This window comes from Rosenbergiella collisarenosi (assembly GCF_018494085.1).
GTDB classification, from domain to species: Bacteria; Pseudomonadota; Gammaproteobacteria; order Enterobacterales; family Enterobacteriaceae; genus Rosenbergiella; species Rosenbergiella collisarenosi.
On the sequence record NZ_JABBFP010000013.1, the window covers coordinates 1 to 55,130 of the forward strand.

At 48.1% G+C, this 55,130-nt stretch carries 53 protein-coding genes and 1 other annotated feature; of the genes, 29 read left to right on the forward strand and 24 right to left on the reverse strand.

Translation table 11 applies throughout. The features are described 5' to 3' along the window. The first annotated feature begins 229 nt into the window (after positions 1–229). The gene (locus HGT70_RS15370) at positions 230–1,525 is read left to right on the forward strand and encodes an MFS family transporter (RefSeq protein ID WP_071431480.1); all 1,296 of its coding nucleotides are present in this window, start codon (positions 230–232) and stop codon (positions 1,523–1,525) included. A gap of 38 nt (positions 1,526–1,563) precedes the next feature. Here the strand turns inward: HGT70_RS15370 and pssA are convergent, their stop codons facing one another. The 3 genes from pssA to HGT70_RS15385 form a co-directional block, all read right to left on the reverse strand. Further along, entirely contained in the window at positions 1,564–2,919 is a 1,356-nt protein-coding gene (pssA, locus tag HGT70_RS15375; protein WP_071431478.1) for a CDP-diacylglycerol--serine O-phosphatidyltransferase, read from the reverse strand. 81 nt (positions 2,920–3,000) lie between these two features. Beyond that, positions 3,001–5,454, reverse strand: a complete 2,454-nt coding sequence (locus HGT70_RS15380; RefSeq protein ID WP_214196468.1) for a bifunctional acetate--CoA ligase family protein/GNAT family N-acetyltransferase — start codon at positions 5,452–5,454, stop codon at positions 3,001–3,003. A gap of 23 nt (positions 5,455–5,477) precedes the next feature. Continuing rightward, positions 5,478–6,176: a tRNA-uridine aminocarboxypropyltransferase gene (locus tag HGT70_RS15385; protein WP_071431474.1), complete on the reverse strand. Its 699-nt coding sequence runs from the start codon at positions 6,174–6,176 to the stop codon at positions 5,478–5,480. Between the two features lie 162 nt (positions 6,177–6,338). Here HGT70_RS15385 and HGT70_RS15390 point away from each other — a divergent pair, with 162 nt between their 5' ends. Further along, a complete protein-coding gene (locus HGT70_RS15390; RefSeq protein ID WP_071431472.1) occupies positions 6,339–7,445 on the forward strand; it encodes a tRNA/rRNA methyltransferase in 1,107 nt (368 codons plus the stop codon). 57 nt (positions 7,446–7,502) lie between these two features. Here HGT70_RS15390 and emrB read toward each other — a convergent pair whose 3' ends face one another. The 7 genes from emrB to HGT70_RS15425 form a co-directional block, all read right to left on the reverse strand. Further along, positions 7,503–9,047: a multidrug efflux MFS transporter permease subunit EmrB gene (emrB, locus tag HGT70_RS15395; RefSeq protein ID WP_071431470.1), complete on the reverse strand. Its 1,545-nt coding sequence runs from the start codon at positions 9,045–9,047 to the stop codon at positions 7,503–7,505. A gap of 5 nt (positions 9,048–9,052) precedes the next feature. After that, positions 9,053–10,222, reverse strand: coding sequence for a multidrug efflux MFS transporter periplasmic adaptor subunit EmrA (emrA, locus tag HGT70_RS15400; protein ID WP_214196469.1), 1,170 nt, complete (start codon positions 10,220–10,222; stop codon positions 9,053–9,055). 99 nt (positions 10,223–10,321) lie between these two features. Beyond that, entirely contained in the window at positions 10,322–10,852 is a 531-nt protein-coding gene (gene mprA / locus HGT70_RS15405) for a transcriptional repressor MprA (RefSeq protein WP_071431465.1), read from the reverse strand. A gap of 257 nt (positions 10,853–11,109) precedes the next feature. Continuing rightward, on the reverse strand, positions 11,110–12,087 hold the full coding sequence (proX, locus tag HGT70_RS15410; RefSeq protein ID WP_214196470.1) for a glycine betaine/L-proline ABC transporter substrate-binding protein ProX: 978 nt from the start codon (positions 12,085–12,087) through the stop codon (positions 11,110–11,112). Positions 12,088–12,096: 9 nt separating this feature from the next. Beyond that, the gene (gene proW, locus HGT70_RS15415) at positions 12,097–13,176 is read right to left on the reverse strand and encodes a glycine betaine/L-proline ABC transporter permease ProW (RefSeq protein WP_214196471.1); all 1,080 of its coding nucleotides are present in this window, start codon (positions 13,174–13,176) and stop codon (positions 12,097–12,099) included. Beyond that, the gene (proV, locus tag HGT70_RS15420) at positions 13,173–14,369 is read right to left on the reverse strand and encodes a glycine betaine/L-proline ABC transporter ATP-binding protein ProV (RefSeq protein WP_214196472.1); all 1,197 of its coding nucleotides are present in this window, start codon (positions 14,367–14,369) and stop codon (positions 13,173–13,175) included. The genes proW and proV overlap by 4 nt, the downstream gene beginning before the upstream one ends. Before the next feature lie 334 nt (positions 14,370–14,703). Further along, positions 14,704–15,018 carry an ElaB/YgaM/YqjD family protein gene (locus tag HGT70_RS15425; RefSeq protein WP_071431457.1) on the reverse strand — a complete coding sequence of 105 codons (315 nt, stop codon included), beginning with the start codon at positions 15,016–15,018 and terminating at the stop codon, positions 14,704–14,706. A gap of 147 nt (positions 15,019–15,165) precedes the next feature. Here HGT70_RS15425 and HGT70_RS15430 point away from each other — a divergent pair, with 147 nt between their 5' ends. Beyond that, complete coding sequence (locus tag HGT70_RS15430) at positions 15,166–15,501, forward strand: DUF2002 family protein (protein ID WP_071431455.1); 336 nt, start codon at positions 15,166–15,168, stop codon at positions 15,499–15,501. Between the two features lie 32 nt (positions 15,502–15,533). Here the strand turns inward: HGT70_RS15430 and speG are convergent, their stop codons facing one another. Further along, positions 15,534–16,088 carry a spermidine N1-acetyltransferase gene (gene speG / locus HGT70_RS15435; protein ID WP_071431453.1) on the reverse strand — a complete coding sequence of 185 codons (555 nt, stop codon included), beginning with the start codon at positions 16,086–16,088 and terminating at the stop codon, positions 15,534–15,536. Between the two features lie 125 nt (positions 16,089–16,213). Between speG and puuE the strand changes: the two genes are divergently transcribed. Next, a complete protein-coding gene (gene puuE / locus HGT70_RS15440) occupies positions 16,214–17,164 on the forward strand; it encodes an allantoinase PuuE (protein WP_214196473.1) in 951 nt (316 codons plus the stop codon). A gap of 35 nt (positions 17,165–17,199) precedes the next feature. Here puuE and hpxZ read toward each other — a convergent pair whose 3' ends face one another. Genes hpxZ through HGT70_RS15460 form a run of 4 tightly spaced genes read right to left on the reverse strand, consistent with a single transcriptional unit; the run spans position 17,200 to position 20,757 of the window. Then, positions 17,200–17,583, reverse strand: a complete 384-nt coding sequence (gene hpxZ, locus HGT70_RS15445) for an oxalurate catabolism protein HpxZ (protein ID WP_071431449.1) — start codon at positions 17,581–17,583, stop codon at positions 17,200–17,202. 10 nt (positions 17,584–17,593) lie between these two features. Continuing rightward, entirely contained in the window at positions 17,594–18,979 is a 1,386-nt protein-coding gene (locus tag HGT70_RS15450) for an AtzE family amidohydrolase (RefSeq protein WP_214196474.1), read from the reverse strand. Next, a complete protein-coding gene (hpxX, locus tag HGT70_RS15455; protein ID WP_071431446.1) occupies positions 18,976–19,161 on the reverse strand; it encodes an oxalurate catabolism protein HpxX in 186 nt (61 codons plus the stop codon). Before hpxX ends, HGT70_RS15450 begins: the two co-directional genes overlap by 4 nt. 9 nt (positions 19,162–19,170) lie before the next feature. Beyond that, a complete protein-coding gene (locus HGT70_RS15460; protein WP_214196475.1) occupies positions 19,171–20,757 on the reverse strand; it encodes a gamma-glutamyltransferase family protein in 1,587 nt (528 codons plus the stop codon). A gap of 122 nt (positions 20,758–20,879) precedes the next feature. On the opposite strand from HGT70_RS15460, the gene HGT70_RS15465 reads away from it, so the two are divergent. From HGT70_RS15465 to uraH, 5 genes are all read left to right on the forward strand, one after another. Further along, complete coding sequence (locus HGT70_RS15465; RefSeq protein WP_214196476.1) at positions 20,880–21,719, forward strand: MurR/RpiR family transcriptional regulator; 840 nt, start codon at positions 20,880–20,882, stop codon at positions 21,717–21,719. Positions 21,720–21,882: 163 nt separating this feature from the next. Beyond that, on the forward strand, positions 21,883–23,127 hold the full coding sequence (locus HGT70_RS15470; RefSeq protein ID WP_214196477.1) for a pyridoxal-phosphate-dependent aminotransferase family protein: 1,245 nt from the start codon (positions 21,883–21,885) through the stop codon (positions 23,125–23,127). Further along, positions 23,120–24,415, forward strand: coding sequence for an allantoate amidohydrolase (gene hpxK / locus HGT70_RS15475; RefSeq protein ID WP_214196478.1), 1,296 nt, complete (start codon positions 23,120–23,122; stop codon positions 24,413–24,415). Before HGT70_RS15470 ends, hpxK begins: the two co-directional genes overlap by 8 nt. After that, positions 24,393–24,890, forward strand: a complete 498-nt coding sequence (gene uraD, locus HGT70_RS15480) for a 2-oxo-4-hydroxy-4-carboxy-5-ureidoimidazoline decarboxylase (protein WP_071431436.1) — start codon at positions 24,393–24,395, stop codon at positions 24,888–24,890. The genes hpxK and uraD overlap by 23 nt, the downstream gene beginning before the upstream one ends. Next, a complete protein-coding gene (gene uraH, locus HGT70_RS15485) occupies positions 24,887–25,222 on the forward strand; it encodes a hydroxyisourate hydrolase (protein WP_071431434.1) in 336 nt (111 codons plus the stop codon). Before uraD ends, uraH begins: the two co-directional genes overlap by 4 nt. On the opposite strand, the gene HGT70_RS15490 is transcribed toward uraH, so the two are convergent. Together HGT70_RS15490 and HGT70_RS15495 are read right to left on the reverse strand one after the other, a co-directional pair. Continuing rightward, positions 25,202–25,987 (reverse strand): amidohydrolase, encoded by a 786-nt coding sequence (locus tag HGT70_RS15490; protein ID WP_214196479.1) that lies wholly within the window; start codon positions 25,985–25,987, stop codon positions 25,202–25,204. The genes uraH and HGT70_RS15490 overlap by 21 nt on opposite strands. After that, positions 25,975–27,135, reverse strand: a complete 1,161-nt coding sequence (locus HGT70_RS15495) for a pyridoxal phosphate-dependent aminotransferase (RefSeq protein WP_214196480.1) — start codon at positions 27,133–27,135, stop codon at positions 25,975–25,977. Before HGT70_RS15495 ends, HGT70_RS15490 begins: the two co-directional genes overlap by 13 nt. 231 nt (positions 27,136–27,366) lie before the next feature. Between HGT70_RS15495 and lpcA the strand changes: the two genes are divergently transcribed. Together lpcA and HGT70_RS15505 are read left to right on the forward strand one after the other, a co-directional pair. Then, complete coding sequence (lpcA, locus tag HGT70_RS15500; protein WP_071431428.1) at positions 27,367–27,954, forward strand: D-sedoheptulose 7-phosphate isomerase; 588 nt, start codon at positions 27,367–27,369, stop codon at positions 27,952–27,954. A gap of 121 nt (positions 27,955–28,075) precedes the next feature. After that, the gene (locus HGT70_RS15505; RefSeq protein WP_071431426.1) at positions 28,076–28,861 is read left to right on the forward strand and encodes a class II glutamine amidotransferase; all 786 of its coding nucleotides are present in this window, start codon (positions 28,076–28,078) and stop codon (positions 28,859–28,861) included. Here the strand turns inward: HGT70_RS15505 and dpaA are convergent. Beyond that, positions 28,814–29,587: a peptidoglycan meso-diaminopimelic acid protein amidase gene (gene dpaA, locus HGT70_RS15510; RefSeq protein WP_214196481.1), complete on the reverse strand. Its 774-nt coding sequence runs from the start codon at positions 29,585–29,587 to the stop codon at positions 28,814–28,816. The two genes, HGT70_RS15505 and dpaA, sit on opposite strands and share 48 nt — an antisense overlap. Before the next feature lie 277 nt (positions 29,588–29,864). Between dpaA and dinB the strand changes: the two genes are divergently transcribed. Continuing rightward, positions 29,865–30,920, forward strand: coding sequence for a DNA polymerase IV (dinB, locus tag HGT70_RS15515; protein WP_214196482.1), 1,056 nt, complete (start codon positions 29,865–29,867; stop codon positions 30,918–30,920). Here dinB and HGT70_RS15520 read toward each other — a convergent pair. Further along, positions 30,911–31,780 carry an alpha/beta hydrolase gene (locus HGT70_RS15520; protein WP_214196483.1) on the reverse strand — a complete coding sequence of 290 codons (870 nt, stop codon included), beginning with the start codon at positions 31,778–31,780 and terminating at the stop codon, positions 30,911–30,913. The genes dinB and HGT70_RS15520 overlap by 10 nt on opposite strands. A 54-nt stretch (positions 31,781–31,834) precedes the next feature. Then, on the reverse strand, positions 31,835–33,292 hold the full coding sequence (gene pepD / locus HGT70_RS15525) for a beta-Ala-His dipeptidase (protein WP_214196484.1): 1,458 nt from the start codon (positions 33,290–33,292) through the stop codon (positions 31,835–31,837). A 235-nt stretch (positions 33,293–33,527) separates the two neighbouring features. Between pepD and gpt the strand changes: the two genes are divergently transcribed. The 13 genes from gpt (at position 33,528) to tyrA (ending at position 44,923) form a co-directional block, all read left to right on the forward strand. Beyond that, complete coding sequence (gpt, locus tag HGT70_RS15530; RefSeq protein WP_071431418.1) at positions 33,528–33,986, forward strand: xanthine phosphoribosyltransferase; 459 nt, start codon at positions 33,528–33,530, stop codon at positions 33,984–33,986. Positions 33,987–34,095: 109 nt separating this feature from the next. Beyond that, positions 34,096–34,488, forward strand: a complete 393-nt coding sequence (gene crl, locus HGT70_RS15535) for a sigma factor-binding protein Crl (RefSeq protein WP_071431415.1) — start codon at positions 34,096–34,098, stop codon at positions 34,486–34,488. Positions 34,489–34,605: 117 nt separating this feature from the next. Next, positions 34,606–35,709 carry a glutamate 5-kinase gene (proB, locus tag HGT70_RS15540; RefSeq protein WP_071431413.1) on the forward strand — a complete coding sequence of 368 codons (1,104 nt, stop codon included), beginning with the start codon at positions 34,606–34,608 and terminating at the stop codon, positions 35,707–35,709. Between the two features lie 6 nt (positions 35,710–35,715). Further along, entirely contained in the window at positions 35,716–36,972 is a 1,257-nt protein-coding gene (locus HGT70_RS15545) for a glutamate-5-semialdehyde dehydrogenase (protein WP_214196485.1), read from the forward strand. Positions 36,973–37,110: 138 nt separating this feature from the next. Next, positions 37,111–37,503 (forward strand): RcnB family protein, encoded by a 393-nt coding sequence (locus tag HGT70_RS15550; protein WP_214196486.1) that lies wholly within the window; start codon positions 37,111–37,113, stop codon positions 37,501–37,503. Between the two features lie 262 nt (positions 37,504–37,765). Beyond that, the gene (locus tag HGT70_RS16760; RefSeq protein ID WP_277753439.1) at positions 37,766–37,900 is read left to right on the forward strand and encodes a hypothetical protein; all 135 of its coding nucleotides are present in this window, start codon (positions 37,766–37,768) and stop codon (positions 37,898–37,900) included. Next, positions 37,893–39,089, forward strand: coding sequence for a mannose-6-phosphate isomerase, class I (gene manA / locus HGT70_RS15555; RefSeq protein ID WP_071431407.1), 1,197 nt, complete (start codon positions 37,893–37,895; stop codon positions 39,087–39,089). Before HGT70_RS16760 ends, manA begins: the two co-directional genes overlap by 8 nt. A gap of 179 nt (positions 39,090–39,268) precedes the next feature. Beyond that, on the forward strand, positions 39,269–40,231 hold the full coding sequence (gene manX, locus HGT70_RS15560) for a PTS mannose transporter subunit IIAB (RefSeq protein ID WP_214196487.1): 963 nt from the start codon (positions 39,269–39,271) through the stop codon (positions 40,229–40,231). A gap of 49 nt (positions 40,232–40,280) precedes the next feature. Then, a complete protein-coding gene (locus tag HGT70_RS15565; protein WP_214196488.1) occupies positions 40,281–41,081 on the forward strand; it encodes a PTS mannose/fructose/sorbose transporter subunit IIC in 801 nt (266 codons plus the stop codon). A gap of 11 nt (positions 41,082–41,092) precedes the next feature. Further along, positions 41,093–41,941, forward strand: a complete 849-nt coding sequence (locus tag HGT70_RS15570; RefSeq protein ID WP_071431401.1) for a PTS mannose transporter subunit IID — start codon at positions 41,093–41,095, stop codon at positions 41,939–41,941. A gap of 28 nt (positions 41,942–41,969) precedes the next feature. Further along, positions 41,970–42,452, forward strand: a complete 483-nt coding sequence (locus HGT70_RS15575) for a DUF986 family protein (RefSeq protein WP_214196489.1) — start codon at positions 41,970–41,972, stop codon at positions 42,450–42,452. Positions 42,453–42,716: 264 nt separating this feature from the next. Next, a complete protein-coding gene (locus HGT70_RS15580; protein ID WP_071431397.1) occupies positions 42,717–43,793 on the forward strand; it encodes a 3-deoxy-7-phosphoheptulonate synthase in 1,077 nt (358 codons plus the stop codon). A gap of 8 nt (positions 43,794–43,801) precedes the next feature. Beyond that, entirely contained in the window at positions 43,802–44,923 is a 1,122-nt protein-coding gene (tyrA, locus tag HGT70_RS15585; RefSeq protein WP_071431395.1) for a bifunctional chorismate mutase/prephenate dehydrogenase, read from the forward strand. 53 nt (positions 44,924–44,976) lie between these two features. On the opposite strand, the gene pheA is transcribed toward tyrA, so the two are convergent. Together pheA and raiA are read right to left on the reverse strand one after the other, a co-directional pair. Beyond that, positions 44,977–46,134, reverse strand: a complete 1,158-nt coding sequence (pheA, locus tag HGT70_RS15590; protein WP_214196490.1) for a bifunctional chorismate mutase/prephenate dehydratase — start codon at positions 46,132–46,134, stop codon at positions 44,977–44,979. Between the two features lie 29 nt (positions 46,135–46,163). Further along, positions 46,164–46,284, reverse strand: a sequence feature (Phe leader region). A 93-nt stretch (positions 46,285–46,377) separates the two neighbouring features. Further along, entirely contained in the window at positions 46,378–46,707 is a 330-nt protein-coding gene (raiA, locus tag HGT70_RS15595; protein ID WP_071431390.1) for a ribosome-associated translation inhibitor RaiA, read from the reverse strand. A 400-nt stretch (positions 46,708–47,107) separates the two neighbouring features. Here raiA and leuA point away from each other — a divergent pair, with 400 nt between their 5' ends. Continuing rightward, positions 47,108–48,790: a 2-isopropylmalate synthase gene (gene leuA / locus HGT70_RS15600; RefSeq protein ID WP_214196491.1), complete on the forward strand. Its 1,683-nt coding sequence runs from the start codon at positions 47,108–47,110 to the stop codon at positions 48,788–48,790. On the opposite strand, the gene HGT70_RS15605 is transcribed toward leuA, so the two are convergent. Next, complete coding sequence (locus tag HGT70_RS15605) at positions 48,765–49,529, reverse strand: AraC family transcriptional regulator (protein WP_214196492.1); 765 nt, start codon at positions 49,527–49,529, stop codon at positions 48,765–48,767. The genes leuA and HGT70_RS15605 overlap by 26 nt on opposite strands. A 176-nt stretch (positions 49,530–49,705) precedes the next feature. Continuing rightward, the gene (gene bamD / locus HGT70_RS15610; protein ID WP_071431384.1) at positions 49,706–50,440 is read right to left on the reverse strand and encodes an outer membrane protein assembly factor BamD; all 735 of its coding nucleotides are present in this window, start codon (positions 50,438–50,440) and stop codon (positions 49,706–49,708) included. A gap of 128 nt (positions 50,441–50,568) precedes the next feature. On the opposite strand from bamD, the gene rluD reads away from it, so the two are divergent. The 3 genes from rluD (at position 50,569) to clpB (ending at position 54,977) form a co-directional block, all read left to right on the forward strand. Next, positions 50,569–51,549 (forward strand): 23S rRNA pseudouridine(1911/1915/1917) synthase RluD, encoded by a 981-nt coding sequence (gene rluD / locus HGT70_RS15615; RefSeq protein ID WP_071431382.1) that lies wholly within the window; start codon positions 50,569–50,571, stop codon positions 51,547–51,549. Beyond that, positions 51,546–52,283 (forward strand): purine nucleoside phosphorylase YfiH, encoded by a 738-nt coding sequence (gene yfiH, locus HGT70_RS15620; protein ID WP_071431380.1) that lies wholly within the window; start codon positions 51,546–51,548, stop codon positions 52,281–52,283. Before rluD ends, yfiH begins: the two co-directional genes overlap by 4 nt. 120 nt (positions 52,284–52,403) lie before the next feature. After that, positions 52,404–54,977, forward strand: coding sequence for an ATP-dependent chaperone ClpB (clpB, locus tag HGT70_RS15625; RefSeq protein ID WP_214196493.1), 2,574 nt, complete (start codon positions 52,404–52,406; stop codon positions 54,975–54,977). Positions 54,978–55,130: the final 153 nt, after the last annotated feature.

A 55,130-nucleotide genomic window follows, 5' to 3' on the forward strand; every position in this document is an offset into this window, starting at 1 on the left:
GCGCCGATGGTAGTGTGGGGTCTCCCCATGCGAGAGTAGGGAACTGCCAGGCATCCAAATAGACAAAAAGGCCATCCTAACGGATGGCCTTTTTGCATTGGGAATTGTGAATAAGCAACAAAATGCAGTTTATCCCCGCAACTAATGAAAACATTACTTTACTTTATTTATCAACCTCTTATTCTGATTGGTCTTCACATAAAAAATCAACTAATTAGGGGTTCCCGCTATGATCAGACAACAGGCGCCATCACCGGTTGCGTCGCTGAGTAATGTCCAAAGAATCAAGGCTATTGTGGGTGCCTCGTCAGGAAACCTAGTCGAATGGTTCGACTTTTACGTTTATTCCTTTTTCTCCATATATTTCGCACATATCTTCTTTCCGAAAGGGGATGCCACGACGCAGCTACTTCAAACCGCAGGCGTTTTTGCTGCGGGATTTTTAATGCGACCCATAGGCGGTTGGTTGTTTGGCTTCATCGGCGATCGTTTTGGACGTAAAAAATCAATGCTGATATCGGTCTATATGATGTGTTTTGGCTCGCTAGTGATAGCCTGTTTACCCGGCTATGATCGCATTGGGCTAATTGCCCCAGTGATGCTGCTACTTGTTAGAATGCTACAGGGGCTTTCCGTTGGTGGAGAATATGGCGCTAGCGCAACTTATATGAGCGAAATCGCGACAGAAGGTAAAAAAGGATTCTATTCTTCCTTTCAGTATGTGACCTTGATTGGCGGGCAACTCTTAGCTGTTCTAACAGTCGTCATTCTGCAACAACTCCTTGATAACGATAGCCTTCGGGCTTGGGGTTGGCGTATCCCATTTATGATTGGCGCTGTATTGTCGATCGTTGCACTATGGTTGAGAAAGTCGCTTCACGAGACAAGTGATGAAACCCAACGCGCAAATAAAAATGCCGGGAGTTTATCCTATCTCTTACGACACCATTGGCGCCCTTTCATTAAAGTGATTGGAATTACAGCCGGAGGGTCGTTAAGTTTTTATACATTCACGACTTATATGCAGAAATACCTAATCAATAGCATCGGCCTCGATCCGAAGATGGGCAGTATGCTGATGACCGGAGTACTTCTTGCTTTTATGTTTCTGCAGCCGATAGCGGGAGCATTATCAGATAAAATTGGACGTAAATTATCAGTAATTATTTTCGCAGTAGGCATAATACTCTTCACTGTTCCGATTATGGTCTATTTGACTAGGGTTGATAGTTTATTCCTTATATTCCTATTACTCTTATTAGCCCTGGTGATATGCAGTTTTTATACCTCTGTCAGTGGCCTATTGAAAGCCGAGCTTTTTCCTCCGCAATTGCGTGCCCTAGGGGTCGGCTTACCCTATGCTATTGGCAATGCAATATTTGGTGGTTCGGCTGAATTCGTGGCACTAGCTTTGAAACAGAAGGGGATTGAATCGAGTTTTTTCTGGTATGTCACCGCGATGGGAATTGTTGTGTTATTGATAAGCCTGACACTCCCTAATAAGAAGAGTGTCGAGCGACTGTAGAAAAGAAGACTCTCTGCCAGGCTAGCTGGCAGAGAAGACTACAGAATACGGCTAATCAATTTATCGATTCTAATACGGCGTAGGCGACGTATTAGTTTGCGGATCCTATTAGGATATTCCGAAATACTCTCTAAGTCGTGGAACTGTCGTAATATTGTAGTATTTTCGCGAATAAGGGCGAGTTCTTTCGACTTCTGTTCAGCCAGTAAGTGTTCAGGGTCATGCACCAAAATTGCATTTTCGAGATCTAACCGCCATGCCCTTGGGTTAAGATTATTGCCGGTTAGTAGCATCCATTCGTTATCGACCCAGATCCCTTTTAAGTGATAGCTGTTTGCTGCATCTTTCCACAAGCGAATAGTTAACTTTTCATTCTCAAGGTAATATTGTAGTCGGCTAGCAAAGCGACGCAGGTTAATCTCATAGAGATAGGGGAGTGCTCCGATAACTTTAAAAGGCTCTTCCGGTGGAATATAAAAATCGTTCGCCGTTTTGTCTCCAACGATGATCTCGACCTCTTTCCCTTGGCGAAGCAGGCGAATGATATGCCTAACGAGAATAGCCGGCAGATTGAAATAAGGTGTACAGATAACTAATTTTTCTTCAGTCGCAGGCATTAAATGAAAAATAGTCTGGTTAAGTAAACTACGTTTGCCTAAGCCTGCTAATGGGGTAACCGCCAACTGAGGCTCATGGGCGAGGTCGTCGAGTTCATAATTGAACGTTCTTAGCTCTTGTCGAAAAATTTTGGTTTCGTTTTTAATCTCAAGGCTAGTCGGACGATCTTCGAGATCTAAGCGGTGTACTGCATCTGACTGTTTGAGATTAGCACTAATCCAGTCAAACATGATATTCGCTAATGCAGGGTTTTTGATGATTTGGTAGCGGTCATAGCGATACCGCTGGTCATATTGTAGATAGACATTATTAATGCTTGCGCCACTATACACCACCGTATCATCGAAGATAAAACCCTTCAAATGCAACACGCCCAGTGCTTCACGCGTATTGACTGGAATACCGTATACCGGAATGGCTAACTCCCCGGCCTGTTCAGCTAAGCGACAATACCAATCTGCATTAGTTTCTCCGCGAGCAGCACCGATTCTGCCACGTTGAGCTCGATGCCAATCGACACAAATACTAATATCTAGCTGCGGGTTCGCGTGCTTAGCCTGATAAAGCGCGGCCATGACTGATTGCCCAGCCTCATCATTTTCGAGATAGAGGGCGACTAGGCATATTCTTGATTTAGCCTGGGCGATTTTTTCTAAAAGCGTGTGATGAAATTCCGCTGCAGAGTACAAAAATGAAAAGTCAGTGATTGATTGTGGCAGTTTCGGAAGTTCTGCAAGGTATCGCTGGTGTGAATTCATTTTATTTTTTGGCAACATCGCATTACGCTTCTTCTAGTAGAGGTCGAAAAATATGATAAAGCATGGGAACCCTAACCCGTTACTATACCATTAAAAGTATTAGCCAGGGTGACTTTCTGTTGGCGGTAATAGCGTTAAGCGTAGGCTTACGATGCCATCTTCAACATTGTTTTTACAGCTAAAACCCAGCTGTCGAGCTAAGGCTATCATCCCGGTATTATTTGGCATAGTAATCCCATTTAGCTGTTTTAAACCATGATCTCGCGTGTAACTTACCATCTTCTCAAGTAGTTTTTTCCCCAACCCTAAGCGTTTTAGGTCCGACCTCACTAATATTGAGAATTCTGCATCGATGTTATCACTGTCTGAAATAGCCCTAGTTACTCCAATGATGGTTTCCACGCCGTTTTCTTCAATGACGGCAACGAACGCCATCTCACGGTCATAGTCGATTTGAGTCATGGTCGCTAAATCATCGTGTGTGAATTCATTAATTTCGCTGAAATAACGATAATAGAGATCTTCTTTCGTTACACGGCCAATAAAGGCGAGTAGCTGGGGTTCATCTTCAGGGAGGATCGGCCTAAACAGCGCATTGCGCCCATCTTTCAGTTCAACCCATTGCTCAAATTTTTGAGGATACGGGCGAATGGCCAATCGATCTTCACTGTCCCCGGCGAAGCTGCGCAAGGTAATTTTCCCCTCCACCACCGCTAACGTATTATTTTTATCAATATACCCGTCGAGTAGGCAGTGATCTATTTCTGGGCAGTCGATCATAAGATCCGAAAGTTGTACGATCATCTCACTTAACTCAGACAGCCTAGGAGAAGAGATTTCCCAGCGCCGGAAGAGTTTATGTTGCTGGATAGCCTGTGCGATAAGGTGGTTAGCAAGCGCCATATTCAGCGGTAGAAGCGCCGTTACGGCTTGTCTATCCTCTTGCCACATTGCACTCTGTTCGCCCACTAACATAATTGGCCCAAATAGCGGATCGTGTTGTACAACGATGCGTAGTGACTGCCTATCTTTTTCACTCTCAGTCGGGTCGACCTTCTTTGCCTGTGTGAAACCATAATTTTGTAATAAAGCGATTAACTCAGAGCCTTCTAGGGAAAACTGTGTTTTGGCAATGTAATGCTGTAGTAATTGACGAATATCGTCACGACCATAAGGTTGTACTGCCAGCCTAGCGGGGGTTTCTCTAAGTTGCTTCTGGTTGCGATGGTAGGCGACACGGTGCATAAATGCGGTCACTGTACCTTCGGGGGTCCGCCAAGTTGGAATTCTGGCTTGAGAAAATATTGCTCGAGCAGCTTGTGACGAATATTCACCGCACCAGTTAGTCAGCAACGTTTTATATTTGGCTCTTGGATGTTGGTTGTAAAGATTCGATAGTTTTTCCGCACATTCGCTGGCAGGGGAAACCGCGCTAGGAGCATGGATCACCATAATAGCCTCAGCCTCTGGGCTATCGAGTAAAATAGCCGTTACAGCCAAATATAGCTTGGTTGTGGCATCATCTTTAAGATCAAGGGGATTGGTGATTGGAATCGTTTCGGGTAAACACGCGCGTAAGCGTTGATGTGTCGACGGAGTAATCTGTAGTAAGGTTCCTTGACGCTGCTCTAAGACATCCAACGCTAAAGCGGCAGGCGCTACGCCATTACTGATGATAAAGAGAGACTCTCCTTTCAAGTGACGCATATGGCTTAAGGATTCGACAGCCGAGAAGAGTTCGTGAGAATCATAAACCCGTAACATCCCTGCCCGTTGAATTGCTGCATCCCAAGTTCCATCGAAGGTCCCTTCGTTGCCGACGAGTAACCTCGCTGCGCGACTTCTACCGCTTTTAAACATCACGATAGGTTTGTTACGCGATGCACTACGTGCTGCTGAGACGAAACGGCGTGCATCATTTAAATGTTCAAGTGCGATCAAAATAGCGTGAGTTTTCGTATCTCGCGCTAAAAAATCGAGAAGATCATCGCTATCGATATCTAAGCCATCACCCAGCGCAATAAACCAAGAAAACCCAATTTTCCGCTGTTGCGCCCAATCGAGGATTGTATTGGCAACAGCGGTTGACTGAGCAATGAAGGCGACATTGCCACGACCAACAGGCACGGGTGAGAAGCTAGCATTAAGCCCTTGATAGGGGGCAATCAATCCCAGACTATTAGGGCCTAATAAGCGCATGTTCCAGCGTGCCGCTTGTTCAGAAAGTTCGGAGAAATGCTCCTTTGAAGCTGAAAGAATAATGCAACTAGGGCATCCTTTATGCCCTAGTTCATCAATAAGCTGCGTTAAACGCCGGGCATGGGTACAAAGTATTGCCAAGTCAGGCACTAACGGAAGCTCTGATATTGTGGCGTAAGCCATTACCCCACAGACGGCGGCATAGTGAGGGTTTACGGGTAATATTGCTCCAGAGAAACCTCCGGCCAATAGATTTTTCATCAACAGATTACCCGCACGACCTATCTTTTGTGATGCGCCAATCACGGCGATAGACTTGGGTTTTAGTAGTGCTTCTAAACCGAGTTGACTCATGACTCCTCCGTTAGCGGCGGCCTCTATAAAGGTGACGGATCCCGAGCGTGAACAGGATGATGAGGTTTACCCGCTAAATATCGTTCACGAAATAACGAAAAGTGCTGAATTAAGTGGTTAGCTGCTGCCTGATCTCCCGCTTGCGCAAGCAAGGCTGCGGCTATCTCTGCGGTACAGTGGTGCTCATCACTATGTGCTTCGCGTAGGGTATATTGACTAGGTGTCGTGACATTAACGGAGATCATAGGAAAGTCGTTTAACCACGGGCTTTTACGAAACATCTTGCGCGCCTCGGTCCACGTACCATCCAGCATAATAAACAGCGGAGGTTTACCCGTGAGGGGTGGCTGGTCTAATACAACGCGTTCCGGCTGTGCATAACTTGCAGGAAAAACGACCATCGGTTGATAATTCGGTACGATATTCTCTAGAAAATCTTTATCGTTAAAGGCGGTTCTGGACCATTGATAAGCGAGGGTCGACGGTAAAATATCGGCGATTAAGCGCCCCGTATTGCTGGGCTTCATCGGCTCGGTATCATACATCACTAGACAGAAACGACTGCGGGCGTTTTGAGGTTGTATCGTCAAACAGAGACAGTTAACCTGCGGTAACAGACACCGTTGGCAGCGATTAACGCGATTTCCCCGTGCAAGAAACGGACGCGTAGCCATGGCCAAGCGCTGTGCACGAAGTTGTAGTACAGCATTACAGTGGGTCATAATGAGTCGATACTGAATAAAAAATACAGTTTAATTGAGTTAAGCAGGGGATGCTACGCGATAAAAGGATTTCTGCTAGAGTGATCGTTAATTCGCCGACAAAGAAGATAGCTAAGCGGGCGGACATCAGGTAATCTGCGCGCTCAGTAACAGGAGAATGTGATGAACGACGAAAATAAAAGTAAAAGCAGTAAAGTAAAAGTAATGTATGTTCGCGGTGAAGAAGCGACTTCTTCACGTAGTAGCGGTAACCCGCGGACCGGTAAAGGTGGTCGCACGCCGGACCGCAAGGCGCCGACTGATCGTCGTTCATCTTCCTCTTCGCGTCGTGATGAGTCTTCTTCGCGTCGTAGCGACTCTTCTTCTCGCCGTGAGGATAGTTTCTCGCGTCGTAATGAATCATCTTCACAACGTAACGATTCACCTTGGCGTACCGTCTCTAAGCGCCCCTCGGAGCAAACAGAGTCAGCAGTAGATACGAATGCTGAAGAAGGGTTAACGGCGAAGAGCTATATCGATCCTGAGCAATTGCGTCGTCAGCGCCAAGAAGAAACTCGCGTTTATGGTGAAAATGCGTGTCAGGCGCTTTTCCAAAGCCGACCAGAGGCAATCGTTCGTGCTTGGTTTGTACAGAGCGTTACCCCCCGTTTTCGTGAGACTCTGCGCTGGTTAGCGGCCAACCGTAAAGCCTATCATGTCGTTGACGATAGCGAGTTAGCCAAGGCTGCCGGTACAGAACACCATGGCGGCGTGTGCTTTATCATCAAGAAGCAAACGGGTATTGATGTTGCAGCTTGGTTGGCACAAGCCGAAGAGAAAGACTGTGTTGTGGCGCTAGAAAATGTGGGGAATCCTCACAACCTAGGTGCAATCATGCGGAGTTGTGCGCACTTTGGTGCGAAAGCAATCCTCGTGAACGATGCGAATATTTTGGAGTCAGGTGCAGCCGTCAGGACTGCAGAGGGCGGCGCTGAACATGTACGCGCCGTTACTGCTCCTTCTTTCCATCAAGGCCTCGATGCTTTTCGTCGCGCGGGATACAGTATTGTTACAACCTCTAGCCATGAAGGCCAACCGTTAGCCTCGGCGTCGTTCCCCGCGAAGACTGTTCTAGTCCTAGGGCAAGAAGGCGAGGGGCTTCATGAGGAAACGTTACGTCAAGGCGATATGAGTCTTTCGATTGGCGGGACGGGTAAAATTGAAAGCTTGAACGTTTCAGTGGCTGCCGGGATCCTATTAGGGGAATGGTGGCGTCAGCAGAAAGCCTAATAATCAGGCCGGTTAACCCGGCTTAATTATTAACCGAAAGCGCCGAAAGGCGCTTTTTTAATGGGCGCCACCACCGCCACCGCCCGAATGGAACGGCGGTTTCGCGAACCAGATGACGACAAGCAATATGACAAATATTCCGCCTGCTGCCCAAAATATTTCATTCGCCGAGATGATTAAACCCTGGTTAGTGATCTGCTGGGCAATATAGCCAGATGCCTGGGAATGACTCATTCCCAACGCCTCAAGTTGCTGATAACTTTGCTGTGCGTTAGGGTTATAAGCAGTAATCGACTCCGTCAGTTGGCTATGATGCATAGCCTCTCGGTTAGTCCACAACGTAGTGGTAATCGACGTACCAATCGAGCCCCCTAGCGTTCGGATAAAATTAGATAGGCCAGAGGCCGCAGCAATTCTTTCCGATGAAAGCCCCGCTAAGGTAATGGTCGTCAACGGCATAAAGAAGCAGGCCACTGCGAAGCCTTGGATAAATTGTGGCCAGGCCGCATCGGCAAAACTCATCCCCGGCTCGAAAGTATAGGCCCGCCAATAGAAACAGACCGCATACATAATGAAGCTGAAGGTAACGAGATAGCGCATATCGATACGTGGAGCGAAACGTCCAATAATCGGAGAAAGAATAACGGGAAGGATCCCTACTGGGGCTGAGGCTAAGCCAGCCCATGTTGCCGTATAGCCGAACACCTCTTGCAGTAGCTGGGGTAACAGCACGATGGTGCCGAAATAGAGCATGTACGCTAAGCTAATCGATCCACAGCCAATGGTGAAGTTACGCGACTTAAATAACGATAAATCGATGATCGGGTGTTCGTCGGTCAGTTCCCAAATGATGAGTATCAGTAAAGCAACCACGGCCACGACCGTGAGGGTGACGATTTCTGTCGAACTGAACCAATCTAGCTCTTTCCCCCTATCCAACATAACTTGTAGACAGCCGATTCCTAAGGTCAGCATCACTAAGCCGACGATATCAATGGGTTGTTTACGCGTCGGTGTATCTCGCTTGGCGAGTGTTTTTACGGCAAGTAAAACCACGATGATACCAATTGGAACGTTAATAAAAAAAATCCATCCCCAGTGGTAATTATCGCTGATCCAACCGCCTAAAATAGGCCCACAAATTGGGGCAACAATCACCGTCATCGCCCATAGAGACATCGCCATGCTTCGCTTAGCGGGCGGGTAATTGTTAAGAAGTAGGCTTTGCGATAGAGGAATTAATGGGCCTGCGACTAACCCCTGGATTACCCTGAAGATAATCAACATCGTCAAACTGTTCGATATACCACAAGCCCAAGAAGCGATGGCAAACGCCGCGGTGGAGGCAATAAAGAGTTTAACTTCCCCAAAGCGACGGGCAAGCCATCCCGTTAGCGGGATCGAAATAGCATTCGCAACGCCAAATGAGGTGATAACCCACGTACCTTGCGTATTCGATGCCCCCAAGTCTCCCGCAATCGTTGGAATGGCGACGTTTGCGATAGTCGAGTCCAGCACTTGCATAAAGGTCGCGAGTGATAACGCGATAGTCATCAAGATTAATTGAGCGCGTTCTAAAGGCGGTCTCTCGTTATAAGCCATGACAGTTACTCCGCATTAGCGGTAATGATTCGTTGAATCAGTTGGTCAGCTTGTTGCAGTTGTAGAGTTAAAGCATTGCTTTCGTAGGCCGGGCGCTTACGCATCACCGTCGCTAACGCTTGCCCAGAGGTATTACTGATATCGATGGTGACTTGAGTAGAAAGCCCAATACGTAGAGGGTGGCGCTGCAGATCCTCCGGATTGAGCGATACGCGCACCGGCAGTCGTTGGACGACCTTAATCCAGTTCCCTGTGGCGTTCTGGGCGGGGAGAAGGGAAAATGCGCTCCCGGTACCCATATCTAAGCCAACGACCTTACCGTGGTAGATGACGGAATCACCATAGATATCTGCCGTGAGAGTGACGGGCTGGCCGATCCTCACGTCAGACAGTTGTGTCTCTTTAAAATTAGCATCGACCCATAATTCCTGGCTAGGTACCACCACCATCAAGGCGCTACTTGGAGTAATTTGAGCCCCAACCTGAACGCTACGACGAGAAACATATCCATCGATCGGGCTACGAATATCGGTACGTTGCAACGCCAGCCAAGCATCTCGAACGGCTGCAGCACTTTGTTGTACCATTGGCTGTTGATTTAAGGGGGTATCTAAGGTCATTGCTTGGTTGGCATTCAGTTGCTGGATAGCAACGTCGAGAGAGGCTCTCGCACTAGCAGCGGTATCTCTGGCGTGCTGCAGCTCCTCTCTACCGATCAGCTGACGCTGTGCTAGCGGTTCGCGGCGCGCTAAATCAGCCTCGGCTTGCGCTAGCGCTGTACGTTTCAACGCGATGTTGGCTTGGTACTGGCGATTATTAATCATTAATTGGCGAACTTGACGCACGCTACTGGCTAAGGCGGTTTCAGATTTATTTAGTGCTTGAATAGCATCTGTTTTGTCCAGTGAGACCAAGATGTCCCCACGGTGAACTAAATCGGTATTATCGAACCATACCTTACTTACACTCCCCGAGACTTGCGGGGATATTTGAATTTGGTTACCCGCGACGTAAGCATCATCGGTATTTTGCTGGTGGCTTAAGACTAAAAACCAATATAGGCCGTAAGCGATCGCGACAACAATACATGCAACGGCTAAGAGCAATAGTAAAGGCTTACGTCTTTTTTTCACGGGAGGTGTGTTAGGGGGAGTTGCGGTATCAATAGTGCTCATCAACTAAATCCTGCAATAAACGGTACATTAAAAACACTTCGACCTTAGGCGAAGTGTATCAATAAAAAATAACGACTATAAAAAGAAGGTTCGCGATCGCTACTCTTGTTCACGACTAGGGGTCGAGGGGTGAGGTAACGTATCGAGGTGGTTCAGTAATTTTCGATAAATAGTTTCTAACTGATTCTGCTCCTCGGTGGAGAGAATACCCCATACTTCTTGAAAGCTATCATATTGTGGAGGCAGAATTTCGCATAGAAACTCATAGCCTGCGTCGGTGAGATGAAGGTGTAAACAACGGCGATCGTTGTCACTTTCACGACGCTCTACCCAGCCGCGCTTTTGTAGCTCATCAGCAACGCGAGTCGCATTGGTACGTGAAGACCCTAACGCAGAGCTGAGCTCTGATGGTTGAATACTCTGATTCTCGCAGGCATCTAGAGTGAGTAAGGCATTAAATATCGTATCGTTGAGCCCGCGATCTCGCAGCATTTTATTACGATTTTCAAGGAGTTTAGTTTGAATATGCATGTGTAAACGTGTCAGTAGTACCACGCGTACCGGGTAATTGTCATGACGCGATGACAAATTGGATAACATTTTCTCAATTGGTTCAAAAGAACTGTCCAAGGTACACCTCATTTTACAGCTGAATACTGACTTATCGTTGCCATGAAAGGCAGTCGAAAGGGTAATTATTTAACCGATAACGTTGTCACAGAATGAAACTGATTACCAGAGAAAAGATAACCATGATGATTACTACAACACTAATTATCTAGTCACGTCACGGCGGAGGATAGTATGTATGAGATTAGAGAGGGAATTTGGGCAAAAAATGCATAATAGAAAAGAGCCCTAATGGGCTCTTATAAAGACAGATCAACTTACTGTAAGGCCGCGGTGATCCACTGATCGAATAATGCCTGATGACTTTTTATCCAGCCATCGACATGGCGATTGATATCGTCTTCGGAGCTTTGGCCAGCACGCATTGCCGCATTCTCAGCATTGATATCCGCTAGCGGGAGTTTCATCTCAGCGAAGAGTTTTGCAGCCTGAGGATTGCTATTTGCCCACTGTTTGTTTGCGATGATGTTAATACTATTAACCGGAAAACCGTAGTTCTTCCCATTGGGGAGTTTAGTCTCCAATTTCTGCGGATCTGCAGAGAAGGGAACCTCTAGCCACACTACGTCTTTACCAGGTTTAAGGACATCACTGACCCAAAAAGGCGTCCAGGTATAATAGAGAATGGGCTTACCTTGTTGATAGCGCGTGATCGTATCAGCCATCATCGCGGCATAGTTTCCTTGGTTATTGGAGACTGTTTTTTCTAGCTGGTACGCTTTTATTTGATAGGCTATCGTCGTATCGCATCCCCAGCCTGGCGTACATCCGGTCAGATCGGCACGACCATCTCCATTGCTATCAAAGAGCTTTGCGATAGTGGGATCTTTTAGCTGTTCGATGTTAGTAATATGGTAGTGCTCTGCTGTCTTCTTATCGATGAGATATCCTTGAGCGGCACCCGTAACATAATGCCCTTCGCGATAAAAAGTCTTATCCCCGCCCGCCGCATCGAACATATTCTCCTGGAGTGGCTGCCAGTTTACGGCCATAAAGGTCGCATCGCCTTTGGCGATAGAGGTATATCCCACATTATAATCGACTTCCTCCGGTGCAGTCACTGTGTAGCCTAGTTTTTCCAAGGCTCGGCTGACCAGTAAAGTCTGGAACGTTTCTTCGGTAATCGTACTTTGAATAGGTTTTACGACCTTGCCCTGTCCAGGAAGAGGAGCGGCATAGCTGCCAACACTGGTAAAGAGGGTCATAGCGACAGAGGTGAGTATAAATTTACGCATAATCAGTTCTCAGCGGTGGGTGGATTGACGGAAAGGAGCGGTGAGTAGACCAATGGGGCCTACATGATACCAACGGTTATAGCGCAGATGACGTTTATCGACGCCGAAGGATTGCGTTAAGCGATCTAAAATAATGGCAAGAATAACGATCCCGACGCCACCGATGGACGCTTGTCCCATATCAAGCCGACCAATACCGCGTAATACCATTTGACCTAATCCTCCTACTGCAATCATCGATGCGATAACGACCATCGAGAGCGCGAGCATTAGGGTTTGGTTAATTCCCGCCATGATTGATGGCATCGCGATAGGGAGCTGTACTTTCCATAGCATCTGGCGTGGGCTAGCACCGAAGGATTGACTCGCTTCGATAAGATCCTCAGGAACTTGCTTTATACCTAAGATAGTCAAACGGATGATGGGGGGGACCGCAAAAATAATCGTGACCACGACACCTGGCACATTACCGATCCCAAACAGCATGACAATAGGGACTAAATAAACAAAAGCAGGCGTTGTTTGCATTGCATCTAAGAATGGCCGTACGAATCTCGCCGTGCGATCGCTGCGCGCCAGAGCGATCCCTAGCGGTAGACCGATAACTAGGCAGAAAAGCAGCGATGTCAGTACGAGTGATAAGGTAATCATCGCATCGTTCCAAGCACCTATACAGCCGATAAATATAAGCGCCAATAACGTGCCGATTCCCATCCGGGCAGAGGTTAGCTGCCAGGCGATCATCGAAAACAACACAATGGCTGCGGGGGCTGGGATATGTGTGAGTAGCTGCTGGAAACTGCTCAGGATGTAGTCCACCGGTAGTCGTATACCCTGGAACAAAGGACGACAGTGATCAACGAGCCCATTTATCCCGACGGTTACCCAGTGATCGAGAGGGATTAGCGTAGTGTGGAAAGGATCGCTTAACGAAAAGTTATGATGTTCGACCGGTGCACTCGTTAACCAATCATTATGATCGGGGGAGGGGGCAGCGCTGGACGCAGCCTCGTTATTTCCGCTCCACGGATCGCTACTGGTAGGTGTGCTGGAATCTGTATTCCAAGGATCGTTGGTTGTCGTGGTCATGCGTTGCCGCCCTCCCGGTTTAATGCTGTGAGTAGTGTACTTTTCGAAATGATACCTAAGAATTGTTGTGTCTCATCGACGACGGGCAGTGCACACGGCGCTTGTGCAACGGGCGCGAAGAGGTCGCTTAACGCTGTCCCTGCTTGTAAAGGGGGAACATGAGATAAATAAGCCTGCTCCAAGGAGGCATTTTCCTTTATCACGCGCTGCAAACTCTCTGCAGTGACAATACCCTCAAAACGCTGTTTATTGAGGATATAACCGTAATCTCGATCCTGATCGGTGAGTAATTTTAAGGTGGACTTAGGCCCTAGCCCGGTGGCGCGATGGATAATCGAACCCGTGGCAGGTTTCACGATATCTTTCGCACTAAATACCTGGCTGATGTCGACACCTCGGAAGAATGTTTCGACATAGGCATTGGCGGGTTGGTTTAGAATCTCATCTGGCGTGCCGACCTGTACCACTTGGCCGTTTTGCATAATCGCAATACGATCACCAATACGCATCGCTTCGTCGAGATCGTGAGAAATGAAGACGATAGTACGCTGTTGCTTGGCTTGGAGTTTGACCAATTCGTCTTGCATCTCGGTACGGATCAGTGGATCGAGGGCTGAGAAGGCCTCGTCCATGAGCAAAATATCGGGGTCGTTTGCTAAAGCTCTCGCGAGACCGACGCGTTGTCGCATGCCTCCAGAAAGCTGATCGGGCCAGGCTTGCGCATACTTCTCTAAGCCCACTTGTCTCAGGGCTTCTAATGCTTTACTCAGTCGCTGATTTTTCTCTACGCCTGCTAAGGTCATACCGAAGGCGGTATTGTCGAGAACGGTCATATGGGGCATCAGAGCAAAGGATTGGAAGACCATACTAATTTTGGTCCGGCGGATTTCTCGTAGAGTTTTCTCTGAGACACTCGCGATGTCTTGTCCATCAATGAGAACTTGCCCACGAGTCGGGGTAATTAAGCGATTTAATAATCTCACGAGAGTCGATTTGCCTGACCCCGAAAGCCCCATGATGACGAAAATTTCACCTTCATGAATAGTGAGATCAACATTATTCACACCGACTGATAAGCCGGTTTTATCGAGAATGGTTTCTTTGTCGTCACCCTGCTCGAGTAATTTATAGGCACGCTCAGGATGATGCCCAAAAATTTTATGCAAATTTTTGACTTGAAGTTTTATTGTCATGTTTACGGTTATTCCCTGTTATTTTCTATTTAATCATCAATTTATTATTTTCATGGGTGAGAAAGTTAATTAAAACTATCATAGTGAGATGCATTGACAACCTTTTTTATGCAAAAAATATTGCATATATATGCATTGATATGGGAATTTTCTTAGGGGTTACAAGTAGTTAGGGGATGATTTTTTAATAAAAAAAATTAATCATTAAATGCTAGGCTAATAATTTGATAGCTAACTAAATTTTGGGGGGGGGAAGGACACTTTTCTTACAAAAAAGCAAAAAAAAACCAGCGCGGTGCGCTGGTTTTATGTTTCCCGAAGGAGGGATAGAATACTACTTACGTGATAGCAGGAGCCCGAAAACGAAGCCTACCGCTGCTGTGATCCCTAAGGCTGAAGCCGGGTTGTCTTGAACCCACTCAGTCGCTTGGCAACCTGAGTCACATAAATTTTCGCGAAGGGATTTTTTACCCTCTTTAAAACTCGCGCGCGTTTTATTCAGCAGACGTTCTGCGTTACCGCGCGCCTCTTCAAACCCTTCTTTAGCGTCGTCGCCATAAGAGTTCAACAGTGCCTCTAACGAGTCAGCCAGCTCTTGAACATCGGCGTTATCTTCTGGTAAATCATATTGTTGTAATTTCTTAGCCATTATATTCTCCAGGATTTGAATTCGTGTTAATAAGTATAGACAGCTTTTCTAATTTGTATAATCTTAGAGAAAATTCCGAATGATCTGAACTACATGCTTACCGCGCTAGGGTAAAGTTCGCCAATAATAAAGTTAAGGAGTTTTAATATGTATTTGCGACCGGATGAAGTGGCTAAGGTGTTAGAGAAAGCAGGCTTTGAGGTGGATGTTGTTACCCCTAAGACCTACGGTTATCGTCGCGCTGACCACTATGTGTATGTAAACCGTGAGGCGCGTTTAGGCAGGACAGCCTTAGTCATCCATCCTACCCTTAAAGAGCGCAGCCGGAACTTTGCGGAGCCAACTTCAGATTTAAAAACCTGCGATCACTATAAAGAGTTTCCGCATTATCCCGCTAGCGATAATCAAGAACACTACGGCATCCCACATGGCTTTAGTTCACGCATAGCGCTGGAGCGATATTTGTGTAGCATGTTTGGATAAGCTCGTATAAGGCACAATGGCGGGTCGTTCCGCTATTGCGCTGTCGGCGGTAGTAACGAACCTTGGTCATTACCGCTATGGAACTTTGCTAAGTACTGGGGTTGGAAAATACACATCCTCAGTGTGTCACGATAGGTGCCATTGATAAAAAATTCCTGCTTTAAAATCCCTTCTGTTTCAAAACCCAGTTTCGAATAAATATGGATGGCTTTTTCATTCTCTTTATCCACAATTAAATAGAGCTTGTAGAGATTAAGAACGGAGAATCCGTACTCCATTGCCGCCCGAGTGGCTTGGTTGGCTAATCCTTTTCCCTGATGATCGGGGGCGATAATGATCTGAAATTCCGCTCTGCGGTGGATATGGTTGATTTCGACAAGCTCGACTAATCCTGCTTTCTCTCCCTCGTGTTCAATGACGAACCGTCGTTCGCTCTGATCATGAATATGTTTGTCGTAAAGATCGGACAGTTCAACGAAGGCTTCGTATGGCTCTTCAAACCAGTAGCGCATCACAGTGGCATTATTGTCTAGTTGATGGACGAAACGAAGGTCTTCACGTTCTAGGGGACGAAGTTTGATGGTCATCATATAGCCTTATTAAAAGAAGCTCGAAAGAATACCGTGTCGGTCTCTCCTCTGCACAACAAGTTGGCATAGGCTTTGCAACTATCGTTTCACGATATCGTTTTTTGATTCATGGAGTAGTGTAGATGAAGGGTAACGAAGTAATCAAAGATCTTCTTGCGCCAACCTATTCGCGCGACCTCGTTGGCTACGCGGGTAACCCCCCTACCGTCACGTGGCCGAATAATGCGCGGGTTGCCGTTCAATTTGTACTCAATTATGAAGAAGGTGCTGAAAACCATGTTGAGCACGGCGACGCGGGTTCAGAACAGTTCTTGTCAGATATTATCGGCGCCGCTAGCTACCCTGATCGTCATATGTCGATGGATTCACTCTATGAGTATGGCTCACGCGCAGGATTTTGGCGTATTCATCAAGAATTCCAACGCCGAGGATTACCGTTAACCGTATTTGGGGTAGCGATGGCTCTCGCCCGTCATCCTGAGATAGTCTCCGCGATTAAAGAGGCTGATTACGACGTGGTCAGCCATGGTTGGCGCTGGATCCATTATCAATCCATGTCGGCAGAGCAAGAGGCCGAACATATGGATAAAGCGACGGCAGTTCTGACCGAATTATTCGGTAAACCGCCGGTTGGTTGGTATACCGGCCGCGATAGCCCGAATACACGGCGACTGCTGGTGGAACGTGGCGATTACCTTTACGATAGCGACTATTACGGCGACGATTTACCTTTTTGGATGCCGATCACGACTCAGTCGGGGCAGCAGCATGCTCATCTCGTCATTCCTTACACCCTTGAATGTAATGATATGCGTTTTGCGACACCGCAAGGCTTTAATACCGCGGAGCAATTCTTCACCTATCTGCGTGATAGTTTTGACGTCCTCTATGAAGAGGGGGCCACTGCGCCCAAAATGTTATCCATTGGGATGCACTGCCGCCTCTTGGGGCGGCCAGGTAAATTTCGTGCCCTGCAGCGTTTTTTAGATCATATTCAGCAATACCCAGATGTGTGGATCTGTACACGACAGCAAATTGCTGAACATTGGGTCACGCACCATCCCGCTCCTTAGTAGACTATAAGAGAGGGGGGGATGCCCCCTCTCAGCTAACTCATGAGGCTCACGTGGGCGGCAACGATACGCCATCCCTCAGCAAATTTCACCCACGTCTGTTGTTGACGACCCACCTTCTCAGTATGTTCCCGCGTAAACTCTGTGCTACAGACCGCCATCGCCTCACCGTAGGTCGTAATGACGGTGTTTCTTAACTTACGATCTAAGTTTACCGCCGGCCTTGTGGCACGGAAGGCTTGGATCTCTGCAATGCCGTAAAGATTCTCCCCAGCGCCGAGACGAACCGTATGCGAGCTGTGCCAAAATAGCTCGTCCAGTACCTCGGTATCGTTAGTCGTTAATGCCTGTTCATAACGTGCAAATTGCCGTGTAACCTCGGCCACAACATCTGGGTGATTAATCGTATTTTCTAGCATTAATTATGTCCTAAAAGTGATGGTGCAACGTTATTCCTGCTTGCTCTAGCTGCCAAGCTGCTTCTAGCGCGATAGCTTCTTGATAGGGCGCGGCGATCAATTGCACGCCAATCGATAGTCCATTAGCGGTACGAACTGGGGCCGTGCATACGGGTAATCCGACATAAGAGATAGGTTGGGCGAGCATCCCCATACTCGCTTTGGCCGGAAGAGTCTTCCCTTGAATTTCTATCGATGCCTGACCGATAAGCGGCGCGGCGCAGGGCGTCGCTGGGGCGATTAATAGATCGAACTGCTCGAAGAGGGCGAGTATCTGGCGAGTGAAGTGTTCGCGAAAGCGCTGCGCCTGCATCGGCCAACTGGCAGGAAGCATACAGCCTGCGAGTAAGCGCTCACGAGAATTAACCTCGAAACGTTCGGGACTCGTGCGTAACGCATTAAGATAATGACTGCCTCCTTCACTGGCGGTGAGCAAGAAAGCCGCTGCACGGGCTAATTCGGCATCGACGAGTTCCACTTCTCTATCCGCACCGAGAGCGCCCGCCACTGCAGCGGTAATAGCGCGTGCTTCACCATCGGCTAAACGGGTAAAATAGCCCCCTAATACCGCAACGCGTAGCGGTTTTTTTCTTTTTCCAAGTTGTTCCGATACCAGATTGATCGGCTGATTGGATTGAAAGCGGTCTTGGGTATCGTGGCCTTGTAGATGATCGTAAACTAATGCGAGGTCGTCGACACGGCGTGCTAATGGTCCGATATGATCAAGACTCGCAACGAATGGGTGGCTACCACGGCGTGAGAGGCGGCCGAAGGTCGGCTTCAATCCAAAGACACCACATAACGAGGCCGGTACTCGTATTGATCCATTGGTATCCGTGCCTAACGAAAAATGTACAAGACCAGCAGCGACAGCGGCAGCGGAACCGCCTGAAGAACCCCCCGCGATGCGGGAAGTCTCAAGCGGATTGCGGCACGCCCCATAATGACTATTTTCGGTAGTGAAGCCATAAGCATAGGCATCCATATTAAGCATACCGGTGAGGATCGCTCCTGACTGGTTGAGCTTCTGAATCGCCCACGCATCTTCAGCTGCTACAGGTGACTGGCTAAACAGCTCAGCACCGGCTAGCGTGACCTCATCGTGTACGTCAAAAAGATTTTTGACGGCATAAGGGATTGCGGCTAACGCAGCAAAATCTCCGCCGTTATCGCGCTGTCGATCCAATTGCTGTGCTGCGTGTAAGGCTCTTGAGGCGGTAATCGTCGTCCAGGCGTTGAGTTGCGGATTAACGGCATGGATAGCATCGAGACACGATTCGGTCACCGTTATCGCATTAAGCTGTTTTGTTACCCAGCGCCGATGTAATTCTTTGATGGATAATGAGGCGTAATTCATAGCTTCCATACCCCTCCAACTTCTTGACGGTCGTCCAAGGGGTAAGCCATGAGGGGGGCGGCAATCTCTGCGATGCGAGAAAGCTCAATGGCAAGTTCCGCCTGGCGATCAGGGGGGAGTTGCAGATCGAGCAATAGGCTCATCTGCGCAATATAGCTTGGCCAATCGATAGTTGTCGTCATGATGACTCCTTAATAGCCGGCAGCGCTGCCATTACTGCGAGGGTCACTGGCCCCCTCAACAAGGCCGTTGGGGTGGCGAACGATGGCTCCCGCATGTCCCACCGCTTCACTCCATGGGGCTAATCGTTCAGTGCGGTGGCCTAAAGTACGTAGTCCCTGATACGTCTCTTCGCTAAACCGGCCCTCGAGTTTCAGGGAATCGGAGGCATTTCCCCAAGTTCTGCCGAGTAACCAGCGCGGTGCGCTGATTGCGGTTTGCAGGGGGTGGTTCTGTTGGACATAACGTGTAAACAACGTAGCTTGAGTTTGCGGCTGCCCATCACCGCCCATGGATCCATATACTAAGGTTCGACCATCCTTTAATTTGGCGGCGGCAGGATTAAGAGTATGGAAAGGGTATTTTCTCGGTGCCAGGCAGCGTGGATGGCCGGTTTCTAAGCTAAAAGCGGCACCGCGGTTTTGCCATAAAATACCCGTTTTAGGGATTACGACACCGCTACCGAATTCATGATAAATACTTTGAATAAATGACACCGAGTAGCCGAATTGATCGGTTACCCCCATCCATACCGTATCCCCGGGAAGCAGTGGTTCACCCCATGCAGCCGCCTGCTCGGTATCCAGTTGCTGACCGAGTGAATCGAGGTGACTTGCAGCTAAGAGCTGTTGCAAGTCAACGTCAATATCTTTGGGATCGGTAATATGTTGATCACGCAGGGAAAAAGCGATCTTCGTGGCTTCGACAATGCGGTGAATGGTCTGGATTTCATCGCATTTAGCAAGATCAAAGCGGTCGAGAATACCGAGAATAGCCAGAGAGACCAGCCCTTGTGTAGGCGGTGCGAGGTTATAAACCGTCCCGCAAGAGTGCTCGACTTTCAGCGGTGTTTTATAGCGGGCCCGATGCTCTGAAAGGTCTTGCGCGGTAATTGGCATACCAAGCTGTTCCATACCCGTAGCAATTTTTTCCCCCAGGGTGCCACGATAGAAGCTTTCTAGCCCTTCTTTGGCCAATATTTTCAAACTCCCTGCTAAGTCTGGCTGGCGTAAGCGCTCACCGGCTAACGGCGCGCGGTTATTGGGGTAATAAATGTCACTAAATCCTGGTAGATCGCTCAGTTCAGCCGCTTTACTCGATGTGGCGTCGGCCTGGGAAGCTGTGACTGGAATACCTAACTCTGCATAGTGAATCGCATCGGCCAGTAGGGTAGATAACGGGAGTGAGGTAGGGAAATGCTCTTGGGCATAGTCTAAGGCGAGCTGCCAACCGCTAACCGTTCCGGCTACCGTTAACGCGGCCTGAGGCCCACGAAACGGAATCGTCGCCTGCGGATGATACTTATCAACGGTGGCTAATGACCCGGCGGCACCACTTGCATCAATCGCAATCGGATCGCCAGTGGGTGGGATAATTAGCCAAAAACCATCGCCTCCCAATCCATTCATATGCGGATAAACGACGGCAATCGTTGCAGCAGCCGCAACCATGGCCTCCAGGGCATTGCCACCCTGACGCAAAATAGCCAAGGCGCTACTACTCGCGAGGTGGTGTGGGGTGACTACCATTCCATTAGGAGCTACGTTGCTTTGAATCATTGTTCTCTATCCACGCACGATAAAGGCAATAACTAAGCAAGATGTATACCGAGATGAAAAAAAAATTTCAGAGTGGTCTAAATCCTGCTTGCTCTAGTGAAATATTCGTTACAGGAGTAATTATGATCCCCTTAAATCAGCGACTAGCGAGCCAGTACGATAGCTTAACGCCGCAAGAGAAGCGGGTAGCCGATTTCGTTGTCGACCACTTTGATGATCTAATCAGTTATAACAGTGCCGAATTAGCGCGGGTAAGTGGGGTCTCGAAAGCGACGGTAAGCAGGCTGTTTAAGCGGCTGGGATATGAAAAATATAAAGATATGTATGAGGAGTTACGCGTCCTACGGCAAAGTGGGATGCCGTTAACCGAACCAAAAGATATCGTACACGGCGACACGTTGCTGGCTAGACACTATAAGCAGGAGATGGCAAATCTCCTGCATTGGACCACGCATCTACAGGCCGACGAATTTGCCGCGGCAATTAATGCCATCAATCAGGCACGACACGTAGGAGTTGTGGGTTATCGTAATGCGTATCCTGTCGCCCTGCATCTTCGTGCGCAGCTCATTCAAACACGCGCCCAAGTTAGCTTATTTCCAACCCCTGGACAGACACTTTCTGAAGAATTAGTGGATTATGGTCCGCAAGATGTTGTCATCGTCATTGCTTTTCGGCGTCGCCCCGCGGTAATCAAAAAACTCCTCCTCCTCCTCCAAGGCCAAGGGGTGAAGGTGGTAACACTTTCTGAGCCTCAAGCATTGAGCATCCAAGGCCTCGCGACATGGCAATTTGCCACTCCGCTGGAAAGCGTGTCGGCATTCGATTGCTATGGCGCAGCGATGAGCTTCGTCACATTACTCGCAAATGCATTACTGCACTCGACATTAGAAACTGGCCGACAACGGATCCATAAGATCGCTGAAAGTTACCAGGCTCTAGAAGAACTTGAGCAGCGGTGATGGGGCGCAATTTTGGTGCAATGCGTCATTGTAGTGCGTTTTCTGGTTCAACCTCTTGTGAACCACTCAGGTGCAGTAACGACCTGACAAGAAAATTGTCTGGCACAATTGTTGCAGTAGTTCTAGATAAGAATTTTTAGTTTCAATCACCAAGGACTCGATTATGGATATTTCATCTTTTTCTCAAATAAATCCCCCACCACGTTTACTCATGGGTCCCGGCCCTATTAACGCGGATCCACGGGTATTACGTGCCATGTCGAGTCAACTTCTTGGGCAATATGATCCGGCGATGACTGACTATATGAATCAGGTCATGACGCTCTACCGCGGGGTTTTTAATACGCAAAACCCATGGACCTTATTAATTGATGGCACCTCGCGTGCGGGAATTGAGGCTATCTTGGTTTCAACCATTCGCCCTGGCGACAGAGTATTGGTGCCCGTCTTTGGTCGCTTCGGCCATTTATTGTGTGAGGTAGCGCGCCGCTGTCGTGCCGACGTCCACACGATTGAAGTGCCGTGGGGGGAGGTGTTTAGTGCGGATCGTATTGAAGAGGCGATTAAAAAAGTTAAACCGCGTTTATTACTAACGGTGCAAGGTGATACGTCTACGACGATGCTGCAGCCCCTCGAACATCTTGGTGAGATTTGTCGTCGGCACGGGGTACTGCTCTATACCGATGCGACGGCGTCGCTAGCCGGTAACCGGCTAGATACCGATGCTTGGGGGATCGACGCAGTGTCCGCAGGAATGCAAAAGTGCTTGTGTGGCCCCTCTGGCACTTCTCCCATCACGCTAAGTGATCGTATCGTCGATGAGATCCGTAAACGTAAATGTGTCGAGCAAGGGATCCGTACGGCGGAACATCAACAAGGCGATGAGGAGATGATCTACTCCAACTATTTCGATCTGGGCATGATCCTCGATTATTGGGGGCCTGAGCGTTTGAACCATCATACTGAAGCCACTAGCGCACTATTTGGCGCTTATGAAGCCGCTCGCCTTATTTTAGAAGAGGGACTAGACGCTGGAATCGCCCGCCACCAGCTGCATGGCGAGGCTATGCTCCACGGCATCCAAGCGATGGGGTTACAGGTCTTTGGCGATATCAAGCATAAGATGAATAATGTGCTCGGCGTTTATATTCCCGAGGGGGTGGTGGGCGATGAGGTCCGCCACTTAATGCTTAACGATTTCGGTATTGAAATAGGAACATCGTTCGGACCTCTGCATGGCAAAGTCTGGCGTATTGGGACAATGGGATATAACGCCCGTAAAAGTTGTGTGATGCAAACCCTGACCGCGCTTGAGGCTGTTTTATATCGCGTGGGGTTCAAAACGGTTCAAGGGGCGGCGTTACAAGCTGCATGGGATCACTATCAAGCGGCGGATGCATATGTCTAATCTGATACCAAAGGCGATAGCCGGGAGTGCGGCACAACGCGTCATGCAACGTTGTGATAGTCTGGCCGCTATCAGTGAAACTGCCGGAGAGTTGACCCGCGTTTATCTTTCGGACCAACACTTCCACGCTAATCGTCAAGTTCAGCAATGGATGGAAGCGGCGGGAATGTCCGTTTGGCAGGATGAGGTGGGGAATATCTGCGGCCGCTACGAAGGCCTGACAGAGGGCGCGCCCGCAGTGTTGTTAGGGTCGCATCTTGATTCTGTACGTAATGCGGGACGCTACGATGGTCCATTGGGCGTACTCACTGCAATCGAGGGGGTGAGTTGGCTCCATCAGCAGGGAATTCGTCTCTCCAATGCAGTGGAGATTATTGGATTCGCCGACGAGGAAGGTACTCGATTCGGGATCACTTTACTGGGGAGCAAAGGTATCACCGGTCAGTGGCCGAGTGATTGGCTCGATAAGACTGATAGTCAAGGCATTAGCGTACGCCAAGCGATGATTGCTCAACAGCTCGATCCGCTTAAGATACACCAGGCGGCGCGAAGCCCTGAGGCTATTAGCGCCTATTTAGAGCTACATATCGAACAAGGACCTTGCTTAGAAGCGGAAAATCTCCCTTTAGGTGTTGTTACCGCGATTAATGGGGCTCATCGTTTAACCTGTCAATTTACAGGGCTAGCAGGGCATGCGGGTACCGTACCGATGACTCAGCGCCAAGACGCGCTAGCCGCTGCTGCACAGTGGATGGTCGCAATTGAAAAAGAAACGACTGCGGCAGGGGGCGGGCTAGTGGCGACCGTCGGGCAAATCAATTGTTCACCTGGGGCGGTCAATGTTATTCCGGGAGAGGTCACTCTTAGCTTAGATATTCGTGGGCCGGAGGATGCACCGCTCAGCGCGTTGCTACAGTTACTGCTTTCTCAAGCACGTGCTATTGCTGCAGATCGAAGCATCGTGTTTACCGCTGAAGAGTATTACCATATTCCGGCGACAGCCTGTGACCATCGCTTACGTGAGGCGTGTACGCAGGCTGTCAGCGATGTACAGGGTTGTGCACCGCAACTGTCAAGTGGTGCCGGACATGATGCGATTGCGATTGCGGCGAAGTGGCCCGTTGCGATGATTTTTGTCCGTTGCGAAAAAGGGATCAGTCATCACCCCGCTGAGGCGGTCACCGTACAGGACGTCGCGGCAGGGATCCAAGCCTTTACACGCGCGGTGCAGCTAACGGCCGCGCCTTTACGAGACTATAAAACTGATGCTCTCACTCAAACAGTTTAATAACAGCGATAACGATGCCGCTCAGCAAGCTATCGCTCATTGTGTTGCACTAGCCAATTGGCAACAACAGCTGGTGGCTCATCGGCCTTTTTGTGATTCGGCGCAGCTCTATTCTGTTGCGCATGAGTTAACACTGGGGTGGGGGGAAGACGAACTCCTCTTGGCGTTGAGTGCTCATCCACGTATTGGTGAGAAGCCCGAGGGAGCGACGTCGGAGGCTCAAGCCTCGCGTCGCGAGCAAGCTGCAGTTCAAGAGTCTGATTATCAGAGTAGAGAGGCAATTCGGGTGGGTAATCAGCGCTATGAACAACGATTTCATCGTGTATTTTTGATCCGAGCCAAAGGCCGCTCGCCAACAGATATCCTCAACGCATTAACGGAACGCTTGTGTCTTAGCGACGCTGAGGATATTGAGGTGAGCCTCGAACAGCTCCGTGAAATTACCCTATTACGACTGCAGGAGGCTATTCAATGAGTACTATTACGACACATATTCTTGATACCGCGTTAGGTAAGCCCGCGAACCAGGTTGCGATTGCATTAGAGCAGTTAACCCCGGAAGGGTGGCTGCTTCTAGCGGAGGGAAGAACCGATAGTGATGGGCGTTTGAAAAGCCTGACCCCTGAACCTATTGGTCCAGGGCACTACCGGCTTACCGCAGAGATCGGTGATTATTTTGCGCGCACTGACCGGTTATCGCTTTACCTAACTGCGCAGATCGATTTTGTGATCAATCAAACTGGCGAGCACTTCCACCTTCCTTATCTTATCACGCCCAACTCGTGGTCAACCTACCGGGGAAGTTAAACGGAAGGTATCTGCGTCTTGCCAGGCGGGAAAGACTCGACGATGGTCACTAACACGTTGGTGGTCGAGCGCGGCTATGATCAGGGTGGCTTCACCGGGGGAGGCCTGTGCAATAATCTCTCCTTGCGGCGAGATTATCTGGCTATCTCCTTGATAAGATAGACCATTATTATCGGTTCCGACGCGGTTACAGCCAATTACCCAGCTCTGGTTTTCAATCGCTCTAGCTAGCAACAAAGTTTGCCAATGCATGGCACGTGCAGCAGGCCAGCTTGCCACGTAAATAATCAGGTCGTAGTCATTGCCCGTATTACGTGAAAACACGGGAAAACGTAGGTCGTAGCAAATTTGCGGTAAGATGCGCCACCCTCGATAGTCGATAATTACCCGGCGATCCCCCGGCTGATAGTGGTGATGTTCCTCGGCCATCCGAAACAGATGACGCTTGTCGTAGTAGTGATACTCTCCCTCCTCCGTCACGAAATAGAAGCGATTGACAGCTCCCTCAGCGAGTTGGATCGCCGCGCTTCCACAAATTGCAGTGTGTTTTAGAGCAGCTTGGGTTCGTAGCCAATCGAGAACCCGCTCTTCACTGAGGGAATGAGTAGCAGCCTGCATGGCAAAGCCAGTCGTGAACATTTCAGGAAGTACTAACAAATGACTATCGGGTGCTTGAGCGATTTGCTGAGCAAAATGTTCGAGGTTCGCCTCTCCCTCCATCCAGACGATAGGCTGTTGTAAAACGCTGACGCTTAGAGTTGACATAGTTTCTCCGCCGCTGCGCGTAGAGTACTCTCTTCTTTTGCGAAACAGATCCTTATTAAGCGATGAGGAAACTCTTCGCGGCAAAATACCGAGAGGGGGATCGCGGCTACCCCAACTTTTTCTGTAAGGAAGAGGCAAAAATCGACATCGTTGAGATCGGAGATGGCTGAGTAGTCTAAGAGTAAAAAGTAGGTGCCTTGGCAGGGGAGCAGGGTGAAACGACTCGCCTGTAGAGCATCGACAAAATAATCGCGGCGCTGCTGATAAAAAGCCGGAAGCTGCTGGTCATGCTCGGGCATATGCTCAAGCATATCGGCTAAGGCAAGCTGGGAAGGTGTGTGCACCGAGAAAGTGAGGTACTGATGGATTTTACGGATCTCTGCGGTGAGGGAAGGGGGAGCCACACTATATCCGACTTTCCAACCCGTCATATGATAGGTCTTGCCAAACGATGAGACAACAATTCCCCTTTCACGTAAGCCAGCATGCTGCAACAGGCTGTAATGACCATTTTCAGCGAAACAGATATGCTCGTACACTTCATCACTCAAGACGAAAATCGGCTTATCGGCAATGGCATCCCATAGCGCCTCGAAATCCTGTTGTTGCCAAGTACTCGCGCTAGGATTATGCGGCGTGTTAATAATTACTAGCCGTGTTTTATCCGTGACTAACGCGGCAAACTGCGCCCAATTCGGCGAAAAATCCGGAGGGGATAAGCGCACATGCTTCATGGTTCCACCCGCGAGCTGCACGGCCGGCGCATAGCTATCGTAGCTAGGTTCGAAACAGACGACTTCATCTCCGGGCTTAACTAACGCAGTAATGGCCGAAAATAGTGCCTCGGTGGCCCCTGCGGTGACGGTAATTTCACTCTCGCTGTTAACCTGACAACCATAACAACGCGCGATTTTTTTGCTTATCGCGTCGCGTAGCACTGAGGCGCCCGACATCGGTGCGTACTGGTTCGCACCTTGTTGCACGTGGTAAGCCAGACGGTGTTGCAGGTACTCAGGACCGCTAAAATCGGGGAACCCCTGAGAGAGATTAATTGCGCCGGATTTTTGCGCGAGGGCACTCATGGTCGTAAAAATAGTCGTCCCTAATGCGGGGAGCTTACTCTCTGGAACGGGTGATGCACGAGTCATGGCTTACCTCTATGTCGTCTTGAGTACGAAGATTAACCACTATAACAGGGCGCATCGAATTCGCAATATAGACGTTTGGATGTCTATAATGGATTGTGTGGGTTATTTTTTTGCAGGTTTGGGAGCGGGCGCGCAAAGAAAGCCTCCTAAATGCCCCCCGTTATATTGCACAGAAATACTAATGGGCTACACTTGGCACCTAAATTTTTGCGCCTTCCACAAGGAATTTATATGTACCACGATCTGATCCGAGATGAGTTGAATGAGGCGGCTAAAACGCTTGAGCAATTCCTCAGTCAAGACGCCAACCTTCAGGCGATTCAACAGGCTGCAGAGCTACTGGCTGCAAGCTTCAAACAGGGTGGAAAGGTATTATCTTGTGGCAATGGTGGTTCACATTGCGATGCCATGCACTTTGCAGAGGAGCTGACCGGTCGTTACCGCGAAGACCGTCCTGGCTATCCAGCTATCGCCATCTCTGACGTTAGCCACTTATCTTGCGTCAGTAATGATTTTGGTTACGAGCAGGTTTTTTCGAGATTTATTGAAGCCGTTGGGCAATCTGGTGATGTGCTCCTCGGGATTTCGACGTCCGGGAACTCAGCGAATATCATTCGGGCCATCGCGGCTGCGCGGAGTAAAGGGATGAAGGTCATTACGCTCACTGGCAAGGATGGCGGTAAAATGGAAGGGACAGCGGATGTCGAAATCCGTGTCCCCCATTTTGGTTATGCCGACCGGATCCAAGAGGTCCATATCAAAATCATCCATATTCTTATTCTGCTGATCGAGAAAGAGATGCAGCGCGTTTCGATATAAGTTTTTCCTTTTTGTTATTGAGATACCGCGCTTTACCCCGTTGCAGCATCGTGCAGAGCATGCTATTGATTGACAAGTATCGGCGTTAAGAGACTGGTACGTTGTTATTGAGGTCAATTGCATGTGTGAGCTGCTTGGGATGAGCGCAAATGTCCCTACTGATATCTGTTTTAGCTTTTCAGGACTCGTTCAACGTGGCGGCGGCACAGGTCCGCATAAAGACGGGTGGGGCATCACTTTTTACGAAGGGAAGGGATGCCGAACCTTTAAAGACCCATTGCCTAGCTGTGAATCCCCTATTGCACGTCTAGTGCAAGAATATCCGATCAAGTCGCATTCTGTTATCGCTCATATACGACAAGCTAATCGGGGTAAGGTCGCCTTAGAAAATACCCACCCTTTCACACGAGAACTGTGGGGACGCCATTGGACCTATGCGCACAATGGCCAACTAAAAGGTTATCGCCATCTCGAAACGGGGCAGTTTCGGCCAGTCGGTGAGACGGATAGCGAACGTGCTTTTTGTTGGATCCTTCATAATCTGGCGCAACGCTACCCGCAGACTCCCAAGAATTGGACGTCTGTCTTCCGTTATATTGCCGAGTTAGCGGATGAGCTGAGAGCACTGGGGGTGTTTAATATGCTACTTTCCGATGGTCGTTATCTGATGGCCTTCTGCTCAACACATCTTCATTGGATCACCCGCCGTGCTCCCTTCGGCAAGGCAACGCTTATCGATCAAGATGTAGAGGTGGATTTTATGAAGCAGACTACCGCTCATGATGTGGTAACGGTGGTGGCGACACAGCCGCTCACTGGTAATGAGACCTGGCATAAAATTATGCCAGGTGAGTGGAAGCTATTTTGCCTGGGTGAAGGCCAAAAAAGTCTTAGTCGCGCTGGGTGATGGTGTCTGGAACGGATTGCCACGTGGCCCTGGCGTTCCGTTACTTTGACCGTTGACGATGTACTGGTTATTCATGACCGCAATCACCGGTGGTTGCTTATATTTCTCGAAGTAGTCATAGCCAGGTTTTAGCTGTTTCCAAAAGCTAATGTACTGAGATCCTGCATAACGACGCATGTTATCGTCGGTCATTCGGAAAGGATAAATATTCACTTCAATCTGCGTCTGCCCGTTATTAAATGCGGCGGTGACATATTTAAAAATTTGGTCGATGCCGCTATTGGTCATGGCGTAGCAGCCGATCGAGACACAGTCGCCGTGTATCATTAGGTAGTTACCATTGTAACCGTTTACCCGGTCGTATTGATTAGGAAAACCTAGATTGATAGCCCGATAATAGTGACTATCGGGGTGGAGCTGGGAGGCACCAATGGTGTAAAAACCTTCAGGGCTTTTGAAATCCCCTTGTACTCGTTTAGGTCCTAAGCCACCGGAGAATTTACAGATATTAAAGCGATTAAGTAGACGGAATTGGTTGCCGACTTTCGCATAGAGTTCAAGCGTACGCTCAGACTTGAAAATCTGAATAAACACGGGGGAGCCGATAAGCTCTTTTTTCAGCTGATCGCTGACCGGTGCTTGTAAGGCATTAGACAAAGGAATGACTTCTTGTGAGAACACATTACAGGAAAACAATATCGCAAAGAGTAGTGCGAAAATACGCATGCTAGGTGTACCTTGGTGGTAATCGGTGGGGACGACCTGCAATCAGAATTAAAGCTATTGCAGTAGATCAGTTTATCTGCGCAACATTATCACTGTTGTTCTTTTAATCAAGCTTTCGTAACGCTTTTTTTGTTAAAAAAAGTGCGGCTGAATCGCAGCTCATCTTCCTACCCATATTCACCTATTTCTATCGCAGATCCCATTACGCCCTCAAGGAAACTTGCAATACTGACTGGTTGTTTATACAGTACTGGAATGATCCGTAGGGAGGGGATAGATGCGTAAAATTATTCATGTTGATATGGATTGCTTTTATGCGGCTGTCGAAATGCGAGATAACCCCGCATTAAAAGATATCCCTATTGCGATTGGCGGAAGCCGTGAACGACGTGGTGTAATTAGCACTGCTAATTATCCTGCGCGCCGCTATGGTGTAAAAAGTGCAATGCCGACGGCGACCGCACTAAAACTATGTCCGCATTTAACACTGCTACCTGGGCGATTCGATGCTTACAAACAGGCGTCGGCGCAAATACAACAGATTTTCAAACGTTATACCTCGAAGGTCGAACCCCTTTCCTTGGATGAGGCTTATCTCGACGTAACCGACTGTACTGCTTGTCAGGGATCGGCGACGCTGATTGCAGAAGAAATTCGTCGCGCAATTTTCGTCGAGACCGGCTTAACCGCCTCGGCAGGTGTCGCACCCATTAAATTTCTCGCGAAAATTGCCTCGGAAATTAATAAGCCAGATGGTGTATATGTCATTCCTCCCCATCACGTGGATCCGTTTTTACAAACGTTACCGCTCGCCAAGATACCTGGGGTGGGTGAGGTGTCGTCGCGGAAGTTGGCTGAGTTAGGGCTGTATACCTGTGCAGATATTCAAAAAGTAGAGCTTGGTTTACTTCTTAAAACGTTTGGTAAATTTGGCCGTAGCTTGTGGGAGAAGAGTCAGGGCATCGATCTTCGGGATGTGGAAAGCCATCGACTCCGTAAATCTGTTGGAGTCGAAACGACGCTAGCGCAGGATATCAAGCACTGGTCAGACTGCCTGCAGGTTATCGAAACACTTTATCTAGAATTAGAACGCCGCTTGAGGCAAGTCCGCCCCGACTTACGCATTGCGCGACAAGGGGTTAAATTCAAGTTCTCTGACTTTCAGCAGACGACCCAGGAACATATCTGGACCGAGTTAACTAAGCAAGATTTCATCGATATTGCTCATCAGCTCTGGGAGCAGCGACGCCAAGGTCGCTCGGTAAGGCTTGTCGGCCTGCATGTTAACTTATTGGACCCGCAAGTCGAACGCCAGCTACCGCTTCAACTCTGATCAGCTAACCGATTAAGCCATACTAAGTAACGCTGAGGCCATTCTGAAACCGGCGTACCGGCTTTTCCTAAGCCAAAACCATGGCCCCCAGACGGATAGCGAAACCACTGCATTGGAATATGGTGGGACGTGGCGGCGGCATTGAGTCGCTGGCCATGAATCGGGGGGGCAATGGGATCATCATCCGCCTCGACGACAAACAGCGGTGGAGAATCATCATTAATGACGGTTTGTACCGACCACTGTTTCTCTTCACTAGGCGTTGCGTGATGGCCAACAAGTATTTGGTGAGTTCGACTGTGAGTGTACGGCGCCTCTAGAGTAACAATTGGATAAATGAGTGCCATTCCCTCAATACGAGGCTTATCAGTATGTTGTATCACGCGATAGTCTGGGCGGTTTATCGCCAATGCTAATAGATGCGCACCTGCCGAAAAGCCAAGTACGCTAAGCTGAGGGTTGGTGGGCTTGAGTTTTTTTAAGGCTTGTCGAACATCTGCAATAGCCGCATCTTTGCCTTCCGGCCATGCATTAGAGGGAAGACGATAAGTCAAGACATAGGCGCGAAACCCGTGTCGGGCTAAAAACTGCGCGGCGGGCAGTGCTTCTTTCGCTTGTTGGATCCTACGGTATCCGCCACCCGCGGCAATGAGTACGGTTTTTCCGTTGAAGTGATCCGGGGGGTAGAAGCTTAAGAAGGGGGCGTTAACCTGTATGATTGCCCCTTTTTTCGAGACAACTGCGGCTGGACCAGGTCTCACTTGTGCGCTGTTGCTAGGCCAGAGTGCAATGGTGGTCTCCATCGCCCGAACTGAGAGAGGAAGGCAGAAGAGGAGTAACAATAGACGAGTGGACATCATCGGCCTCGCGACGTATTGATATATCGCTAGGCGCCTAAACGCCTAGCGAATGACTTACTTGGTAGGGACAGCTTTCAATAGTGTGGTCAACAGCTGCCAATAAAGCGCCACGCTACCAATGTGGACTTGTTCGTCCGGTGAATGGGGTCCAGTGATAGTCGGCCCGATAGATACCATATCTAACTGCGGATAAGGCTTACGGAACAGACCACACTCAAGGCCTGCGTGAATAACCTGGATATTTGGTTTTTTGCCGAAAAGATCTAAATAGATTTCACGCGTTAACGCCATAATGGCGGAATCGGCATCTGGCTGCCATCCTGGATAACTACCCGAGGCTTGCGTTTTCGCGTTGGCTAGAGAGCCCAGTGAATGAAGCATTGATACGACATAGTCTTTTCCACTATCTATAAGTGAGCGGATCAGGCAGTAGATCTTTGCTTGGTCTTCTTCTAAGGCCACAATACCAATATTTAACGATGTTTCAACCACACCTGGCGCGACGTCGGAGTTACGAATGACACCATTGGGCGTTGCGTTTAATAGATTAATAAATCGATCGCGGCTTTCAACGGTTAATGCTTGGCCGGTGTGCGAGGTTGGCTGCACTTCCAAGGTGACATTTTTATCCTTTGGCGCGACTTCGTTTTGTAGAACGACAAGGTATTCGTTTAGGGCTTGTTTCAAGCGCGGGGCATGTTCGGCAGCAATCGCTACGACTGCATTAGCCTCACGAGGGATGGCATTACGTAAGTTGCCGCCCTTGAAATCAACGAGACGTAACTCTAGGTGGTCACGGTACTCGGCAAAGAAGCGAGCTAAAAGCTTCGTTGCATTCCCTAGCCCTAAATGGATATCGGCACCAGAGTGGCCGCCACGTAAGCCCTTAAGGCTCACTTCAAGTATTTGATAATCAGCAGGGATGGCTTCACGCTGAATAGTGAGTTCGGAGAGGAAATCGATACCTCCGGCACAGCCCATGTAGACTTCGCCTTCCTCTTCCGAGTCGGTATTAATCAAAATTTCGGCTTGTAGCCAGTTGGGTTGTAAGCCGAATGCACCTTCCATCCCCGCTTCTTCGGTCATGGTCAGTAACACTTCGAGTGGTCCATGCTCAACCTGCTCATCAGCCAGTACCGCTAATGCGGAGGCCATACCGATCCCATTATCTGCGCCAAGCGTGGTGCCACGAGCCTTAAGCCACTCGCCGTCTACCCAAGGTTGTATAGGATCGCGTGCAAAGTCGTGTTCAGTGGCATTATTTTTTTGCGGAACCATATCTAAATGAGCTTGTAGCGCAACAGGTTTACGATTCTCCATTCCCGTTGTCGCGGGTTTACGGATTAGAATGTTGCCTGTTGCATCTCGTTCGCACCATAATTGTTGCTCGTTAGCCCACTCGACAATATAGGTGGCTAAGGCTTCTTCATGATAAGAAGGATGCGGAATAGAACAGATTTTGGCAAAAAAATCCCATAGAGGTTGTGGGGATAGTTGAGACAGTTCAGACATAATACGTCTCCTGTAAAAGTAGGGGGGTCTAACCCCGGTTACTTGGCCATATAGCAGCTATAATGTGTAGTGAAAGCATATCATTATTCGCCGTCAAGCAGATATTTATACCGAAAAAAAGTCAATCTTGGCGTCAACACTAGTTTTTGTCTGATGTTATCCTTATAATCACGCGCAAACTTTTTTTCGTTTGTCCATTCACCAGATCAACGCTGTTGATCGGAGCCTGATTATTATGAGTCAAAAATACGTCGTTACTTGGGACATGCTGCAAATTCACGCCCGTCAGTTGGCCGAGAAATTACTGCCAGTTGAACAGTGGAAAGGCATCATCGCAGTGAGCCGCGGTGGATTAGTTCCTGCTGCGCTACTTGCTCGTGAGCTGGGTATCCGCCACGTCGATACCGTATGTATTTCAAGCTACGACCATGATCACCAGCGTGAAATGAAAATTTTAAAACGCGCGGAAGGCGATGGTGAAGGATTCATTGTAATTGACGATCTCGTCGATACTGGCGGTACGGCTAAGGTCGTTCGTGAGATGTACCACAAAGCGCGTTTCGTAACAATTTTTGCCAAACCAGCAGGCCGCCCACTAGTGGATGATTATGTTGTGGATATTCCACAGGATACCTGGATTGAGCAGCCTTGGGATATGGGGATCACCTTCATTCCACCGTTAGTGAAGAATTGATGAAAAAAACAGCACCTGCGGGTGCTGTTTTTTTTTATTATTTTCATTTAAGGGTAAGTCTGCTAAAAGTAACTTTCATAACCGAGTTCGGTGATAGGAGTGTAGTCAGATGGCGTTACCCGGAGGCCACTTCAGAGGCCGTTACATTGTAAAGTTTAATGAGTTAGGTCCTTACCTGCGCGAGGATCAATGCGAAGAACAGCGTTTCTTCTTTGATTGCCTGGCGGTTTGTACCAACATCAAGCCCGCGCCAGAAAAAAGAGAGTTCTGGGGATGGTGGTTAGTACTCGATGCGCAGGAAACTCATTTCGATTATCGCTTTGACTTCGGTCTGTACGATAAAGCGGGACAGTGGGTTCCTGTGGAAATCAAGCGTGAGACTGACCGCCTAGAGGCCGAGGCGAGTTTGCAAAAATTCTTTCCACGTCTTGAAGCCCTGATGAATGAACTGAATGCCCCTCTCATTCCTGCCAGCGATTTTGAACCGTCTTTGACGCTTTAATCAGCGAAGCTCGCCCTTTTTGTATTAAGTTGCGCTAAGCGTAAGCATAGCTATTGGCAAGTTCTAGCTGTCCTGATACAACTGTGCACTCACTTAGCAATCGGGGTAGTAGGTATTATGAGCGGTAGTCAGACCTTAGTGGTCAAATTAGGAACCAGTGTGCTCACCGGCGGTTCTCGTCAACTGAATCGTGCAAGAATGGTTGAGATAGTGCGCCAATGCGCGCTTGCCATGCAAGCCGGTCACCGTATCGTTGTCGTCACGTCTGGTGCTATCGCAGCAGGCAGAGAGCATCTAAACTACCCCGAACTGCCCCCCACCATTGCGTCGAAACAACTTTTGGCTGCAGTGGGGCAGTGCCGCCTCATACAGATTTGGGAACAACTTTTCGCCATCTATGGCATTCATATCGGGCAGATGTTGATTACTCGTGCCGATATGGAAGATAGAGAGCGTTTCCTCAATGCTCGCGACATGCTACACGCATTGTTAGAGCAACGAATTGTGCCGGTGATCAACGAAAACGATGCGGTCGCTACTGCCGAAATCAAAGTAGGGGATAACGATAACTTGTCCGCATTGGCCGCCATTCTTTCCGATGCAGACAAATTATTATTGTTAACCGATCAACAGGGGCTCTTCACGGCTGACCCTCGCCACGACCCGAATGCGACACTGATTGAAGACGTTTACCAGATTGATGACTCCCTGAAAATGATGGCTGGGGGGAGTGTGTCGGGATTAGGGACGGGTGGGATGGCCACTAAATTGCAGGCCGCAGAAGTCGCTTGTCGAGCAGGCATTGACGTTATTATCGCACCGGGTGATCAGCCTATCGTTATCAGTCATGTATTGAATGGTGACAAAGCGGGGACTCTTTTCCACGCGCAAGAACATCGACTAGAAAGCCGCAAGCACTGGATTTTTGGCGCGCCACCTGCCGGTTCTGCCGTTATCGACGCAGGGGCGCTCACGGCTTTACTCGAACGAGGAAGTTCATTGCTCCCTAAGGGTATCATCGAAATCTCGGGGAATTTCTCCCGTGGCGAAGTTATCGCCATTCGTGATCCACAAGGTAATGACATTGCGCATGGTGTTTCACGTTACAACAGTGATGCGTTACGTATGATTGCCGGTAAGCATAGTCAGGCTATCAGTGAAATCTTGGGCTATGAATACGGCTCGGTTGCTGTGCATCGTGATGATATGATCATAGGATAACTTAAGATGAATATTGAACTTATGGGGCAGCAAGCTAAGGCCGCTGCTTACCAGCTTGCGTCATTGAGTGCACAAGATAAAAACCAGTTACTAATGACGATCGCGGATAAGCTAAATGAAAAAGCCAGCGAAATTCTTGCCGCAAACCAATTGGATGTTGCAGATGCCGTGGCACAACAGCTCTCACCCGCCCTCATCGATCGCTTAACACTTACCGTTGAACGGTTGGCAGATATCGCCAACGATGTCCGTAAGGTCTGTCAGTTAAGTGACCCGATCGGACAAGTGGTCGATGGTGGTCAGTTAGATAGCGGTTTGAAAATCGAGCGTCGGCGAGTCCCTTTGGGTGTTGTGGCCATTATCTATGAAGCACGCCCAAACGTGACAATTGATGTAGCTACCCTCTGTTTGAAAACCGGTAATGCAGCGATTCTGCGCGGAGGAAAGGAGACGTATCGAACTAATACACAAACCGTCAACGTCATTCAGCAGGCGCTGGCAGAGCATGGCCTGCCTAGCAGTGCGGTACAGGCTATCGATGATCCTGACCGGAAGTGGGTAACGCAACTATTGAAGCTAGATAAATATGTCGATATGTTGATCCCGCGAGGAGGAGCCGGTTTACACAAATTATGTCGTGAGCAGTCGACCATACCAGTCATTACCGGTGGAATAGGCGTTTGTCACCTTTATGTCGACGAGACGATGAACAATGCTGAAGCCCTTAAGGTTATCGTTAATGCGAAAAAACAGCGCCCTAGTGCCTGTAACTCGTTAGAAACGTTACTCATTCACGCTGCGCAGTTAACTACTTTTTTACCGTCATTTATCGCGCGCATGGAGCAAGAAGGGATCACCTTACACATTGATCCATCATTAGTGTCACATCCTTTATTTGAAGATAAAAACGTGGCAGTAGCGACCGAAGAACATTATCGCGACGAGTGGTTGTCGCTAGATCTTAATGTGAAAGCGGTCAATAACCTACAGGAAGCGGTTGCGCACATTCGTGAGTATGGCACTCAGCATTCCGATGGAATTTTGACGGAAAGTTATCAGCATGCACAAGAATTTGTGAAACAGGTCGATTCAGCAGCCGTCTATGTTAATGCGAGTACGCGCTTCACCGATGGCGGGCAATTCGGGCTCGGCGCAGAGGTCGCGGTAAGCACGCAAAAACTTCATGCCAGAGGGCCGATGGGGTTGGAAGCTCTGACTACCTATAAATGGGTATGTTGGGGACAGAACACATTACGTCGCTAGTGATAAGATTTCGTTAGGAAATAAAAGGTTTTGACAACTTTAGACATACTCCACTGATACCAATCAAGAGTAATCCTGATGGTAACGGTTAAAGTTATCCGCATAATTCATTTACTTTTTTGGCTCAAGTGAGACGTTATGCGTAAAAGACCTTTAGTGCTGGTAATGCTAGCATTGACCTGCAATCCATTGGTCATGGCTTATGCCCATGACCATCATCATGACCATGATCGCTGGGAAAGGCACGACTATCCAGGACCTCGCTGGCATGATCACCGGGGCTGGCGCGATCATAACCGGGATCATCACTCACGCTATGCTGAGCGCGACTTCTACTACGGGGGGCACCACTTTCGACCTGGTGGCCGGTATCCTCACCGTTATTATCAAGACCGCTATTGGGTTAATGACTGGCATCGACATGGGCTAGGGGCACCGCCTCATGGACAGCGATGGGCCAATATTAATGGTAACTATGTGTTGATGGCGGTAGCCACTGGCGTCATAACCTCCCTCATCCTCAATAATTAATCCCTACCGGCTAAAGCCAAAAATAAAAAGGCTTTAGCCCTATTATCTCAAGTACTCAGGTAATATCCGCAAGGCAGTGGCCATCCCTTATCCCTATATCTGTGATCGATGCGATATTATCTCTCGATAAACTACCTCTCTCATAATTAAACAAATCACAGTTCACAGATTTAACTCGCCCAATATTGTAGCTATAGCATGACGAGTCGTATTGAGTACTACGAACTTTGGATACTCGACTGCTAGAAGGATATTGTTAAGGATGAAGGACACGCATTTTACGTATCGTTTTTTCCCACAGATTGCCCAATCCTGGTTTATCGCGCCCACTCAGCAGTGCCAACCGTCAGTACCCCATGGTGGACAACGAAATTTGCGGGTGGCCGAAGATGTATAAACTCAATAATAAGGTTCAACATTATACATGGGGATCTCGCACCGCATTGACTGACCGCTTTGGTATTGCGAATCCGCAACAGTCACCCATGGCAGAGTTGTGGATGGGGGCACATCCTAGCGCCAGCTCGCAAATATTTATACGAGGTGCGTGGCACAGCTTAGAGAAAGAAATAGCGGATAATCCTTTGGTAATGCTTGGGCAGGCGACATGGAATAATTATCGTCAATTACCCTTTCTGATGAAAATTCTTGCCGCGGACCAGCCTTTATCTATTCAAGTTCACCCTAACCTTATTGCGGCAAAGGCCGGTTTCGAACGTGAAAACATACAGGGTATTCCCTTGAATCATCCGAATAGAAACTATCGAGATGCCAATCATAAACCCGAACTTATCTATGCATTGAGCCCATTTACCGCATTGAACGGTTTCAAACCTTTTGCCGAAATTATTCAGTCTTTGCAGGCTCTCGAAAACCGTCTTCCCGCGGTTAACCTTTTTATCAAGAATCCAACAGCTAATACCTTACGGCAGCTATTCATTACTTATTTACGGCTGAAGGACGAGCAGAAACATCAAGCACTTACCCAGCTGCTTCGGGTAGCCAAGGCGACAAAGGGGGAGCCTTGGCTGACTATTGTCAGGCTTGCTACCTATTGGCCCGAGGATGTTGGAGTGTTTATGCCATTACTTCTCAACATGATTAGGCTTAAACCTGGACAAGCGATGTACCTCACCGCAGGGACCCCTCATACTTACTTACAAGGCGTGGGGATTGAAATAATGGCTAATTCCGATAACGTTTTACGGGCAGGTCTAACTGATAAACACGTTGATATTAATGAATTGGTGAAGAACGTCTCGTTTAAAGAAACCTCTCTTGAAAAATTAATCTTTCCTCCATCACGACACAAGGGTATTGACGATTACGACGTCCCGGCTGACGACTTTGCCTTATCTGTCATAACACTGCCCACCTCGTGTTGTTTTAATACTAACGACTACCCGGTATTGATATTTTGCCTAGAAGGTAAATGTACTCTCGATATTCCTAACACCCAACTAACGCTTAACTTAGGTGAATCTGCGTTTATTCCCGCTCATAACGGCGCGTTTAACCTAGAAGGGCAAGGCACGTGCGTAATGGCAACCGTAGGGGGAAAGACGCGGACCGTTAAGGGGGGGTAAGGCCATATTTGTGATCAGCATCTAATACACCAATCAATTGTTGTGAGTTTATTCCTAAACTAATGCTTTTCATCACATATTTAATCTGTGGCAAGGCATAAGCTACTCAAGCTTCATGTTAGTAAGAATTTTATTATTCAGTCATTCATCTAGCGTGCCACAACCGAGTAGGGGGTTCTTTGACTATAGCAATCGTGATTGCCACCCATGGCCGAGCAGCTGAACAGCTACTCAAAACGACTGAGATGTTATTAGGCGAACAAACGAATGTAGGGGCAGTCGATTTTATCGCAGGGGAGAATACCGACACCTTAATTGAAAAATATCAGCACGTGCTTTCAGGCTTATCCACGTCAGAAGGGGTATTGTTTCTTACCGATACATGGGGAGGGAGCCCATTTAATGCGGCAACGCGTTTAGCGAACGATCAGGCAACTTTCAATGTGATTGCGGGGGTCAACATCCCCATGTTGATCGAAACCTTTATGGCAAGAGATGACGGCCCTACTTTTGATGAGCTAATCGCCATCGCGCTAGAGGCGGGAAGGGAAGGGGTTAGAGTCTTTAAAGATGCTCCTTCGCCCTTAGGCGCACAACCGCATATCGAGGTTAAGGCTCCCGCTTCAACGAGTTCTACCTCTCCCAATAGCTTTATGCAAATAGGTTTAGCACGGATCGATGATCGCCTCATTCACGGTCAAGTAGCCACTCGTTGGACAAAAGAGACCCGTGTAACGCGCATCATTGTAGTCAGTGATCAGGTTGCCGCGGATCAAGTCAGAGCTACGTTACTTAAACAGGTCGCTCCTCCCGGGGTTTCGGCACATGTCGTCGATATCGCGAAAATGATCCGCGTCTATAACAATCCTAAGTATGCCGGGGAGCGCGTGATGCTGTTGTTTACCTCGCCAATAGATGTGTTACGTGTGGTTGAAGGGGGGGTAAAAATTAATTCGGTCAATATTGGTGGTATGGCTTTTCGTCAGGGGAAAACGATGGTCACTAATGCCGTATCGGTGGATCAACAGGATATTGACGCATTTAAACAGCTTGCCTCGCAAGGTATTGAACTTGAAGTCCGTAAAGTCTCTTCTGACACTCGCCTACAGATGATTGAACTTATTCATAAATTGTCAGCATAAATGCCGTTTCAGGATGGCGCTACTCTTAGTCGTAACCAGGAGACATACGATGGAGATTACAACGCTTCAAATTGTGCTCGTATTTGTTATCGCTTGTATTGCCGGTATGGAATCCATTCTTGATGAATTCCAGTTTCATCGCCCGCTAATCGCCTGTACGTTAATTGGTCTAGTACTGGGAGATATAAAATCAGGGATTATTATTGGGGGAACCCTAGAGATGATCGCTTTGGGGTGGATGAATATCGGTGCGGCGGTTGCGCCAGATGCGGCGCTTGCCTCGATTATTTCTACAATCCTAGTTATTGCCGGCCAGCAAAGTATTGGTGCGGGAATTGCGTTAGCGATCCCCCTAGCCGCTGCGGGCCAAGTTTTTACCATTATCGTACGGACCATAACCGTGGGTTTTCAGCACGCAGCCGATCGTGCAGCAGATAAAGGTAATTTAACGTCGCTTTCGTGGATCCATGTATCAGCCCTTTTTCTGCAGGCGATGCGTATCGCTATTCCCGCGCTTATTGTTGCGATTTCTGTCGGAACGAGCGAGGTACAAAACCTATTGAGTCAGATCCCTACAGTGGTCACAAATGGTCTCAATATCGCTGGCGGAATGATCGTAGTGGTTGGTTATGCGATGGTAATCAATATGATGCGTGCGGGTTACTTGATGCCTTTCTTCTACCTAGGCTTTGTTACGGCCGCATTTACGAATTTTAACTTGGTCGCCCTAGGCGTTATAGGGGCGGTAATGGCCATCCTTTATATCCAGCTTAGTCCAAAATATAACCGTTCCACTGCAGTTTCCCATCCCGCGCCAACATCGCAGGATTTAGATAACGAACTCGATTAGGGGTAGCCGCTATGGTAGATGTAACGCAGGTAAATGAAAAAAAACTAACGCAGAGTGATATCCGCGGGGTATTTATCCGCTCTAATCTCTTTCAAGGTTCTTGGAATTTTGAACGTATGCAAGCGTTAGGTTTTTGCTTCTCGATGGTTCCGGCGATTAAACGGCTTTATCCAGAGAATAATGAGGCAAGGCGTCAAGCGATCAAACGTCACCTAGAGTTTTTTAACACTCATCCCTATGTCGCAGCCCCTATTTTAGGGGTGACCTTAGCCATGGAAGAGCAGCGAGCAAACGGGGCTGAGATTGACGACGGGGCGATCAATGGTATTAAAGTTGGGTTGATGGGGCCCTTAGCCGGAGTAGGAGATCCTATTTACTGGGGGACTGTGCGGCCTGTATTTGCCGCATTGGGAGCCGGCATCGCGATGAGTGGAAGTTTACTCGGGCCGATCTTGTTCTTTGTACTCTTCAATGCTGTGCGCTTGCTTACCCGTTATTACGGAATTGCCTACGGCTATAAAAAAGGCATTGATATTGTGAAGGATATGGGAGGCGGCTTTCTACAGAAATTGACCGAGGGTGCCTCAATTCTTGGCCTGTTTGTCCTCGGTGCGCTGGTCAATAAGTGGACGCATGTCAATATCCCCTTGGTCGTGTCTAGAGTCCCTGATAGTACTGGGGGAGAAACAGTCACGACCGTACAGAATATCCTTGACCAACTAATGCCTGGACTCGTCCCTTTACTCTTAACTTTCGGCTGCATGTGGTTACTACGTAATAAAGTCAATGCGCTATGGATTATTATGGGGTTCTTTGTGATTGGGATTCTCGGCTATTGGTCTGGACTCTTAGGCGTATAGGGGAACATCCCGGCTTAGGTGCCGGGATATGAATTGGCGGAGAGGAACAATGGCGATACATACGGTTATCTTAATCTTACTCGTTACACTAGGGTTAGCATGTGCGGTGTACAGTGAATGGCTTATTAAGCTGCGCTTTTCCTCTACACAGTTCACGATTGTACTGCGCCGTGCGCCACGTAAAGACATCGCAATATTTATCGTTTTACTCTTAATCGTTTTCGCCCAACAACTGATGCGTGCAGAGAGCCCGTTGACGGGAAGTTTATTATTAGGACTTGTGTTGCTATCGGTATGGTTTGGGTGGATACGTCAGCCAGTTGCGCTAATTAAAGCAGAGGGTATCGTTATCAAAGGACGTTTCATTCGCTGGCCACAGATTAGTCACTATCAGTTAACGAAAGAGGGCGTATTAGTATTGCAATTGCCGCGAGAGCAAGTCATTGTCAACGCAACAAAATTAGAAGATTTGGAGCGTCTTTACCGGCATATTATTGCACAACCGGCCTAGAGGATAATGATATCTATTAGTAATAAATCGGTTTACTCACCCGAAAGGGGATAGAAAATTACCGTCTATTTCTAGCTATTCAGGTCTACAATAACAGAGTGTGTAATTAATTATTTACGATCTTTGGTTTTTATGTCTGATATTAACTCCGTGTTGTAAAATTATTATTACACTTGCATTCTTATTGGATTGAAATCTTTACCTGTTGTGATATGGTGGTGTCATTGGTCGTAATGGCCCCCCTTATTGACGTCAGGTAATGTTATGCAAAAAGATGCCTTGAACAATGTTCATATCACCGATGAAACGGTAATGATTACTCCTGCAGAACTGAAAGAGCTGTTTCCACTGACTGCAACCCAGCAGCAGCAAGTCCAAGATTCCCGACAAACCATTGCCAACATTATTGCCGGCAAAGACCCTCGTTTATTAGTGGTATGTGGCCCCTGCTCCATTCATGATCCGCAGGCGGCGCTGGAATATGCCGCACATTATAAAAAGTTGGCCGAGGAGGTCAGCGATTCTTTATACCTAGTTATGCGTGTTTATTTTGAGAAGCCACGCACTACTGTGGGTTGGAAAGGGCTGATTAACGACCCCCATATGGATGGATCCTTCGATATTGAGCAAGGATTAAAGCTAGCACGCCAACTACTCGTTGAGCTTGTCGCAATGGGCCTTCCGTTGGCAACTGAAGCGCTCGATCCTAATTCTCCACAATTTCTAGGTGATTTATTTAGCTGGTCTGCCATTGGCGCAAGAACGACTGAGTCACAAACTCACCGCGAAATGGCATCTGGGTTATCAATGCCTGTCGGATTTAAAAACGGAACTGACGGAAGTTTAGGTACCGCAATCAATGCTATGCGAGCAGCGGCGATGCCACACCGTTTTGTAGGGATTAACCAACAAGGACAAGTTTGTTTACTCCAGACTCAAGGTAATGGCGATGGTCACGTTATTTTACGAGGCGGTAAGTCGCCTAACTATCATCCCGAAGATATCGCTCAATGCGAAACAGAAATGAAGAAGGCAGGGCTGAAGCCATCTCTAATGGTCGACTGTAGCCATGGTAATTCAAATAAGGATTACCGACGTCAGCCAGCGGTTGCCCAAAGTGTACTGGAGCAACTGGAGGCGGGTAACCGTTCGATCACAGGCATTATGCTAGAGAGCCATCTATTTGAAGGTAGCCAATCGTCTGAACTTCCACGTGCTGAAATGCAGTACGGGGTATCCGTGACGGACGCGTGTATTGATTGGCAAACAACGGAGCAACTATTAAAAAAACTTGCCTCTGCAATGAGTGCTATCATCACCTCAAGCACAGTAGAAGGGTAAATAAAGTAATGGTTGCAGAGCTGAATGCACTACGTGACAAAATAGATGAAACGGATAAGGCACTATTGGCGCTTCTTGCACAACGTATGCAGTTGGTGGCAGAAGTCGGAGAGGTTAAGAGCCAACATGGTCTTCCTATCTATGTACCCGAACGTGAGGCTTCAATGTTGGCCTCACGTCGAGCCGAAGCCGAAGCTGCAGGTGTGCCTGCGGACTTGATTGAAGATGTATTACGTAGGGTCATGCGTGAATCTTATACGAGCGAGAATGATAAGGGGTTTAAGACTCTTAACCCAACCATACGGCCAATAGTCATAGTCGGCGGTAAAGGAAAGATGGGGCAGTTATTCGAGCGTATGCTTCAGCTCTCGGGTTATCAGGTACGAATACTCGATAAAGAGGAATGGGAACAAGCCGCCTCACTCGTCGCCGATGCAGGTATGGTAATTATCAGCGTTCCGATTCATCTGACTGAACAGGTTATTCAGCAGCTCCCCCCTCTACCAGAAGATTGTATTCTGGTTGATCTATGCTCAGTAAAAAAAGCGCCGTTACAAGCTATGATGGCGGCCCACACTGGACCCGTGTTGGGATTACACCCAATGTTTGGTCCAGATAGCGGGAGTTTGGCTAAGCAAGTCGTAGTGTGGTGCGATGGGCGCTACCCTGAAGCTTACCAGTGGTTCCTGCAACAAATCGAAGTGTGGGGAGCGCGTCTGCATTCGGCAACCGCGGATGCGCACGACCAAAACATGGCATTTATTCAAGCGCTTAGGCATTTTGCAACGTTTGCTTATGGCCTACATCTCTGTGAAGAGAATGTGGATCTTAAACAGCTACTTGCGCTTTCTTCTCCGATCTATCGGCTTGAACTCGCCATGGTTGGCCGTCTATTTGCGCAAGATGCCCAGCTGTATGCTGACATTATCATGTCTTCACCTGACAATATCGCCTTAATTAAGCGTTACTACGCACGTTTTGGGCAAGCGTTGTCACACCTAGAGAAGGGCGATAAAGCTTCCTTTATTGAGAGCTTTTCCACGGTACAAGCGTGGTTTGGTGATTATGCCGAGACCTTTATGACGGAAAGTCGCTCTTTGTTAAAAGCAGCAAACGATAATCGTAAATAAAGGCTTATGTCTTTAGCAAAAAGCACCACTGTTAGACGTGGTGCTTTTTTTTATTATGGGGATACTGCGGCAATGGTTTCACTCGGGTAGGAACCTAGTACTTTCAAGTAACGAGTGAGTTCGGTTAGCTGTTCGAGAGCCGCTTGCATGGCGGGATCATAGCTGTTGGCTTGCACATCGATATAAAACATCTCTTCCCAAGGATTACCATTGATAGGCCGTGATTCTAACTTAGTCATCACAATATCGTGCTGTCTCAAGATAAGTAAGGCATCGACCAATGCCCCGGCCTGCTGACCTGTTGCCATGAGTAATGTTGTTTTGGCTGGGACCTGTTCAGAAACTTTGATGGGTTTACGTGCCAAGACAATGAAGCGGGTCATATTTTGTGCTTGATTCGCCAGTTGGCGATCAATAGCTTGTAGCTGGTAAAGCTGTCCACCTGCTTCGCTACCCAGCGCAGCAACGGTAGGATCATTTAACTGCGCGACCGTTTCCATCGCCGCTGCAGTGCTTTCGGTATAATTGATTTTCCAGTGCGGATACTGATTGAGATAGTGGCTGCATTGCTGAAAAGGTTGTGGGTGGCTGTAGACTGTTGTGATCGTCGACAGTGAGGTATCTTCTGCCACTAATAAGCAGTGGTTAATCGGCAATGTGAGTTCGCCAACGATATGTAATCCCGTACTTTGTAGCAGGTCATAGACATCATTAATCGACCCAGAGCTAGTATTTTCCAGCGGCAGTACTGCGTAGTCCGCTAATCCCTTTTCAACTTGATCGACAATATCCTGAAACTTGCTACAGCCAACTTCGATCATCTGTTCGAAGTGACGAGAGGCATAGCTACGTGCGGCAAGATGTGAGTACGAGCCTTTTGGACCTAGGAACGAGATGCGTACTGCATGTTGTTGCGATTCGTTAAGCGCTTTTTGTAGTAAAGCTTGTTGAATTAATACCGAGTCTTCAATGACTAGCTGGAAGAGGCGGGTAATATAGTGACTATCGAGAGAGAGCGTTTTGCCTTGTTCAATGAGTTTTTCTAAAAGTTGTTTTTCACGCGTGACATCACGTACAGGACGCTGGGTTTGTAACTTGTAGTTGCCCACCGCTACCGCGAGTTCGCGACGCTTAGCCAGTAAAGTGAGTAAACGACTGTCCAGGTCACTAATATCGTGTCGCAATTCGTCAAGCGAAGCGTAAGAGGTCATAGTCTGTCCTTCTGATTTTTTATTTTTTCAAAAAAAAAGCCTCCCTGAGGGGAGGCCTTTTGTTCGTCTTTTTATTCATTCTAGTCGAAGCGGCTTCCCTAGTGGGGGGAGCTAAAAAGGAATAAAAAGAAGAACGGGTTGAGTTGCATAATAGGATTTCTCAAAAAGATGAGTTGAGAGAGTAACGTTTGCAATAACGCTCGTCAATCGAAAAACCGCGCACCACGTGGGTGCGCGATATCTTTATAATTCAGCAGGAATAATATCTTTAACACTACCATTGGCGCGTCGAGCCTCTGCCTTGTGTTGAACTTTATTGAGTTGGCGTTCCAACTTTGTAATGAGTTCATTGACGGCGGCATACATGTCGTCGTGCTTGGCAGTCGCAACTAGGGTTCCATTTGGAGTGTTGAGTGTTGCATCAGCAACGAACTCTTTAGGTTCTTTCGAGAGTACCACGTGAGGATTTATCAGCTGGGTCTGCCATTTTTCTAGCTTCGCAAACCGCTCTTCGATATGACTACGGATTGCTGGGGTAATATCCATTTGCTTGCTGGTGATGTTGATCATCATTTTACCTCTCTTCGTCATTGTCATGGTACGTGCATTCAGAATACCGACTATACATATCAATAATGTGATCTAAATCACATTATTGATATGTGAAAAATATTCGGCTAAGTCGCTTATTTTCAGCTATAGGCCGGTCTGGTCATAGATAATATCCGCACATATTTATTCACCGGTTAGAGGAGAAGAGGGGGCTATCACTGAAGCGAATAAACAGTAGTCTCGTCGAAGAGTGGAGTTATGGATAACCCGTCACTGTCTACCATTAACGTTAAATAGCACTTATTTCTGTCTCAGCGGGAAGGGAGATGTCCGTTTTACGTGACAGGTTGTCACCTATGCACGAGTCACGTAGCGGCAGGTATCGCTAGGATAGTATTTTACCCTCATCAAGGAAAATACTATGTTGCTTGACCCCTCGGCTAAATATCAGCCTTATCCTGTTATCGCCTTAGCCGACAGGACGTGGCCAAATAAACGATTAATGCAGTCTCCGCGCTGGTTATCGACAGACTTACGTGATGGCAATCAAGCGCTCGCTGAGCCCATGAGCGTGGAGCGTAAAGTAGAATTTTGGGCATTACTGTTAGACTGTGGTTTTAAAGAAATTGAGGTCGCCTTTCCCGCGGCTTCAGAGACCGACTTTCAATTTGTTAGACAACTTATTGATGAAAAAAGGATCCCGGATGATGTGACAATTCAGGTCATCACCCAAGCGCGTCCCGATTTAATTACGCGAACATTCGAGGCATTGCAGGGTGTTCAACGTGCAACGATTCACCTTTATAACGCAACAGCGCCTTTGTTTCGACGCCTTGTGTTCCAGCAAAGTAAAGCAGATATCATTAAGTTGGCGGTTGCGGCGAGTCAGCAAATACGCCAATCGTGCGACGCAACACCTGGCACCTTTTGGACGTATCAATATTCACCTGAAACATTCTGCTTTACCGAGCCAGAGTTTGCGCTAGAGATCTGCCAAGCCGTTACCGAGGTTTGGCAGCCTTCCTCTGAGCGACCAATGATTATCAATTTACCGAGTACCGTTGAGGTTAACACCCCCAATGTGTATGCCGATCAAATTGAGTATTTCTGTCGCCAGTTTGCCTACCGCGAAAGGGTGTGTATCAGCGTTCATCCGCATAATGATCAAGGGTGTGGGGTGGCTAGTGCTGAGTTAGCCTTATTGGCCGGGGCTGAAAGGGTGGAGGGATGCCTTTTCGGTAATGGTGAGCGGACGGGTAATCTATGTTTAGTTACTTTAGCGATGAATCTTTATAGCCAAGGCATTTCACCGCAACTAAATTTTAGCGAGTTACCTGGCATTGTTGAGCAAGTTGAAAAATTTAATCAGATTCCCGTTCATCCGCGACACCCTTATGCAGGAAAACTAGCATTCACGGCTTTTTCAGGTTCTCACCAAGATGCAATCAAAAAAGGCTTCACAGCGCGCGAGCAGGCGATAAGTCCGCTGTGGGAGATACCATATCTTTTGATTGATCCTAATGATATAGGCTGTGATTATGAGGCGGTAATCCGCGTGAATAGTCAATCGGGTAAAAGTGGTACCGCATGGATGTTGGAACAAAACCATGGTTTGAAACTGCCGCGAGCCTTACAGCAGGCGTTTAGTCACCACGTTCAGGTTATCACCGATCAGAGTGGTCGTGAGATGACGTTGGCACAAGTATGGCAACTTTTTCGTCAACTTTACGGCCCGTACGAACAAGCTGTACATCAGTTAGTCGACTATCGTACCGAAAGCGTGGACGACAACCGAATCCTTTTTCATGCTCAGATTACAATGGCGACGAAAACTATTCTGTTAGAAGGGATGGGCAATGGGTTGTTGTCAGCAGCAGTCAATGCACTCACTCCTTATTTGACCGCTGTTCCTATTATTGAAGATTATCATGAGCACACCTTAGGTAGACAAAATGAAAGCCGCTCTGCCGCTTATATTCTCTGTACCATTGGAGGTAAACAGAGCCATTGGGGCGTAAGCATTGATAGCGATATCGCACGGGCCTGCTTACAGGCGTTACTCAACTCATTACCTGCCGCTATATGGATTGGAAATAGTCGCTAGGTGGCGTTCCTAATCGTTGGCGAAACATTAGGCTAAAAGCACTTTGGCTTTCATAGCCTAATTCGAGGGCCACCCTTAATACAGATTGGCCCTGTGCGAGACGTTTTAAGGCCTCCATTAATCTCGCTCGGCGTAGCCATTCGCTAAAAGAAAATCCTATTTCCCGGCGAAAATGTCTTAGTAATGTGCGCTCACTAATATTTAGCAGAGATGCTGCCTCGGACGTCGTCCAGGTTTTCCCCAAGTCATTACGAACTCGCATACAGATATTGCTCAATGCTGGGGAGGTCGGTTCGGGTAAGTTAAAGGGCAATACCGACATCCCTCGTATCTCGTCGAGGATAAGTTCGTAAATTCTCTCCGTTCTTGTATTCGCTACGTAGAGCTCCGGGAGATCTATCGCTGTAATGATGAGCTCTCTTAATAGCGAAGAGATCTGTACCACTTGGCATACGGCGGGTAAATCTGCCCGAGCGAAAGGATCGACGAATAGTGTCCTTGCGGCAACTTTTCCGGTAATCGCTAACTGATGAACAACGCCCGCGGGTAACCATACTCCTCGGCTAGGAGGGATAACCCAACACCCTTGTTGAGTATATACGCTGACTACTCCGCTTAAGCTGTAGAGTAATTGTGCACAGCTATGTTGATGCCAAGGCTCACTCTCGCCGTGAGAATAATCGTGAGCATGCGGAATCAATGGGCGGGTACTAAAATTAAATGGGAGAGTCGTCGACATACGTTCTACTGTTTATAGAGTGAAGTGTGAGGATAATGTGAGGCTATCGCCTTTTCAATCGTTCTGCTGGTTTGTCGCCGAACAGTTGACGATAGATTCTAATGGCGGGAGAAGCATTAAAGAGATAAAAAAACAGCCACTCGATGGTGGCTGTTTATGAAGGAGAGGCGATGAGACTATTTTGTGTTGTTCGATGCGATCAATTTAGCCACTTTATCTGCTTCAGTCGTGAGCTGTAGCTTGCGGTATGCATTTTCCATATAAGGGAGTGCTTCGCGCGTTGATTGAGTATCCGGGTAATCGCTTAACATCTCTTTCGCACGATTAACGACCGCGACATAGGCCCCACGTTTAGTGTAGAATTTCACAACAGACAATTGATACGTCGATAGACGATCCTTCAGCGCAACTAAACGCTTCTGTGCATCAGGAGTATATTGGCTGTTCGGATAGCTTTGTACTAGCTGTGAAAGATCTTTAAACGCTTGACGGGCATTCGATGGATCGCGATCTGAACGATCGATACCAAAGAAGTGTTGCAGAGCCGATTGGTCGAGCGCCATGTCTGTTAACCCTTGCATATACATGACGTAGTCGATGTTAGGGTGAGTCGGGTTCAGACGCATAAAGCGTGAAATAGTCGCTTGAGCCATCGGCATATCGTCATTTTTGTAATAAGCGTAGATAAGATCAAGCTGTACCTGTTGCGAATATGGACCAAAAGGATAGCGGTTATCCAGTGCTTCTAACTGGCTGATGGCGCCTCTAAAGTTCCCATCTTGCAGTTTTTGCTGAGCTGTAGCATAAATCTGCGAAGGAGGATTGTCAGGAACTACATCTTTAGATCCGGAACATCCGACCAGAGCTAAGCTAAGCGTGGCGAGAGCCACAAGATATTTCATACGCATCATGACGAATTGATTATCCTCAAAAGTTTATTGGAAGCATTTATATGCGGCTTCCATTGTTTATCAGCTAAGATAGCACATTATCTTAAACGGCTTTGCCGGAAAAACCCAACGTTAACGAAGAACCTTATATGGCACAACAAGTAGAACTCGCTGCAACCATCTCCCTAGAACAATTGGGACAACGCTTAGATCAGTCTTTGGCTGAATTGTTCCCTGATTATTCACGTTCTCGCATAAAAGAATGGATTTTACAGGGCAGAGTAACCATTGATGGGTCAGTTGCCGATAAACCCAAAGAAAAAGTATTGGGCGGTGAGAAAATAGTAATCAGCGCCGAAATCGAAGAGGAGGCTCGCTGGGAGCCGCAAAACATCCCTCTAAATATCGTTTATGAAGATGACGATATTTTAGTGATCAACAAGCCGCGCGATTTCGTCGTGCACCCAGGCGCGGGCAATCCAGATCAAACCATCCTCAATGCGCTGCTATATCATTATCCGTCCATCGCAGATGTTCCGCGTGCGGGTATTGTACACCGCCTTGATAAGGATACCACAGGATTAATGGTGGTTGCCAAAAGCGTCCCGGCACAAACTCATTTGGTTGATTGCTTACAACGCAGAGAAATTACACGGGAATACGAAGCCGTAGCCATTGGTACCATGACTGCAGGTGGAACCGTTGATGAGGCGATATCTCGCCACTCGACTAAGCGCACGCACATGGCAGTACACCCGATGGGTAAACCCGCTGTGACGCACTATCGTATTATGGAACATTTTCGCGCACACACTCGTCTTCGATTAAGATTAGAAACGGGTAGGACGCACCAAATTCGTGTACATATGGCGCATATTGGGCACTCGCTGGTGGGCGATCCTCTTTACGGCGGTCGTCCTCGTCCTCCAAAAGGTTCAAGCGAAGCTTTCATTAATGCTCTACGTGGCTTCGATCGCCAAGCGCTACATGCCACTATGTTGCGTCTTTACCACCCAATAACAGGCATTCAAATGGAGTGGCATGCTCCCCTTCCGCAAGATATGGTAGAGTTGATTGATGCGTTAAAGGACGACACGGCACTTCACCGCGACCAGATGGATTGGTTATGAGTGAATCATTGATTATTCCTAATTGGGACGTACCTTCTACGGTACGTGCCGTATCGACTACCCGTATGGGGGGCGTAGGTGATACGCCTTGGAATACCTTCAATCTTGGGAGCCATGTCGGGGATAATCTTGATGTTGTAAAGAGAAATCGGGATCGACTGATCGAGGTTGCAAAACTACCAGCCCCTCCTTTCTGGTTGAATCAGGTCCATAGTGATCGCGTTATCAACGCTGTAGCGTCTTCGACTGATCTACCAGATGCCGATGCCAGCTTCTCGCGCGAAGCGGGGAGCGTCTGCGTCGTAATGACGGCTGATTGTCTGCCAGTTTTGTTTTGTAATCGGCAAGGAACTCAGGTTGCTGCCGCACATGCTGGGTGGCGTGGTTTATGTGATGGCGTACTGGAAAATACGCTCGCGACCTTTGATGATGATCCGAGCGATATTATCACATGGATAGGACCTGCAATTGGACCACAAGCCTTCGAAGTGGGCCCAGAGGTAAGAGCCGCTTTTATTAGCCATCAAGAAGTTGCTGCTCAATGTTTTACCGCTCGTGGTGAAAAATATTTAGCTGATTTACCGAGGCTTGCCGAATTACGGTTAAAGCGCGCAGGGGTCGATGCTATTTATCAATCTCAGCGCTGTACCTTTTCAGAGGCTGAATATTTCTTCTCATACCGTCGAGATGGGCAGACTGGCCGGATGGCTAGCCTTGTTTGGCTTGAAAAGTAGAGAAGACAGACGTAATTACCGAGGATGTTTTTTCAGCAATTTATTCTTCCGCTCCTCTTGAATTTCTCCTAATCACCTCCACTTAATAGTCAATAGCATGTTGACCTTTGTGGAGGAATTATGCGTCTAGATCGTCTTACTAATAAATTTCAACAAGCCCTAGCCGATGCACAGTCATTAGCGCTAGGCAGTGATAATCAATTCATCGAACCTATACATCTTTTTTCTGCATTATTAACGCAAGAAGGGGGATCGATTCGCCCCTTACTCGTCTCCTGTGGTGTTGAGGTCTCTCAACTTCAGGCTCAATTATCTCAGGCTCTAGCTCGCCTTGCTAAAGTAGAGGGGAGCGATGGCGATGTCCAGCCTTCGGCCGAGTTAATCCGCGTGTTAAATCTGTGTGACAAGTTGGCACAAAAACGCGGTGATAGTTACATCTCGTCTGAACTCTTTCTCCTTGCGGCGTTTGAGTCGCGCGGAGGCGTCGGCGATCTATTGAAATCAGCCGGTTTGACCAGTGAGAAACTAACTAAAGCTATTGATCAACTTCGAGGGGGAGAGGGTGTGAACGACCAAGGGGCAGAAGACCAACGCCAAGCACTTAAAAAATACACCATTGATCTGACGGAACGTGCTGAGTCAGGCAAGCTCGACCCCGTTATTGGTCGTGATGAAGAGATTAGACGTACTATCCAGGTACTTCAACGCCGTACCAAGAATAACCCAGTGTTAATTGGTGAACCGGGGGTAGGTAAAACCGCAATCGTTGAAGGCCTAGCGCAACGTATCATTAATGGTGAAGTGCCTGAGGGCCTTAAAGGTCGCCGTGTCTTAGCTTTAGATATGGGTGCGCTGGTGGCCGGTGCTAAGTTTCGGGGTGAGTTTGAAGAGCGGCTCAAAGCGGTGCTGAATGATCTGTCGAAACAAGACGGTAATGTCATTCTCTTTATCGATGAAATCCATACCATGGTCGGCGCGGGTAAAGCCGATGGTGCGATGGATGCCGGTAATATGCTTAAGCCTGCCTTAGCGCGAGGAGAGTTGCATTGCGTCGGGGCAACAACCTTAGATGAATACCGTCAATATATAGAAAAAGATGCTGCGCTCGAACGTCGCTTCCAAAAAGTCTTGGTCGCCGAGCCGACGGTGGAAGATACCATCGCGATTTTACGTGGGCTGAAAGAACGCTATGAGTTACATCACCACGTGCAAATCACTGACCCAGCGATTGTTGCTGCAGCACAACTTTCTCATCGGTATATTGCGGATCGCCAGTTACCCGATAAAGCCATCGACCTTATCGATGAGGCGGCATCGAGCATTCGGATGCAGATCGACTCCAAACCGGAGCCACTGGATCGCCTAGAACGTAGAATTATCCAACTCAAGTTAGAGCAACAAGCACTTAAGAAAGAGACGGATGACGCCAGTGTTAAGCGGTTAGCGATGTTAGAGGCTGAACTGGAGCAGAAAGAACAAAGCTACGCTGAGTTAGACGAAGAGTGGAAAGCTGAAAAAGCCTCACTTACTGGTACGCAACATATAAAATCTGAGTTAGAGCAAGCTCGTATTAGCATGGAGCAAGCGCGACGCAATGGCGATCTTGGCCAAATGTCTGAGCTACAATACGGTAAAATTCCTGAGTTAGAGAAACAACTCGCTCAAGCCACACAGTCTGACACTCAGCAAATGAAGATGTTGCGTAATAGAGTTACTGACGTTGAGATTGCGGACGTATTGGCGCGATGGACGGGGATCCCTGTCGCTCGCATGATGGAAGGCGAGAGAGAGAAACTGCTGCGGATGGAAGAGACGCTACATGACCGTGTGATCGGACAAGATGAAGCGGTCGATGCAGTGGCGAATGCTATACGCCGTAGTCGAGCGGGGCTTGCTGATCCAAACCGGCCAGTGGGTTCCTTCTTATTCTTAGGACCAACAGGCGTTGGTAAAACCGAGCTTTGTAAGTCACTTGCCGATTTTCTTTTCGATAGCGACGAGGCAATGGTACGTATCGACATGTCCGAATTTATGGAGAAGCATTCAGTCTCAAGACTAGTCGGTGCGCCTCCAGGTTATGTCGGTTATGAAGAAGGCGGCTATCTAACCGAAGCGGTTCGCAGACGGCCTTACTCAGTCATCTTATTAGATGAAGTTGAGAAAGCTCACCCTGACGTCTTCAATATACTGTTACAGGTTCTTGATGATGGTCGACTCACTGATGGTCAAGGGCGTACCGTCGATTTTCGTAATACGGTAATCATTATGACGTCAAACTTGGGATCTGACTTAATTCAGGACAAGTTTGGCGAGCTGGACTATGGTCAAATGAAAGGCGTGGTAATGGATGTTGTCGGGCATCACTTCCGTCCAGAGTTCATCAACCGTATAGATGAAGTCGTTGTGTTCCATCCACTGAGTCATGAGCATATTGCGCAAATTGCTGATATTCAGTTGCAACGTCTTTACAAGCGGTTAGAAGAACGCGGTTACTCGGTTGAAATTTCTGATGAAGCGTTGAAACTGTTAGGTGAAGTTGGTTTCGATCCTGTCTATGGTGCGCGTCCACTGAAGCGTGCCATACAGCAAGAGATTGAGAATCCGTTAGCCCAACAGATCCTTTCAGGGAAACTTTTACCGGGTGCGACCATCAAATTAGGTGTTGTAGACGGCGTAATTACCGCCCAGCAATAGCCGATGTTGTCTAATAAAGGCCTAGAAATGCGAATTTCTAGGCCTTTTTGTTCTGTTTTTAGTCGAAATGATTCATTAATCACCACTCAGTAAAAAAGTTTAAATAATCCCTTGCGCTCTCAGCGGAACTCCCTATAATGCGCATCCACTGAC

Excerpts from the sequence above, each read along its gene's own strand:
- HGT70_RS15580 (WP_071431397.1), top strand. The coding sequence starts at position 42,717 with ATGCAAAAAGATGCCTTGAACAATGTTCATATCACCGATGAAACGGTA.
- yfiH (WP_071431380.1), top strand. The coding sequence starts at position 51,546 with ATGAGTGAATCATTGATTATTCCTAATTGGGACGTACCTTCTACGGTA.
- HGT70_RS15430 (WP_071431455.1), top strand. The coding sequence starts at position 15,166 with ATGTATTTGCGACCGGATGAAGTGGCTAAGGTGTTAGAGAAAGCAGGC.
- HGT70_RS15370 (WP_071431480.1), top strand. The coding sequence starts at position 230 with ATGATCAGACAACAGGCGCCATCACCGGTTGCGTCGCTGAGTAATGTC.
- manA (WP_071431407.1), top strand. The coding sequence starts at position 37,893 with ATGTATAAACTCAATAATAAGGTTCAACATTATACATGGGGATCTCGC.
- HGT70_RS15520 (WP_214196483.1), bottom strand. The coding sequence starts at position 31,780 with ATGATGTCCACTCGTCTATTGTTACTCCTCTTCTGCCTTCCTCTCTCA.
- HGT70_RS15385 (WP_071431474.1), bottom strand. The coding sequence starts at position 6,176 with ATGACCCACTGTAATGCTGTACTACAACTTCGTGCACAGCGCTTGGCC.
- hpxX (WP_071431446.1), bottom strand. The coding sequence starts at position 19,161 with ATGACGACAACTATCGATTGGCCAAGCTATATTGCGCAGATGAGCCTA.
- HGT70_RS15550 (WP_214196486.1), top strand. The coding sequence starts at position 37,111 with ATGCGTAAAAGACCTTTAGTGCTGGTAATGCTAGCATTGACCTGCAAT.
- HGT70_RS15570 (WP_071431401.1), top strand. The coding sequence starts at position 41,093 with ATGGTAGATGTAACGCAGGTAAATGAAAAAAAACTAACGCAGAGTGAT.
- bamD (WP_071431384.1), bottom strand. The coding sequence starts at position 50,440 with ATGATGCGTATGAAATATCTTGTGGCTCTCGCCACGCTTAGCTTAGCT.
- HGT70_RS15495 (WP_214196480.1), bottom strand. The coding sequence starts at position 27,135 with ATGACTCGTGCATCACCCGTTCCAGAGAGTAAGCTCCCCGCATTAGGG.
- HGT70_RS15565 (WP_214196488.1), top strand. The coding sequence starts at position 40,281 with ATGGAGATTACAACGCTTCAAATTGTGCTCGTATTTGTTATCGCTTGT.
- HGT70_RS15490 (WP_214196479.1), bottom strand. The coding sequence starts at position 25,987 with ATGTCAACTCTAAGCGTCAGCGTTTTACAACAGCCTATCGTCTGGATG.
- pssA (WP_071431478.1), bottom strand. The coding sequence starts at position 2,919 with ATGTTGCCAAAAAATAAAATGAATTCACACCAGCGATACCTTGCAGAA.
- crl (WP_071431415.1), top strand. The coding sequence starts at position 34,096 with ATGGCGTTACCCGGAGGCCACTTCAGAGGCCGTTACATTGTAAAGTTT.
- uraD (WP_071431436.1), top strand. The coding sequence starts at position 24,393 with ATGCTCTCACTCAAACAGTTTAATAACAGCGATAACGATGCCGCTCAG.
- raiA (WP_071431390.1), bottom strand. The coding sequence starts at position 46,707 with ATGATGATCAACATCACCAGCAAGCAAATGGATATTACCCCAGCAATC.
- dinB (WP_214196482.1), top strand. The coding sequence starts at position 29,865 with ATGCGTAAAATTATTCATGTTGATATGGATTGCTTTTATGCGGCTGTC.
- proB (WP_071431413.1), top strand. The coding sequence starts at position 34,606 with ATGAGCGGTAGTCAGACCTTAGTGGTCAAATTAGGAACCAGTGTGCTC.
- emrB (WP_071431470.1), bottom strand. The coding sequence starts at position 9,047 with ATGGCTTATAACGAGAGACCGCCTTTAGAACGCGCTCAATTAATCTTG.
- HGT70_RS15545 (WP_214196485.1), top strand. The coding sequence starts at position 35,716 with ATGAATATTGAACTTATGGGGCAGCAAGCTAAGGCCGCTGCTTACCAG.
- HGT70_RS15460 (WP_214196475.1), bottom strand. The coding sequence starts at position 20,757 with ATGATTCAAAGCAACGTAGCTCCTAATGGAATGGTAGTCACCCCACAC.
- HGT70_RS15450 (WP_214196474.1), bottom strand. The coding sequence starts at position 18,979 with ATGAATTACGCCTCATTATCCATCAAAGAATTACATCGGCGCTGGGTA.
- HGT70_RS15390 (WP_071431472.1), top strand. The coding sequence starts at position 6,339 with ATGAACGACGAAAATAAAAGTAAAAGCAGTAAAGTAAAAGTAATGTAT.
- uraH (WP_071431434.1), top strand. The coding sequence starts at position 24,887 with ATGAGTACTATTACGACACATATTCTTGATACCGCGTTAGGTAAGCCC.
- HGT70_RS15425 (WP_071431457.1), bottom strand. The coding sequence starts at position 15,018 with ATGGCTAAGAAATTACAACAATATGATTTACCAGAAGATAACGCCGAT.
- speG (WP_071431453.1), bottom strand. The coding sequence starts at position 16,088 with ATGACCATCAAACTTCGTCCCCTAGAACGTGAAGACCTTCGTTTCGTC.
- leuA (WP_214196491.1), top strand. The coding sequence starts at position 47,108 with ATGTTGCTTGACCCCTCGGCTAAATATCAGCCTTATCCTGTTATCGCC.
- proV (WP_214196472.1), bottom strand. The coding sequence starts at position 14,369 with ATGACAATAAAACTTCAAGTCAAAAATTTGCATAAAATTTTTGGGCAT.
- HGT70_RS15605 (WP_214196492.1), bottom strand. The coding sequence starts at position 49,529 with ATGTCGACGACTCTCCCATTTAATTTTAGTACCCGCCCATTGATTCCG.
- hpxK (WP_214196478.1), top strand. The coding sequence starts at position 23,120 with ATGTCTAATCTGATACCAAAGGCGATAGCCGGGAGTGCGGCACAACGC.
- HGT70_RS16760 (WP_277753439.1), top strand. The coding sequence starts at position 37,766 with ATGAAGGACACGCATTTTACGTATCGTTTTTTCCCACAGATTGCCCAA.
- emrA (WP_214196469.1), bottom strand. The coding sequence starts at position 10,222 with ATGAGCACTATTGATACCGCAACTCCCCCTAACACACCTCCCGTGAAA.
- dpaA (WP_214196481.1), bottom strand. The coding sequence starts at position 29,587 with ATGCGTATTTTCGCACTACTCTTTGCGATATTGTTTTCCTGTAATGTG.
- rluD (WP_071431382.1), top strand. The coding sequence starts at position 50,569 with ATGGCACAACAAGTAGAACTCGCTGCAACCATCTCCCTAGAACAATTG.
- HGT70_RS15575 (WP_214196489.1), top strand. The coding sequence starts at position 41,970 with ATGAATTGGCGGAGAGGAACAATGGCGATACATACGGTTATCTTAATC.
- lpcA (WP_071431428.1), top strand. The coding sequence starts at position 27,367 with ATGTACCACGATCTGATCCGAGATGAGTTGAATGAGGCGGCTAAAACG.
- gpt (WP_071431418.1), top strand. The coding sequence starts at position 33,528 with ATGAGTCAAAAATACGTCGTTACTTGGGACATGCTGCAAATTCACGCC.
- HGT70_RS15505 (WP_071431426.1), top strand. The coding sequence starts at position 28,076 with ATGTGTGAGCTGCTTGGGATGAGCGCAAATGTCCCTACTGATATCTGT.
- tyrA (WP_071431395.1), top strand. The coding sequence starts at position 43,802 with ATGGTTGCAGAGCTGAATGCACTACGTGACAAAATAGATGAAACGGAT.
- pepD (WP_214196484.1), bottom strand. The coding sequence starts at position 33,292 with ATGTCTGAACTGTCTCAACTATCCCCACAACCTCTATGGGATTTTTTT.
- HGT70_RS15380 (WP_214196468.1), bottom strand. The coding sequence starts at position 5,454 with ATGAGTCAACTCGGTTTAGAAGCACTACTAAAACCCAAGTCTATCGCC.
- proW (WP_214196471.1), bottom strand. The coding sequence starts at position 13,176 with ATGACCACGACAACCAACGATCCTTGGAATACAGATTCCAGCACACCT.
- HGT70_RS15465 (WP_214196476.1), top strand. The coding sequence starts at position 20,880 with ATGATCCCCTTAAATCAGCGACTAGCGAGCCAGTACGATAGCTTAACG.
- proX (WP_214196470.1), bottom strand. The coding sequence starts at position 12,087 with ATGCGTAAATTTATACTCACCTCTGTCGCTATGACCCTCTTTACCAGT.
- clpB (WP_214196493.1), top strand. The coding sequence starts at position 52,404 with ATGCGTCTAGATCGTCTTACTAATAAATTTCAACAAGCCCTAGCCGAT.
- hpxZ (WP_071431449.1), bottom strand. The coding sequence starts at position 17,583 with ATGCTAGAAAATACGATTAATCACCCAGATGTTGTGGCCGAGGTTACA.
- puuE (WP_214196473.1), top strand. The coding sequence starts at position 16,214 with ATGAAGGGTAACGAAGTAATCAAAGATCTTCTTGCGCCAACCTATTCG.
- HGT70_RS15470 (WP_214196477.1), top strand. The coding sequence starts at position 21,883 with ATGGATATTTCATCTTTTTCTCAAATAAATCCCCCACCACGTTTACTC.
- pheA (WP_214196490.1), bottom strand. The coding sequence starts at position 46,134 with ATGACCTCTTACGCTTCGCTTGACGAATTGCGACACGATATTAGTGAC.